52 protein-coding genes (2 of these 52 only partly in view) are annotated in these 56,988 nt (G+C 68.1%); 32 read left to right on the top strand and 20 right to left on the bottom strand.

Annotation, left to right across the window (positions count from 1 at the left end; all coding sequences use genetic code 11):
- From SJY20_RS03830 to SJY20_RS03790, 9 genes are all read left to right on the top strand, one after another.
- Positions 1–2,068: the 3' portion of a circularly permuted type 2 ATP-grasp protein gene (locus SJY20_RS03830; protein WP_380785279.1), read on the top strand. The gene continues 404 nt to the left of window position 1, outside the view; the window shows 2,068 of its 2,472 coding nt (coding positions 405–2,472); its start codon lies beyond the left edge, outside the window; it ends in the stop codon at positions 2,066–2,068.
- 133 nt (positions 2,069–2,201) lie between these two features.
- Positions 2,202–3,098: a transglutaminase N-terminal domain-containing protein gene (locus SJY20_RS03825; RefSeq protein ID WP_380785278.1), complete on the top strand. Its 897-nt coding sequence runs from the start codon at positions 2,202–2,204 to the stop codon at positions 3,096–3,098.
- Positions 3,099–3,157: 59 nt separating this feature from the next.
- Positions 3,158–4,081 (top strand): DnaJ C-terminal domain-containing protein, encoded by a 924-nt coding sequence (locus SJY20_RS03820; RefSeq protein WP_380785277.1) that lies wholly within the window; start codon positions 3,158–3,160, stop codon positions 4,079–4,081.
- 7 nt (positions 4,082–4,088) lie between these two features.
- Positions 4,089–5,057 carry a YihY/virulence factor BrkB family protein gene (locus SJY20_RS03815; protein ID WP_380785276.1) on the top strand — a complete coding sequence of 323 codons (969 nt, stop codon included), beginning with the start codon at positions 4,089–4,091 and terminating at the stop codon, positions 5,055–5,057.
- Between the two features lie 8 nt (positions 5,058–5,065).
- Positions 5,066–5,881 (top strand): enoyl-ACP reductase FabI, encoded by an 816-nt coding sequence (gene fabI / locus SJY20_RS03810; RefSeq protein WP_380785275.1) that lies wholly within the window; start codon positions 5,066–5,068, stop codon positions 5,879–5,881.
- A 35-nt stretch (positions 5,882–5,916) separates the two neighbouring features.
- Positions 5,917–6,129, top strand: coding sequence for a DUF4160 domain-containing protein (locus tag SJY20_RS03805; RefSeq protein ID WP_380785274.1), 213 nt, complete (start codon positions 5,917–5,919; stop codon positions 6,127–6,129).
- Positions 6,113–6,466 carry a DUF2442 domain-containing protein gene (locus SJY20_RS03800; RefSeq protein WP_380785273.1) on the top strand — a complete coding sequence of 118 codons (354 nt, stop codon included), beginning with the start codon at positions 6,113–6,115 and terminating at the stop codon, positions 6,464–6,466. The genes SJY20_RS03805 and SJY20_RS03800 overlap by 17 nt, the downstream gene beginning before the upstream one ends.
- On the top strand, positions 6,463–7,530 hold the full coding sequence (gene aroC, locus SJY20_RS03795) for a chorismate synthase (protein ID WP_380785272.1): 1,068 nt from the start codon (positions 6,463–6,465) through the stop codon (positions 7,528–7,530). The genes SJY20_RS03800 and aroC overlap by 4 nt, the downstream gene beginning before the upstream one ends.
- A gap of 59 nt (positions 7,531–7,589) precedes the next feature.
- A complete protein-coding gene (locus tag SJY20_RS03790; protein WP_380785271.1) occupies positions 7,590–8,018 on the top strand; it encodes a hypothetical protein in 429 nt (142 codons plus the stop codon).
- 82 nt (positions 8,019–8,100) lie between these two features.
- On the opposite strand, the gene SJY20_RS03785 is transcribed toward SJY20_RS03790, so the two are convergent.
- From SJY20_RS03785 to SJY20_RS03765, 5 genes are all read right to left on the bottom strand, one after another.
- Positions 8,101–9,390 carry an adenylosuccinate synthase gene (locus SJY20_RS03785; RefSeq protein ID WP_380785270.1) on the bottom strand — a complete coding sequence of 430 codons (1,290 nt, stop codon included), beginning with the start codon at positions 9,388–9,390 and terminating at the stop codon, positions 8,101–8,103.
- A 28-nt stretch (positions 9,391–9,418) separates the two neighbouring features.
- Positions 9,419–10,519, bottom strand: a complete 1,101-nt coding sequence (locus SJY20_RS03780; RefSeq protein WP_380785269.1) for an ATP phosphoribosyltransferase regulatory subunit — start codon at positions 10,517–10,519, stop codon at positions 9,419–9,421.
- Complete coding sequence (locus tag SJY20_RS03775) at positions 10,516–10,872, bottom strand: endonuclease domain-containing protein (protein ID WP_380785268.1); 357 nt, start codon at positions 10,870–10,872, stop codon at positions 10,516–10,518. The genes SJY20_RS03780 and SJY20_RS03775 overlap by 4 nt, the downstream gene beginning before the upstream one ends.
- Positions 10,873–10,999: 127 nt before the next feature.
- The gene (gene serA, locus SJY20_RS03770; protein ID WP_380785267.1) at positions 11,000–12,577 is read right to left on the bottom strand and encodes a phosphoglycerate dehydrogenase; all 1,578 of its coding nucleotides are present in this window, start codon (positions 12,575–12,577) and stop codon (positions 11,000–11,002) included.
- A 150-nt stretch (positions 12,578–12,727) separates the two neighbouring features.
- Complete coding sequence (locus SJY20_RS03765; protein WP_380785266.1) at positions 12,728–13,882, bottom strand: phosphoserine transaminase; 1,155 nt, start codon at positions 13,880–13,882, stop codon at positions 12,728–12,730.
- Between the two features lie 213 nt (positions 13,883–14,095).
- Here SJY20_RS03765 and SJY20_RS03760 point away from each other — a divergent pair, with 213 nt between their 5' ends.
- Together SJY20_RS03760 and SJY20_RS03755 are read left to right on the top strand one after the other, a co-directional pair.
- Positions 14,096–14,743 carry an extensin family protein gene (locus SJY20_RS03760; protein WP_380785265.1) on the top strand — a complete coding sequence of 216 codons (648 nt, stop codon included), beginning with the start codon at positions 14,096–14,098 and terminating at the stop codon, positions 14,741–14,743.
- Positions 14,744–14,776: 33 nt separating this feature from the next.
- Positions 14,777–15,661 carry a TIGR00730 family Rossman fold protein gene (locus SJY20_RS03755; protein ID WP_380785264.1) on the top strand — a complete coding sequence of 295 codons (885 nt, stop codon included), beginning with the start codon at positions 14,777–14,779 and terminating at the stop codon, positions 15,659–15,661.
- A gap of 156 nt (positions 15,662–15,817) precedes the next feature.
- Here the strand turns inward: SJY20_RS03755 and SJY20_RS03750 are convergent, their stop codons facing one another.
- Positions 15,818–16,540, bottom strand: coding sequence for a c-type cytochrome (locus tag SJY20_RS03750; protein WP_380785263.1), 723 nt, complete (start codon positions 16,538–16,540; stop codon positions 15,818–15,820).
- Positions 16,541–16,646: 106 nt separating this feature from the next.
- On the opposite strand from SJY20_RS03750, the gene SJY20_RS03745 reads away from it, so the two are divergent.
- Positions 16,647–17,549: a prephenate dehydratase gene (locus SJY20_RS03745; protein ID WP_380785262.1), complete on the top strand. Its 903-nt coding sequence runs from the start codon at positions 16,647–16,649 to the stop codon at positions 17,547–17,549.
- Positions 17,550–17,665: 116 nt separating this feature from the next.
- Here SJY20_RS03745 and nudC read toward each other — a convergent pair whose 3' ends face one another.
- The 3 genes from nudC to SJY20_RS03730 are packed head-to-tail and all read right to left on the bottom strand — an operon-like array spanning position 17,666 to position 20,948.
- Positions 17,666–18,538, bottom strand: a complete 873-nt coding sequence (gene nudC, locus SJY20_RS03740; RefSeq protein WP_380785261.1) for an NAD(+) diphosphatase — start codon at positions 18,536–18,538, stop codon at positions 17,666–17,668.
- Complete coding sequence (locus SJY20_RS03735) at positions 18,535–19,893, bottom strand: serine hydrolase domain-containing protein (RefSeq protein ID WP_380785260.1); 1,359 nt, start codon at positions 19,891–19,893, stop codon at positions 18,535–18,537. The genes nudC and SJY20_RS03735 overlap by 4 nt, the downstream gene beginning before the upstream one ends.
- Positions 19,890–20,948, bottom strand: a complete 1,059-nt coding sequence (locus tag SJY20_RS03730; protein WP_380785259.1) for an A/G-specific adenine glycosylase — start codon at positions 20,946–20,948, stop codon at positions 19,890–19,892. Before SJY20_RS03730 ends, SJY20_RS03735 begins: the two co-directional genes overlap by 4 nt.
- 26 nt (positions 20,949–20,974) lie before the next feature.
- Here SJY20_RS03730 and SJY20_RS03725 point away from each other — a divergent pair, with 26 nt between their 5' ends.
- The 7 genes from SJY20_RS03725 (at position 20,975) to SJY20_RS03695 (ending at position 29,539) form a co-directional block, all read left to right on the top strand.
- Entirely contained in the window at positions 20,975–21,508 is a 534-nt protein-coding gene (locus SJY20_RS03725) for a DUF721 domain-containing protein (RefSeq protein WP_380785258.1), read from the top strand.
- Positions 21,509–22,174, top strand: a complete 666-nt coding sequence (locus tag SJY20_RS03720) for a DsbA family protein (protein ID WP_380785257.1) — start codon at positions 21,509–21,511, stop codon at positions 22,172–22,174.
- 19 nt (positions 22,175–22,193) lie between these two features.
- Entirely contained in the window at positions 22,194–22,928 is a 735-nt protein-coding gene (locus SJY20_RS03715) for a thioredoxin domain-containing protein (protein ID WP_380785256.1), read from the top strand.
- A gap of 147 nt (positions 22,929–23,075) precedes the next feature.
- Positions 23,076–26,462, top strand: coding sequence for a chromosome segregation SMC family protein (locus SJY20_RS03710; protein WP_380785255.1), 3,387 nt, complete (start codon positions 23,076–23,078; stop codon positions 26,460–26,462).
- 31 nt (positions 26,463–26,493) lie between these two features.
- Entirely contained in the window at positions 26,494–26,679 is a 186-nt protein-coding gene (locus SJY20_RS03705) for a hypothetical protein (protein WP_380785254.1), read from the top strand.
- Positions 26,680–26,778: 99 nt separating this feature from the next.
- Complete coding sequence (locus SJY20_RS03700; protein ID WP_380785253.1) at positions 26,779–28,029, top strand: putative DNA modification/repair radical SAM protein; 1,251 nt, start codon at positions 26,779–26,781, stop codon at positions 28,027–28,029.
- 124 nt (positions 28,030–28,153) lie between these two features.
- Complete coding sequence (locus SJY20_RS03695; RefSeq protein WP_380785252.1) at positions 28,154–29,539, top strand: UdgX family uracil-DNA binding protein; 1,386 nt, start codon at positions 28,154–28,156, stop codon at positions 29,537–29,539.
- A 240-nt stretch (positions 29,540–29,779) separates the two neighbouring features.
- Here the strand turns inward: SJY20_RS03695 and SJY20_RS03690 are convergent, their stop codons facing one another.
- Positions 29,780–30,592 carry an aldo/keto reductase gene (locus tag SJY20_RS03690; RefSeq protein WP_380785251.1) on the bottom strand — a complete coding sequence of 271 codons (813 nt, stop codon included), beginning with the start codon at positions 30,590–30,592 and terminating at the stop codon, positions 29,780–29,782.
- Between the two features lie 73 nt (positions 30,593–30,665).
- Here SJY20_RS03690 and SJY20_RS03685 point away from each other — a divergent pair, with 73 nt between their 5' ends.
- A complete protein-coding gene (locus SJY20_RS03685) occupies positions 30,666–31,304 on the top strand; it encodes a DedA family protein (protein ID WP_380785250.1) in 639 nt (212 codons plus the stop codon).
- 10 nt (positions 31,305–31,314) lie between these two features.
- On the opposite strand, the gene SJY20_RS03680 is transcribed toward SJY20_RS03685, so the two are convergent.
- The 4 genes from SJY20_RS03680 to SJY20_RS03665 all read right to left on the bottom strand — a co-directional run bounded on the left by SJY20_RS03680 (position 31,315) and on the right by SJY20_RS03665 (position 34,692).
- Entirely contained in the window at positions 31,315–32,616 is a 1,302-nt protein-coding gene (locus SJY20_RS03680; RefSeq protein WP_380785249.1) for a class I SAM-dependent methyltransferase, read from the bottom strand.
- A gap of 72 nt (positions 32,617–32,688) precedes the next feature.
- Entirely contained in the window at positions 32,689–33,189 is a 501-nt protein-coding gene (ruvC, locus tag SJY20_RS03675) for a crossover junction endodeoxyribonuclease RuvC (protein ID WP_380785248.1), read from the bottom strand.
- Between the two features lie 189 nt (positions 33,190–33,378).
- Complete coding sequence (locus SJY20_RS03670; protein ID WP_380785247.1) at positions 33,379–34,122, bottom strand: YebC/PmpR family DNA-binding transcriptional regulator; 744 nt, start codon at positions 34,120–34,122, stop codon at positions 33,379–33,381.
- Positions 34,123–34,152: 30 nt separating this feature from the next.
- On the bottom strand, positions 34,153–34,692 hold the full coding sequence (locus tag SJY20_RS03665; RefSeq protein WP_380785246.1) for a DUF1003 domain-containing protein: 540 nt from the start codon (positions 34,690–34,692) through the stop codon (positions 34,153–34,155).
- 79 nt (positions 34,693–34,771) lie between these two features.
- Between SJY20_RS03665 and SJY20_RS03660 the strand changes: the two genes are divergently transcribed.
- Positions 34,772–36,235, top strand: coding sequence for a helicase HerA domain-containing protein (locus SJY20_RS03660; RefSeq protein WP_380785245.1), 1,464 nt, complete (start codon positions 34,772–34,774; stop codon positions 36,233–36,235).
- 36 nt (positions 36,236–36,271) lie between these two features.
- Here the strand turns inward: SJY20_RS03660 and SJY20_RS03655 are convergent, their stop codons facing one another.
- The 3 genes from SJY20_RS03655 to SJY20_RS03645 all read right to left on the bottom strand — a co-directional run bounded on the left by SJY20_RS03655 (position 36,272) and on the right by SJY20_RS03645 (position 37,722).
- Positions 36,272–36,691 (bottom strand): nuclear transport factor 2 family protein, encoded by a 420-nt coding sequence (locus SJY20_RS03655; protein WP_380785244.1) that lies wholly within the window; start codon positions 36,689–36,691, stop codon positions 36,272–36,274.
- Between the two features lie 333 nt (positions 36,692–37,024).
- A complete protein-coding gene (locus tag SJY20_RS03650; protein WP_197942503.1) occupies positions 37,025–37,267 on the bottom strand; it encodes a DUF2312 domain-containing protein in 243 nt (80 codons plus the stop codon).
- A gap of 161 nt (positions 37,268–37,428) precedes the next feature.
- A complete protein-coding gene (locus SJY20_RS03645; protein WP_380785243.1) occupies positions 37,429–37,722 on the bottom strand; it encodes a DUF1244 domain-containing protein in 294 nt (97 codons plus the stop codon).
- Positions 37,723–37,805: 83 nt separating this feature from the next.
- Here SJY20_RS03645 and pyk point away from each other — a divergent pair, with 83 nt between their 5' ends.
- From pyk to SJY20_RS03630, 3 genes are all read left to right on the top strand, one after another.
- Complete coding sequence (pyk, locus tag SJY20_RS03640) at positions 37,806–39,260, top strand: pyruvate kinase (RefSeq protein WP_380785242.1); 1,455 nt, start codon at positions 37,806–37,808, stop codon at positions 39,258–39,260.
- 151 nt (positions 39,261–39,411) lie between these two features.
- Positions 39,412–41,466, top strand: a complete 2,055-nt coding sequence (locus SJY20_RS03635; RefSeq protein ID WP_380785241.1) for a carbon starvation CstA family protein — start codon at positions 39,412–39,414, stop codon at positions 41,464–41,466.
- Positions 41,463–41,651 (top strand): YbdD/YjiX family protein, encoded by a 189-nt coding sequence (locus tag SJY20_RS03630; RefSeq protein ID WP_380785240.1) that lies wholly within the window; start codon positions 41,463–41,465, stop codon positions 41,649–41,651. Before SJY20_RS03635 ends, SJY20_RS03630 begins: the two co-directional genes overlap by 4 nt.
- Before the next feature lie 46 nt (positions 41,652–41,697).
- Here the strand turns inward: SJY20_RS03630 and SJY20_RS03625 are convergent, their stop codons facing one another.
- Positions 41,698–42,783, bottom strand: coding sequence for a bile acid:sodium symporter family protein (locus SJY20_RS03625; protein WP_380785239.1), 1,086 nt, complete (start codon positions 42,781–42,783; stop codon positions 41,698–41,700).
- Positions 42,784–42,908: 125 nt separating this feature from the next.
- The gene (locus SJY20_RS03620; protein WP_380785238.1) at positions 42,909–43,928 is read right to left on the bottom strand and encodes an adenosine deaminase; all 1,020 of its coding nucleotides are present in this window, start codon (positions 43,926–43,928) and stop codon (positions 42,909–42,911) included.
- Positions 43,929–44,060: 132 nt separating this feature from the next.
- On the opposite strand from SJY20_RS03620, the gene SJY20_RS03615 reads away from it, so the two are divergent.
- The gene (locus SJY20_RS03615) at positions 44,061–44,999 is read left to right on the top strand and encodes a DUF808 domain-containing protein (RefSeq protein WP_380785237.1); all 939 of its coding nucleotides are present in this window, start codon (positions 44,061–44,063) and stop codon (positions 44,997–44,999) included.
- 110 nt (positions 45,000–45,109) lie between these two features.
- On the opposite strand, the gene SJY20_RS03610 is transcribed toward SJY20_RS03615, so the two are convergent.
- Entirely contained in the window at positions 45,110–47,149 is a 2,040-nt protein-coding gene (locus SJY20_RS03610) for a prolyl oligopeptidase family serine peptidase (RefSeq protein WP_380785236.1), read from the bottom strand.
- Positions 47,150–47,311: 162 nt separating this feature from the next.
- On the opposite strand from SJY20_RS03610, the gene SJY20_RS03605 reads away from it, so the two are divergent.
- The 7 genes from SJY20_RS03605 to SJY20_RS03575 form a co-directional block, all read left to right on the top strand.
- The gene (locus tag SJY20_RS03605; RefSeq protein ID WP_380785235.1) at positions 47,312–47,821 is read left to right on the top strand and encodes a DNA-deoxyinosine glycosylase; all 510 of its coding nucleotides are present in this window, start codon (positions 47,312–47,314) and stop codon (positions 47,819–47,821) included.
- Between the two features lie 150 nt (positions 47,822–47,971).
- Positions 47,972–48,535, top strand: a complete 564-nt coding sequence (locus SJY20_RS03600) for a DedA family protein (RefSeq protein WP_380785234.1) — start codon at positions 47,972–47,974, stop codon at positions 48,533–48,535.
- Between the two features lie 121 nt (positions 48,536–48,656).
- On the top strand, positions 48,657–50,135 hold the full coding sequence (locus tag SJY20_RS03595; protein ID WP_380785233.1) for a glucan biosynthesis protein: 1,479 nt from the start codon (positions 48,657–48,659) through the stop codon (positions 50,133–50,135).
- Between the two features lie 2 nt (positions 50,136–50,137).
- Positions 50,138–51,940, top strand: coding sequence for a glucans biosynthesis glucosyltransferase MdoH (gene mdoH / locus SJY20_RS03590; RefSeq protein WP_380785232.1), 1,803 nt, complete (start codon positions 50,138–50,140; stop codon positions 51,938–51,940).
- Positions 51,941–51,995: 55 nt separating this feature from the next.
- Positions 51,996–52,481: a hypothetical protein gene (locus SJY20_RS03585; protein WP_380785231.1), complete on the top strand. Its 486-nt coding sequence runs from the start codon at positions 51,996–51,998 to the stop codon at positions 52,479–52,481.
- Between the two features lie 98 nt (positions 52,482–52,579).
- On the top strand, positions 52,580–55,234 hold the full coding sequence (locus tag SJY20_RS03580; protein ID WP_380785230.1) for an EAL domain-containing protein: 2,655 nt from the start codon (positions 52,580–52,582) through the stop codon (positions 55,232–55,234).
- 385 nt (positions 55,235–55,619) lie between these two features.
- Positions 55,620–56,988 carry the 5' portion of a ribonucleoside-diphosphate reductase subunit alpha gene (locus SJY20_RS03575; RefSeq protein ID WP_380785229.1) on the top strand. 566 nt of this gene lie beyond the right edge of the window, so 1,369 of the gene's 1,935 nt are visible here — the first part of the coding sequence; it begins with the start codon at positions 55,620–55,622; the stop codon falls past the right edge of the window.

The following is a 56,988-nucleotide window of genomic DNA, read 5'->3' as shown; positions in this document are numbered from 1 at the left end:
GGTCACCGGCAGCCCGTTCTTCCTGCGCCCGATGGTCGGGCTGGAGCCGCCGGGCGGGCGGCATCTGCAGTTCATCGCGGTCGACCTGGGGCGCGGTCCGACCGGCGAATGGCGCGTGCTCGCCGATCACCTGCGCGCGCCCGCTGGCGCCGGCTATGCGCTCGAGAACCGGCTCGCGGTCGGGCGTACGCTGGGCGGATTGCAGGCGAAACTCAACGTCCAGCGCCATGCGCCGTTCTTTGCCGCGTTCCGCGCTGGGATCGCGGCGATGTGCAAGCGCACCGATCCGCGGATCGGGCTGCTGACCCCCGGCCGCTTCAACCCGAGCTATCCCGAACAGGCGCATCTCGCGCGCTATCTGGGACTGTTGCTGGTCGAGGGCGCGGATCTCGCCGCGCTCGAGGACAAGGTGTACGTCCGCACCATCGGCGGGCTGAAGCGGATCGACGCGCTGTGGCGCCGGGTCGATCCGCGGCTGCTCGATCCGCTGGCGTTCGACACCCATTCGCAGATCGGCGTGCCGGGGCTGATCGACGCCTATGCCGCGGGCAACGTCGTGCTGTCGAACGCGCCGGGCGCCGGCTTGCTGGAGGCGCCTGCCTTTGCCGGCTTCATGGCGGGTCTGTCGCGGAAACTGCTCGGCGAGGAGCTGCTGCTGCCCAACATCGCGACCTGGTGGTGCGGACAGCCGGACGCGTGTGCCAGCGTTGTGGAGGCGTTCGACCGGATGCTGATCGGGCCGGCGTTCCGCGAGACTCCGCTGGGCATGACCGGCGGACCGGTCGCGGGCGCCGAGATCACCGGCGCGGCGCGCACCGCGCTGATCGCAGACCTGGTGCGCCGCCCGCAGGATTATGTCGGGCAGGAGATGGTCCAGCTGTCGACGATGCCGGTGGTGATCGGCGACGCGCTGGTCCCCCGGCCGTTCACGCTGCGGGTGTTCGCGGCGCGCGGAGCTGATGGCAACTGGACCGTGCTGCCGGGCGGGTTCGCGCGGATCGGCGAGCATCCCGACCCGCGTGCCGGGGTGATGGGCGAAGGCGTGTGGTCGGCGGATGTCTGCATCCACGGCCCCGAACCGGTCGCGCCGGAATCGCTGCTGACCGCGCCGGACTCGCTCCACGTCCGCCGCAATCCGGGGACGCTGCCGAGCCGCGTCGCCGACAATTTCTACTGGCTGGGGCGCTATCTCGAACGCGGCGAAGCCTTGCTCGGCGCGATCCGGGTGATGCTCGGCAATTCGATCGACGTCGATGGCGGCGCGGTGCTGTCGCCGGCCACGGTGGGGCGGCTGGTCGGGTTGATCGTCGGGGCCGGCGCCGGCCCGCATCCGCCGTCGCTGCGCCGCGCCGACCTGACCCTCCTCGCGCGCACCGCGATGGAGGACGAGGGCTGGCAGTCGATCGCGACGATCAACCGCCACGCCCGCGAGATCGGCGAAGGATCGCGCGACCGGCTGTCGGCGGACATGGTGCGGCTATTGGAAGCGCCCTTCCCCACCCACCGCGGCATGCTCGATCGCGCCGGATCGCTGCAACGCCGGTACGCTGCGATCGCCGGGCTGTCCGCCGAGCATATGGGGCGCACCGCGGCGTGGCGGTTCCACGATCTCGGCCGGCGGATCGAGCGCGCGATGGCGATGGCGCGCGTGATCCGGCTGTTCGGGATGCCCGGCGCGTCGCCCGACGACCTGTCGGTGCTGCTCGACCTGGCGGACAGCCAGATCTCCTACCGCCAGCGTTACCCGACCGGGATCGCGCGGGTGCCGGTGATGGACCTGGTCGCGCTCGACCCCGGCAACCCGCGCAGCCTCGCCTTTTCCGCCGAACGGATCGCGCAGCGGCTCGCGGAACTGCCGGTGCTGAGCGACGACGAGATGGCCGAGCCGCAGCAATGGCAGGCGACCGGGCTGCAGGCGATCGTCGCGACCTCCAGCGCGGCGGAACTCAATGCGGAAACGCTGGGCGATATCGAGCGACGGCTGGGCGGCGTGTCGGACGCACTGGCGCGGCGCTATTTCCTGCAGGGCGCCGAACCGCTGCGCGCCGCCGGGCTGATCCTGGCATGAGCGGCAAGCGTGCGCTGCTCCCTCTCCCCTCCGGGGAGAGGGTAGGGGTGAGGGGCCGCCAAGCAATGCTGCGCCCAGATCAGCCCCTCACCCCAACCCTCTCCCCGAAGGGGAGAGGGAGCAGGTTGCCCCGATGATCTACGACATTCGCCACGTCACCACCTTCGATTACGGCGCCAGCGTCAAGTTCGCGCGCTGCAACCTGCGGCTGAAACCGATCGACTGGCCCGGCCAGCGGCTCGAATCCTATGCGCTATCGGTTCACCCCGCCGGCCGCACCAGCGCCGCGCGCGCCGAAGCGGGACTCGCCAACGTCACCCGGCTGACCGTCGATTCCCCGGTCCGCCACCTGACCATCGAAAGCATCTCGCGGATGGTCGTCGACCGCCTCGTGCCGGTGCCGACCGAAGACGACCCGACGCTGGGCGAGGTCGCGGCGATGGCGCGCGCCAGCACCGATTTGTCCGCGGCGAGCCCGGCCAATTATCTCTATCCCTCGCCGCTGATCCCGCTCGACCATGCAATCGCCGAATGGTGCGCGCCCGATCTCGACCCGTCGCGCGGCAGCCTGGAGGCAGGGATCGCGCTGGCACGCCGGATCCAGACCGAGTTCGAATTCGACGCCACCGCGACCTTCGTCGACACGCCCCCGCACGAGGCGTTCCTGAAACGCCGCGGGGTGTGCCAGGATTTCGCGCAGATCATGATCACCGGCCTGCGTGCCGCCGGGCTGCCCGCAGCCTATGCGTCGGGCTATATCCGCACCATCCCGCCCCCCGGTCAGCCCCGCCTGGTCGGTGCCGACGCGACGCACGCCTGGGTGCTGCTGTGGTGCGGGCCGGTGCAGGGCTGGGTCGGGGTCGATCCGACCAACGGCATCTGGATGGCCAGCGACCACATCGTCATGGCGGTCGGCCGTGACTATGCCGAGATTGCTCCGGTCGACGGCGTCGTACTGGGATCGGGCGCGCAGGACATGCAGGTCAGCGTCGACGTCGCGCCCTTCGAGCCGCCTGCCTTCGAGCAGTAGGAATTGCGCATCGCGGCGCGCTGCCCCACATAGGCGCCTAATACACCATGGGGACGTAAGTGGCCGATCCGTACAAGATCCTGAACGTGGACCGCAGCGCCAGCGAAGCCGATATCAAGAAGGCGTACCGCAAGCTCGCCAAGGAGCTGCACCCCGACCGCAACAAGGACAATCCCAAGGCGTCGGAGAAGTTCAGCCAGGTCACCAACGCGTACGACCTGCTGCAGGACAAGGACAAGCGCGCGCGGTTCGACCGCGGCGAGATCGACGGCGATGGCAACCCCGCCGCCCCGTTCGGCTTTGGCGGCGGCGGTGGCGGACGTCCGCAACCGGGCGGCCCTGGCGGCTTCCGCAGCGAGGAGTTCGGCGGCGGCGCGGATGTCGGCGACATCTTCGAAGGGCTGTTCGGCGGCCAGCGCGGCGGTTTCTCCAGTGGCTTCGGTCGGCGCGCGCAGCCCAAGGGCGCGAACGCCGCGTATCGCCTGCTGGTGCCGTTCGTCGAGGCGGCGACTCTCGAGCCGCAGCGGGTGACGCTCGCCGACGGCAAGACGCTCGACCTGAAACTCCCCGCCGGTGTCGAGAGCGGCACCCAGATGAAGCTGACCGGCAAGGGCGAGCCCGGCCCCGGCGGTGCCGGCGATGCGATCCTGACGATCGACGTCGCACCGCATAAATTCTTCACGCGCGACGGCGACGACGTCCGCCTCGATCTGCCGATCAGCCTGGCCGAAGCCGTCCTGGGCGCGTCGGTGAAGGCGCCGACGGTCGACAAGCCGGTGATGCTGACGCTCCCCAAGGGCACCAGTTCGGGCAAGACGCTGCGCCTGAAGGGCAAGGGCTTCCACAAAAAGGCCGGCGGTCGCGGCGATCAACTCGTCACGCTGATGGTCCAGGTGCCGGCGGACGACCCCGCGCTGACCGCCTTCGTCGAGACCTGGGAGGCGCGCGACGCGGGGAACCCACGGGGGGCGATGGGCGTCTGACGTCGTAATGAACGACGCCAGCGCCCTCTCGCCCGAAGCCCGGGCGCACCAGCATGGCGCCGCGCGCCGCCGTATCGACCGGGGTTACGCAAAGGTCCGCCCCGGCAGCTTCGCGTTCGAAGTGGTCAAGCGATCGGCGGTCGGCGTCTTCACCGATGGCTTCATCCACGCCGGCAACCTTGCCTATCTGGCGCTGATGACGCTGTTTCCGTTCTTCATCACGGCGGCGGCGATCGCGTCGCTGTTCGGCCAGAGCGAAGAGACGATCCGTGCGGTGAATTCCTTCCTGCACGTCCTGCCGCCCAACGTCGCCGATCTGTTGCGCAAGCCGATCTCCGACGTGCTGGCGGCACGGACCGGATCGTTGCTGTGGTTGGGCGGCCTCGTCGGGCTTTGGACGGTCGGCGGGTTCGTCGAGACGATCCGCGACATCTTCCACCGCGCCTATGGGATCAAGGCGACAGCGCCGTTCTGGAAATCGCGGCTCGGCTCGTCGTTCGTGATCATCTGTTCGGTGATCATCGCACTGCTGTCGTTCCTGGTGCAGGGCATCCTGACCGCCGCGGAACAGTTCATCTATCGCCTGCTCCCGTTCGCCGAGGACGCCGCGGGCTGGGTCGGCCTGTCGCGCGCGATCCCCGGGCTGATCATGTTCGGCGCGCTGTACCTGCTGTTCTATTCGGTGACGCCGTCGCGCTATCGCTACAGCAAGAACCCGAAATGGCCGGGCGCGCTGTTCACCACCGCATGGTGGATCGCGGCGACCGCGCTGCTCCCGGTGATCCTTGCGCAGCTCGGTGGCTACGACCTGACCTATGGCAGCCTGGCCGGCGTCGTCGTCATGCTGCTGTTCTTCTACGTCATCGGCCTGGGCCTGGTATTCGGCGCGCATCTGAACGCCGCACTGGCGGAACCCCCCGAAACGGGGCAAGAGCAGGGCAACGAAACGGAAGAGACGGGGACGGCGACGGCGTGAATGGATTGATGGCAGGCAAGCGCGGGCTCGTCATGGGACTCGCCAACGACAAGTCGCTGGCTTGGGGGATCGCGAAGAAGCTGTCGGAAGCCGGCGCGGAACTCGCCTTCAGCTACCAGGGCGCGACGATGGAAAAGCGCGTCCGGCCGCTCGCGGAGCAGCTCGGCACCGCGCGGCTGTTCAATTGCGACGTGTCCGACATGGCCGCGCTCGACGCGACCTTTGCCGACCTGGCGAAGGACTGGCCGACGATCGACTTCGTCGTCCACGCGATCGGCTTCTCCGACAAGAACGAGCTGCGCGGGAAGTATGTCGACACCAGCCTCGACAATTTCCTGATGACGATGAACATCTCGGTCTATTCGTTCGTCGCGGTCGCACAGCGCGCGGCCAAGATGATGGCGCCGTTCGATCCCGTGACGGGAACCGGAGGCGGCGCGATGCTGACGCTCAGCTATTACGGCGCTGAGAAGGTCATCCCGCACTACAACGTGATGGGCGTGGCGAAGGCCGCGCTCGAGACCAGCGTCCAGTATCTCGCGGTCGACCTGGGTCGCGACAACATCCGCGTCAACGCGATCTCGGCAGGCCCGATCAAGACGCTGGCGGCCAGCGGCATCGGCGATTTCCGCCTGATCCTGAAGTGGAACGAGCTGAACTCGCCGCTGAAGCGCAACGTCACGATCGACGACGTCGGCGGCGCCGGGCTGTATTTGCTCAGCGACCTGGCGAGCGGCGTCACTGGTGAGACGCATCACGTCGACGCCGGCTACAACGTGATCGGCATGAAGGCAGAGGACGCCCCCGACATCGCACTGGCCTGATGCCTACGGTGCTCCGGCTCCATGGCCTGCGCTTCATGATCTTCGTCGATGATCACCCACCGTCGCATGTCCATGTTTTTGGAGACGGCGAAGCGAAGATCGAGATCGAGGGCGACGGACGACTTCCGCGCATGATATACGTCGAACGGTTGAGCGCGGCAGTCCAGCGACGCGCACTTGTCGCCGTTGCACAGAACCAGGCGATGCTCCTGAAGAGATGGGCTGAAATCCATGATCGAACTGACTGACGAAGAGATGGCGATCGCGAACGAACGCGGTCGCATCGAGATGGCGACCAAGCCGCGTGCGCGTGCGGCGCGATACGACCGCGCGCAGGATCGCATCGTCGTCGATCTGGTCAACGGATCGACCTTCTCCTTCCCGCCGCAACTCTTGCAGGGCTTCGATCGCGCGACCCCGGAGCAGATCGCCGAGGTCGAAGTACTGGGCGTAGGGTTCGGCTTGCATTGGGAATCGCTCGACGCGGACTTTACCGTGGCCGGCCTCATGGCGGGCCGCTTCGGGAATGCGCGCTACATGGCCGAACGGTTTGGCGCCGCCTGGGACGCGGTTGCAGCGGAATGAGCTTCAACACCTTCGGACGCGTATTCCGGTTCACCACCTGGGGCGAGAGCCATGGCCCGGCACTGGGCGCGGTGGTCGATGGCTGCCCCCCCGGCATTGCGCTGAGCGAGGCCGATATCCAGCCCTGGCTCGACAAGCGGCGCCCCGGCACCTCGCGCTTCACCACGCAGCGGCGTGAGCCCGATCAGGTCCGCATCCTCTCCGGCGTGTTCGACGGCCGCACCACCGGCACCCCCATCAGCCTGATGATCGAGAATGTCGACCAGCGGTCGAAGGACTATTCCGACGTCGCCAAGGCCTATCGTCCCGGCCACGCCGACTATGCCTATGACGCCAAATACGGGTTCCGCGATTTCCGCGGCGGCGGGCGATCGTCCGCCCGCGAGACCGCGGCGCGCGTCGCCGCCGGCGCGGTCGCGCGGCTGGTGGTGCCACAGGTCCGGGTGCGCGCCTGGGTCGAGGCGATCGGCGGCGACGCGATCGACCCTGCCCGGTTCGACGATGCGCAGATCGACATGAACCCGTTCTTCTGCCCCGACATCGCCGCCGCCTCGCGCTGGGAGCGACTGGTCGACGATGCGCGCAAATCCGGGTCGTCGCTGGGCGCGGTGATCGCGTGCGAGGCAACCGGCGTCCCTGCCGGCTGGGGCGCGCCGATCTATGCCAAGATGGATTCCGAACTCGCAGCGGCGTGCATGAGCATCAACGCGGTCAAGGGCATCGAGATCGGCGACGGGTTCGCCGCCGCCGCACTGTCGGGCGAGGCCAATGCCGATCCGATGCGGCCGGGTGCAGAAGGCCCCGAATTCCTCGCCAACCATGCCGGCGGGATCGCGGGCGGGATCGCCACCGGCCAGCCGATCCGGCTGCGCGTCGCGTTCAAGCCGACCAGCTCGATCCTCACCCCGGTCGAGACGATCGGACCCGATGGCATCGCCACCACGATCGCTACCAAGGGCCGTCACGACCCTTGCGTCGGCATCCGCGGGGTGCCCGTGGTCGAGGCCATGGTGGCACTGGTATTGGCGGACCAGGCGTTGCTGCACCGCGCCCAGTGCGGATGAGGTAGGGAACGGTTAAGGCTGAGGGTCGTTGGGTCTCCTATAAAACAGGAGAGAGAACGATGCGTATTATCAAGACCTTGGGCATTGCCGCTTTGATCATCCCCGCCGCCGCCATGGCGCAGACGACGAGCTCGACCGGTACCGCCGGCGGGTCGATGTCGGGCCAGACCGGCACCACCGCAAGCAGCCCCCAGTCCACGACCTCGCCGACGACGTCGTCGACCCGCAGCAGCCGTTCGGCCAAGAAGAGCCGCTCGGGTTCGACCACCGGTTCGACGACGATGGGTACCGATTCGACCATGGGCGGAACGGCGGGTGGCACCAGGGGTGGCACGACCGATGGCACCATGGGCGGTACGACCGGCGGTACCATGGGCGGAACGACGGGCGGCATCATGGGTGGCACGACAGGCGGTACCATGGGTGGCACCGCAGGCGGCACGATGGGCGGCACCGGTTCGACGACCGGCGGTACCACGCCGAACTGATCGACTTCGATGAAGCAAGGATACCGGGCGACACTTTCGCCCGGTATTTTTGCGTCTGGGTCCTAGCCCCAGGGTATGCCGATCAGTCGGAGAACGGATCGCGTACCAGGATCGTGTCCGCGCGCTGCGGGCTGGTCGACACCAGCGCCACCGGGCAGCGAATCAGCTCCTCGATACGGCGGATATACTTGATCGCCTGCGCCGGCAGATCGGCCCAACTTCGCGCACCGGCGGTGGTTTCCTGCCAGCCTTCCATGGTCTCGTAGATCGGCTCGACCAGCGCCTGGTCGGCGGCATGCGCCGGGAAATAATCCAGCGTCTCGCCGCGCAGGCGATAGCCGGTGCAGATCGAGACCTGCTCGAACCCGTCGAGCACGTCGATCTTGGTCAGCGCGATCCCGGTGATGCCGCCGACTGCGGCGGACTGGCGCACCAGCACCGCATCGAACCAGCCGCAGCGGCGCTTGCGCCCGGTGACGGTGCCGAATTCATGCCCGCGCTGACCCAGCCGTTCGCCGGTGTCGTCCTCGAGTTCGGTCGGAAACGGACCGGATCCGACGCGTGTCGTATAGGCCTTGGCGATGCCGAGCACGAACCCGACCGCCGACGGCCCGAGGCCCGATCCCCCTGCGGCAGCGCCGGCGATGGTGTTGGACGAGGTGACGAACGGATAGGTGCCGTGGTCGACGTCGAGCAGCACGCCCTGCGCGCCCTCAAACAGGATGCGCTTGCCAGCAGCGCGCGCGATGTTGAGGTCGCGCCACACCGGCTTGGCGAACGGGAGCACGAACCCGGCGATCGCGCGCAGGTCGGCGATCAGCGTCTCGCGGTCGATCGGCGCCTCGCCGAACCCGGCGCGCAGTGCATCGTGATGCGCCGTCAGCCGGTCGAGCTGCGGTCCCAGGTCGTCGAGATGCGCTAGGTCGCAGACCCGGATCGCGCGCCGGCCGACCTTGTCCTCATAGGCTGGACCGATGCCGCGCCGCGTCGTGCCGATCTTGCCCGCGCCGCTCGCATCCTCGCGCAGACCGTCGAGATCGCGGTGGAACGGCAGGATCAGCGCGCAGGTATCGGCGATCCGCAACGTATCCGGCGTCGCGACGACGCCCTGCGCCGCCAGCCGTGCGATCTCGTCCTTCAGCGCCCAGGGATCGAGCACCACGCCGTTGCCGATGAACGACGGCGTACCGCGCACGATGCCCGACGGCAGCAGCGACAGCTTGTAGACGTTGTCGCCCACCACCAGCGTGTGGCCGGCGTTGTGGCCGCCCTGGAACCGCACCACCATATCGGCGCGCTCGGCGAGCCAATCGACGATCTTGCCCTTGCCCTCGTCGCCCCATTGCGCGCCGATGACTGCTACGTTGCCCATGTTCGTCTCCGAAGATTACCGATGGCGCCTACAGCGCGCGGGGGCCGTCCGCCACCCATAGATGCGTGCACAGCTGTGCCTCAGGCGTATCGCCCGCCTCCAGCGCCGCGACCGTGACCCAGCCCTGCGCGCGCATCGCCGCACCCTCGGCCGGGGCGGTACCGAACGGCAGGAACAGCCGACGCCGATCGACGCCGTTGCCGTTCGCGACCAGCGCGTCGGCATACAGCGAGAACCCGGTCGCAGCCTCTTCGGCGCCGTTCTCGTGGATCACAGTATAGGTGCCACCCCGCCCGGCCTCCTGCGACAGCCCCGCCGCGAACAGCGAGAAGCCGAGCCAGCTCTGATATTCGAAGCCGTGGCGCTCGGTCGGATCGAGCGTCAGCGTCACGCGGTCGCCGATGTCGGCCGCGATCCGCGCCAGTCCGTCGAGACGCGAGCCGAGGACTCCGCCGGTATCGAACGCGCGAAGCCGGGCGAGCGCGGTGTCGAACGGCCCCGCCGCCTCGATCAGCGGCAGATAGCCCGGCGCGATCGCCGCGACGCTGCCCGCATCCTTCGCATCCAGCCGGTCGCGCAGTTCGGCGATGTGCTCGGCCGCGACCGGCAAGGGCCCGTCTGCCAGTGTCTGGACCAGATCGGGCAACGTGAAATCGATCGACAGGCCGGTCGCGCCCGCCGCCTCCAGCGTATCAACGGCGACCGAGACCACCTCTTGCGCGGCGGCGACCGAATCGAGCCCGATCAGCTCGCACCCGATCTGCCGCCATTCGCGCGCCGGCGCGAGCTGCGACGCGCGCAGCTTCAGCACCGACCCGGCATAGCTCAGCCGCACCGGTCGCGGATGATGCCCCATCCGCGTCGCGGCGATCCGCCCGACCTGCGCGGTGATGTCCGGCCGGATCGCCAGCGTCCGCTGCGACACCGGATCGACGAACCGCACCGCGTCGTGCAGCCCACCGGCCTTCAGCCGCATCGCGAGCCCGTCGGCGAATTCTACCAGCGGCGGATCGACGCGCTCATAGCCATGCAACCGCGCCGCCTCGAGCACGCGGATTTCGAGCGCGGCGGCGGAATCGGCGAAGGGGGGAAGGCGGTCGCGATAGCCTTCGGGGAGGAGAGCGGTCATGCGATGGGTCCAGCGGTTTGAAGCGCGTTATCCAGAACCTGCCATACCCCGTCCATGTCGTTGATGACATCGGCATTGCTGAACCGGATCACGCGATACCCCTGTAAATGAAGCCACGCCGTGCGGCGTTCGTCGCGCGCTTGGTCGGTGTGCGTATCGCCGTCAACCTCGACGACCAGTTTCGCGTCGCGCGCGGCGAAGTCGGCGATGTAGGGGCCAATGACGAGTTGGCGAGTGAATTTGGTGTTGAAGATCTGGCGGTTGCGGAGGTGACGCCAGAGCATGGCCTCGGCCGCTGTAGGCTCGCGACGCATTCGCTTCGCCCGATCCAATAGGCGGTCGTCGGTTTTCACAACTGCTCCCTCTCCCCTCCGGGGAGAGGGCCGGGGTGAGGGGCGCCGCGAGCGCTACCCTTCCCAACTACCCCTCACCCAACCCTCTCCCCAGAGGGGAGAGGGCTTTAGAAGGAGCATAGCAGGATCAGAAATCCAACCCCATCGCGGTCTTCACGCCGGGGAGCGCGCGGACCTTGGTCAGCAGGTCCGCGGTCACCGCGTCGTCGACCGACAACAGCAGCACCGCCTCGCCGCCAGCCGATCGCCGTCCGAGATGGAACGTCCCGATATTGACCCCGGCCTCGCCCAGCGCCGTCCCGAGCCGCCCGATGAAGCCCGGTGCATCCTCGTTGACGACGTACAGCATCGGCCCGGCCAGATCGGCCTCGATCTTCACCCCGAACAGCTCGACCAGACGCGGGGCCTGGTCGCCGAACAGCGTGCCGGCGACCGAACGCTCGCCATCCGCGGTCCGCACCGCGACGCGGAGCAGCGTGTGATAGTCGCCCTCGCGCTCGGTCCGCACCTCGCGCACCTCGACGCCGCGGTCGCGCGCGATCAGCGGTGCGTTGACCATGTTGACCGTCGCGGTCTGCGTTTTCAGGAAACCGGACAGGACCGCGCTGGTGATCGGCTTGGGGTTGAGCTCGGCGACCGCGCCCTCGCTATGCACCGAAATCCGGTCGATCGAACCGTGCGTCAGCTGCCCGACCATCGAGCCGAGCTTTTCGGCCAGCGCCATGTACGGCTTCAGCCGCGGGGCTTCCTCCGCCGACAGGCTCGGCATGTTGAGCGCGTTGGTGACGCCGCCCGACATCAGGAAATCGGCCATCTGCTCGGCGACCTGGATCGCGACGTTGACCTGTGCCTCGCTGGTCGACGCGCCCAGGTGCGGCGTGCTGACGAAGTTCGGGGTACCGAACAGCGGCGACGCCTTGGCGGGCTCCTCGACGAACACGTCGAGAGCGGCGCCGCCGATATGCCCCGAATCGAGCCCCGCCTTCAGCGCGGCTTCGTCGACCAGCCCACCGCGCGCGCAGTTGATGATCCGCACGCCCTTCTTGGTCTTGGCCAAATTCTCCGCGCTGAGGATGTTGCGGGTCTGGTCGGTCAGCGGGGTGTGCAGCGTGATGAAGTCGGCACGCGCGAGCAGCTCGTCGAGCGTGACCTTCTCGACGCCCATCTCCAGCGCGCGCTCGGGCGTCAGGAACGGATCGAACGCGACGACCTTCATCTTGAGCCCGCGCGCACGGTCGGCGACGATCGAACCGATGTTGCCGGCCCCGATCAGGCCCAGCGTCTTCGACGTCAGCTCGACGCCCATGAAGCGGTTCTTTTCCCACTTGCCGGCCTGGGTCGAGGCGTCGGCCTCGGGCAGCTGGCGGGCAAGCGCGAACATCAGCGCGATGGCATGCTCGGCGGTGGTGATCGAATTGCCGAACGGCGTGTTCATCACGACCACGCCCTGCGCCGACGCGGCGGGGATATCGACGTTGTCGACACCGATCCCCGCGCGGCCGACGACCTTGAGGTTGGTGGCGTGCGCCAGGATTTCCTTGGTGACCTTGGTCGAGCTGCGGATCGCGAGACCGTCATACTCGCCGATCATCGCCATTAGTTCGGCGGGCGTCTTGCCGGTGATCTCGTCGACCTCGACGCCGCGCTCGCGGAAGATCTCGGCGGCACGGGGGTCCATCTTGTCGGAAATAAGGACTTTGGGCATGGATTGCTCCTGGGGGAATGTCGTGAATGGAGGATGGCTCCCTCTCCCCGTCGGGGAGAGGGCCGGGGTGAGGGGCTGGGTCTCACCGAGCGAATCGCCCGGGGCAGCCCCTCACCCAACCCTCTCCCCAGCGGGGAGAGGGCAAGGAAGTCAGCCGGCCTTGGCGGTCGCGTAGGCCCAGTCGAGCCATGGCCCGAGCGCCACGATATCGGCGGTGTCGACGGTCGCGCCGCACCAGATCCGCAAGCCCGGGGGCGCATCGCGGTAGCCGGCGACGTCAAACGCCGCGCCCTGCTTTTCGAGCAGCCCGGCGAACGTCTTGACGAACGCCTCGTCGGCGCCCTCGACGGTCAGGCATACGCTGGTCTTCGAACGCGTCGCCGGATCGGCGGCGAGATGCCCGAGCCAGTCGCGCTCCTCGACGATCGTGTCCAACGCCGCAGCGTTCGCATCCGACCGCGCGATCAGCCCGTCGGGGCCGAGCGACTTGGCCCATTCGAGGCTCCAGATCGCATCCTCGACCGCGAGCATCGACGGCGTGTTGATCGTCTCGCCTTTGAACACGCCCTCGGTGAGCTTGCCCTTCGAGACGAGGCGAAACACCTTCGGCAACGGCCACGCCGGCGTGTAGCTCTCCAGCCGCTCGACCGCGCGCGGCCCGAGGATCAGCACGCCGTGCGCACCCTCGCCGCCCAGCACCTTCTGCCAGCTGAAGGTCGCGACATCGATCTTGGTCCAGTCGATGTCGTAGGCGAACACGCCGCTGGTCGCATCGGCGAACGACAGGCCTTCGCGGTCGTCGGGGATCCAGTCCGCGTTCGGCACGCGGATGCCGCTGGTGGTGCCGTTCCAGGTGAAGAGCACGTCGTTCGACCAGTCGATCGCATCCAGGTCGGGCAGCTGGCCGTAATCGGCGCGCACCACGGTGGGATCGATTTTCAGCTGCTTTACGGCATCGGTGACCCAGCCTTCGCCGAAGCTTTCCCAGGCAATCGCGGTGACCGGCTTCGCGCCAAGCATCGTCCACATCGCCATTTCGTACGCGCCGGTGTCGGAGCCGGGGACGATGCCGATGCGGTGCGTATCGGGGAGCTTCAACAGTTCGCGCATCAGGTCGATGCTGTACTGAAGGCGGGTCTTGCCGATCTTCGAGCGATGCGAGCGGCCGAGCGAATCAGTGGCAAGCTTGTCCGCGGACCAACCCGGAGGCTTCGCGCAGGGACCGGAGCTGAAATAGGGGCGTGCCGGCTTGGTCGTCGGCAGCGTAGGCGCACCCGTAGCGGGGGCGTAGGTCGTATCAGTCATGTAGTCTCTCCTCACAGAGAGCACGCGCGGCGTTGGGACCGCGTGGCCCGTCGCCGCCCTAGCTGCGGGTGTCCGGGGTGGCAAGCCGCAAAGACTCGGACTGCCGCACCCGCCACTCCCCCCGTCACCCCGGACTTGTTCCGGGGTCCATCGTGCCGCAGGAGCAGCCGGGTGAGGGGTACGCGGACAGATGGATGCCGGAACAAGTCCGGCATGACGGGGCGGGTGTTGGTCGGGCTGGCCCTCCTGCTCGCCGGTTGCGGCAGCAAGCCCCAGCGCCCCCAGCAACAGGTCCGACCCGACCTGTCGCGCGTCCCGACCCATGAAACCGCGCAATGCTATTCCGACCTGCGGGCCGCCGGCGTCACCTTCCGCCCGCTGCCCGACAAGCAGACCGGCCCCGGCTGCGGGCTGTCCGGCACCGTCCAGTTGCTCGAGATCGGCGTCCCCGTGAACAACCTCACCGCGGTGCGCTGCGGCGAGGCACGCGCGTTCGTGACCTGGGCGCGCAACGCGGTCGCGCCCGCGGCGTACCAGATGCTCGGCAGCGAACTGGCGCGGATCGATTCGATGGGGAGCTATGCCTGCCGCAACATCGTCGGATCGGCGGGCAACGGTACGCGGCGGTCGGGCCATGCGATCGCCAACGCGATCGACATCGGCGGCTTCGTGCTGAAGGACGGGCGGCGGATCACGATCCTGAACGACTGGAACTCGACCGACCCGCAGGTCCGGCAATTCCTGCAGACCATCCGCGCATCGGCCTGCAAGCGTTTCGGCACCGTGCTCAGCCCCGACTACAACGCCGCGCACCGCAACCACCTCCACCTCGAGGACGACGGCGCGCGCTTCTGCCGCTAGCCTCCGCTGCCCTTTTGTTCTAATCCTGCGACAATGACAGACACACGTGTACCGTCGCGGGTTTTTCCGCGCGCAAAGCAGGACGCCGAGACCGCCAAGGACTCCGTCTCCACCCCGCAAACCCAGCATCCGGCGTACAAGCTCGCCTTCCAGGACATGGATTTCCTGCTCCGCGAAGACCTGCGCCCGGTGCGGTTCCAGCTCGAGCTGCTGAAGACCGAGCTGGTCCTCGACGAGGCCAAGATCGCCTCGACCTTCGTGTTCTATGGCTCGGCACGGATCCCCGAGCCCGCCAAGGCGCAGGCGCTGCTCGAACTCGCGACCGACGAGAAGTCGAAGAGGATCGCGCAGAGCCTGGTCGAGAAGTCGAAATATTACGAGGTCGCGCGCGAGCTGGCCGCAAAGGTCAGCGTGCTGCCCCGCGATGCCAATGGCTGGCGGCAGTTCGTGGTGTGCTCGGGCGGTGGCCCGTCGATCATGGAAGCCGCCAACCGCGGTGCCGCGGACGTCGGTGCCGAATCGATCGGGCTCAACATCGTGTTGCCGCATGAGCAGGCACCTAATCCTTATGTGACGCCCTCGCTCTCGGTGCAGTTTCACTATTTCGCGCTGCGGAAGATGCATTTCCTGCTGCATGCGCGCGCTCTGGCGGCGTTCCCCGGCGGTTTCGGCACGTTCGACGAGCTGTTCGAACTGCTGACGCTGATCCAGACCGGCAAGATTCAGCCGATTCCGGTGCTGCTGTTCGGCCGCAAATTCTGGGACCGCGTGGTCAATTTCGAAGCGCTGGTCGAAGAGGGTGTGGTCAGCGAACGCGACCTCGGCATCTTCCACTATGTCGAAACCGCGGACGAAGCCTGGGACGTCGTCCAGACCTTCTACCGCGAGCGCGCCGAGAAGGATTCGGCGGAGGGCTGAGGCAACTTCTCCCTCTCCCCTTTGGGGAGAGGGTCAGCCCCTTCTACTCCCTCTCCCCTCCGGGGAGAGGGTCGGGGTGAGGGGCAGTTCCGGGCGGAGCGCTGCTTGGCGGCCCCTCACCCCAACCCTCTCCCCGGAGGGGAGAGGGAGCAGGAATTACTTCTCGCTGCGCGCACCCTTGCGAGCCGCTTCCGGATCCACCGAAGGCGCACCCGAAGCCGGCGTCCCGGTGTTCGCGATATCCGCGGTATCCGGCCCGTTGGTCGCCGCAGCCGCGGCGGCATTCGCCGTCGCCGGCTGATCGCCCGCCGCCGGAGCCGCCCCGGCTGCCGGCTTCGCCGCGCCCGCTGCAGGCGCCGCGGGCAACGGCAGGTTCGAGCCCTGCGAGTTCAGATACGCGATCACGTTGGCGCGATCCTTCGGGTCGCCGAGCCCGGCGAACGTCATCTTGGTCCCCGGCGCGAATTTCCGCGGGCTGGTCAGCCACGCGTTCATCTTGTCGAAGTCCCATTTGCCGCCGACCGCCTTCAGTGCGTCGGAGAAGGCAAAGCCCGCCTTGCCCTGTGCGATGCCCTCGCCCAGCGTCGCGTACAGGTTCGGGCCGATGCCGTTGGCGGCACCCTGCGCGACGGTGTGGCAGGCGGCGCATTTCTTGAAGACTTCGGCGCCCTTGGCCGGATCGGCGGTCGGCAACAGCGACGCGATCGGCACTTCAGCGGCCGCGCCGCCGGCGCCCTCGGCAACGACGCCCTCGATCGCATAGCCCATCTTTTCGGGACGTTCGCCGTGGAACACCATGCCACCGACGATCGACAGGCCCAGCGCCGCGCCGCAGCCTGCGAGTACCCAGCCGGCGATCGTGTTGGTCCGATTGTCCATTTTGCGCGTCCGCCCCTATTTTGATTGCGTCGACCCATAGGAAAGCCCGCGCGTCACCGCAAGCCGCGCTTGCCCGCACGGCCAGTGCGCTTTACGCGCCAGCGCGATGGAAAACTTCGCGCGCCCCGCCCGCCCGATCGTCGCGCGGATGACCGCCGCGGCCGCCGCCGACCCTGCACGCACCGTCGCGTTCCAGGGCGCACCCGGCGCCAACAGCCACGTCGCCGTGGTCCAGGCGTTCCCGGATGGCCTGCCGCTGCCCTGTTTCGACTTCGCCGATGCGATCGACGCGGTGAAGGACGGTCGCGCCGATTGCGCGATCATTCCGATCGAGAATTCGCTGCATGGCCGCGTCGCCGACATCCATTTCCTGCTCCCCGAATCGGGCCTCGTCATTACCGGCGAGCATTTCCTGCCGATCCGCCACGCGCTGATGGGCATCGGCCCGCGCGACGGCATCCGCCAGGCGATGAGCCATCCGCAGGCGCTGGGCCAATGCCGTCACTGGCTGAAGGCGCACGGGATCGAACCGGTCAGCTATCCCGACACCGCCGGCGCCGCCGCGGTCGTCGCCGAACTCGCCGACCCGACGATCGCCGCACTCGCCCCGCCGGCGGCGGCCGAACTTTATGGCCTCGACCTGCTCGACTTCGACATCGCGGATGCGGACCACAACACCACGCGGTTCGTCACGCTCGCGCGCGGTGGCAAGCCCGCGACCGGCTCCCATGTCGAGGGGGTCGACTGGATGACGACGCTGGTCTTCGAGGTCCACAACATCCCGGCCGCGCTGTACAAGGCGATGGGCGGCTTCGCGACCAACGGCGTCAACATGACCAAGCTCGAAAGCTACCAGCGCAACGGCAGCTTCGCGGCGACCGAATTCTACGCCGACGTGGTCGGCAAGCCCGGCGACGCCAATCTGGATCGCGCGCTGGCGGAACTGGGGTTTCATTCCAAATGGCTGCGCGTGCTGGGAACGTATCCACAAGCCCGGAAGCGAGGCTGACCTTCTGCTCCCTCTCCCCTTTGGGGAGAGGGTCGGGGTGAGGGGCTGCCAAGCAGCGTTACCCTCGGTGAGACACAGCCCCTCACCCCAGCCCTCTCCCCGAAGGGGAGAGGGAGCTAGCCCTTCGCCCACTCGGTCAGCAGCGTGAACGCGATCGCATAGGGTGGCGGCGCGATGAACGGGCCGTCCTCGCCGCGCAGTACCGCGCGGACCATTTCGCGCGGTACCCACATCGCGTCCTCGAGCTCGTGCGGATCGATCGTGATCGCGTCGTCCTCCGCCTCGGCGATGCACGCCATCATCAGCGACGACGGGAACGGCCAGGGCTGGCTGGCGACGTACCGCACCTTGCCGACGCGGACGCCGGACTCCTCGACGATCTCGCGCGCGACCGCTTCCTCGATCGATTCGCCGGGCTCCATGAAGCCGGCCAGCGCGGAGTAACGCCCCGCAGGCCAGTTCTTGCCCCGCCCGAGCAGCGCACGGCCGTCATGCTCGGCGATCATGATCACGACCGGATCGACCCGTGGGAAATGCTCGGTCGCACAATTCGGGCACTTCCGCCCCCAACCGGCGCGGAACAGCGCGGTGACCGTCCCGCAATTCGCGCAGAACCGATGCCGGACATGCCAGTCGATCACGCTGCGCGCCGCGGCATAGGTCGCCGCCTCGCCCGGCGCGAGTGCGTGCAGCGCCGCCATAAGCTGCGGCGACCGCACCGCCGGCGTATTGTCGACGCGCATCCCGGCGAGCAGCGCGGCGAAATGCGGAACCCCTTCGCCGTCGAGCCCGAGCAGGATCGGCTCCGCACCGTCGGCCAGGTCGGCGGTCGTCGTCCAGCCGAGCATCCCCGCATCGACCATCGCGGGCATCAACCCGTCGAGCATCAGCAGGCGCGCACGCGGATCCGCCAGCGCCGCCGCCAGACCCTCGCTATCGTGCCGCAGCGCGTCGGCGCGATCTAGCGTCCCACCCGTGAAGCCGATCACCGGGCCAACCCTGCAGCATCCTTGGCCAACGCCGCAGCAACCTCCTGCCGCACCGGCCAGCGTTCGCCGGGGAAATAATTCACCATCACCGTTCCTCGCATATGTCGCACCGGATCGACCCAGGCGATCGTCCCCGCCGCGCCGCCCCAGCCATAAGTGCCCTTCGACGCGCTGCCCGGCACGTCCGCCAGCATCACCGATCCGCCCGCGCCGAACCCCATCCCGGCGGTACGGGTGGTGCCGCCATTGCCGTTGCCGATTCCGCCGAAGCTGACGCCTGCCGGCAGCAGGTTCGACATCCCCAGCGCGACCGTCTCGGGCTTCATCACCCGTACGCCGTCCAGCGTGCCGCCATCCTGCAGCATGTGCAGGAAGCGATCGTAATCGCGCGCCGACATCACCAGCCCGGCGCCGCCGTACGGAAAGCTCGGCGGCGTCAGGAATGCCGAGGTCGCAGCGGGATCGAGCGGCGTACGATTCTCGCCGACGAACGCGTAGTTGGTCGCCAGCCGACCGATCTCGCTCTTCGGCACGCTCCAATAGGTCGAATTCATCTTGAGGGGGCCGAACATCCGCGTCTGCAGGAACCGCTCGAAACTCATGCCGCTTGCGACCTCGATGACGCGGCCCATCACGTCGAGGCCCATCGAATAGCTCCACTTGGTGCCCGGCTCGGCGATCAGCGGCAGCGACGCGGCGCGGTTGGCGAATTCGGCCAGCGAGGTCGGCCGGACGCGCCGCATCTGCGCCTCCATCTGCGCATTGACCGTCGCCGGCAGCACGCCGAGCCGCTCGTATTCCTTGAGCAGTGGCCCCTTCGCGCTGATGCTGTAGCCAAGCCCCGCGCTATGCGTCAGCAGCATCCGGATCGTGATCGGCGTGCGCGCCGGACGCGTTTCCAACGAGGTGTCGGGATCGATCGCCACGCGCATCGTCGCGAACGCCGGGATGTACTTGCTGACCGGATCGTCGAGCTTCAGCCTGCCGTCCTCGACCAGCATCATCGCCGCCATGCCGGTGATCGGCTTGGTCATCGAATAGACCCGCCAAAGCGAGTCGGCATCGGCGAACGGCTGCTTGGGTCCATCCGCGATCTGGCCGCTCGCCAGGAACAGCGTTGGCCGGTCAGCGAACCCGAACGCACCGACGATCCCCGGCATCTTGCCGTCGCGGACATAGCCGTCGAACAGCCGTTCGACATTGGGCAGCACCACGCGTGCCGGATCGCCGGGACGTTCGGTCGTGACGATATCGCCCGGCCCCGAATTTGGCGCCGCCGTGCGCTGCGCCTGCCCGATCGCGGCGGTGGCGACCATCATGGCGATGCCGCCGGTGATCCAGTGCGTACGCGTCATGCAGCCCTCCTGATGGCGCCCGCGATCGCGCGGGCGGCCTTGGCGAAAACGGTCGGCAGCCCGGCTGTATCCAACGCATCGATGGGCCACCATTCGGTCGAGTCGTCGCCGGGCTGATGCGCCTCGACCTCCGCCACCGCAAGCGACAGGTCGAGATCGAAATGCGTGAAGCCGTGCGTCACGCCCCCGTCGAGCATCCGCCAGTCCGCCTGCGCCGGCGCGCCCTCATAGCCCGGCGCCGCGTCGACCCATGGCCCGGTCGGCAACGCGCGCATCCCGCCGAGTAGCCCCTTGTCGGGTCGCCGCACCAGCAGCACGCGGCCGCCCCGCTCCAGCCAGAAGATCGTGCCATGCCGCTGCGGCTTGGCCGCCTTCTTCGCCTTGACCGGCAAAGTCTCCGGCGCGCCCATCGCAAAGCCGTCGCACCATTCGCGCAGCGGACACAGCAGGCATTTGGGACTCCGCGTCGTGCAGATCCCCGACCCCAGATCCATCATCGCCTGCGCGAAATCGCCCGCGCGGAGGTCCGGCGTGATCGTATCCGCCGCCGCGCGGATCGCCGGCCGCGCTGCGGGCAACGGCGTCATAACTGCGAACAGCCGCGCGACGACGCGCTCGACATTGGCATCGACCACCACCGCGCGCTGCCCGAACGCAATCGCCGCGACCGCCGCCGCGGTGTACGCGCCGAGCCCGGGCAAAGCGCGCAACTCCGCCTCGGTCGCCGGGAACACGCCGCCATGATCCGCAACCACCGCCTTTGCCGCCGCGACCAGATTGCGTGCCCGGGCATAATATCCGAGCCCCGCCCACGCCGCCATCACATCGGCATCCTCGGCCGCGGCCAGGCTGGCGAAATCGGGCCAGCGCGCCGTCCAGGCCTGGAACCGCGGCGTCACCGCGGCGACCGTGGTCTGCTGCAGCATCACCTCGGACAGCCACACCCGGTACGGATCGACCGGCTCGCCCGGCCGTGCCCGCCACGGCAGGTCGCGGCGGTGGACATCGTACCAGTCGAGCAGGGCGTCGGGCACGCAAGAGCGCTTGGCGTTCATGCCCGCGCTATGGCATGGGTTGGCGGATGAGCAAGCCGCCCAGCCCGCGCCCAAAGGTGAAAGGTCGCACCGATCCCGACGCCCCGCGCGAGAACCGCGCGCGCGCCGTATCGGAGCTGCTGCCGTCGATCGGCGGCGCGGCGTTCCGGCGGTTCGGCTTCGTCCAATCCTCGATCGTCAGCCGCTGGCCCGACATCGTCGGCGAGAAGCTCGCGGGTGCCAGCACCCCCGAATCGATCCGCTTCCCGGTCGGCAAGAAACAGGACGGCACGCTGACGCTCACCGTCCGCGGCGCGCATGCACCGATGATGCAGCACATCACGCCCGAGATCATGGAGCGCGTGAACCGCTTCTTCGGCTATGCCGCGGTCGCCAAGGTCGCGATCCGCCAGGGCGAAGTCGCCGCCCCGCCGCCGCGCAGGGCGCCGCCGTCGATCCGCGCGGTTCCGGTCGAGCTCGGCGAAAGCCTGAAGGGCATCGCCGACCCCGAACTCCGCGCCGTCCTAGAATCCCTCGCCGCCGGCGTCGCTTCGACCAACGGCCCACCCAGGATCAGCTGAATGCGCGTGCTGCTTGCCCTCCTTTCCGTCGTCCTGCTCACCGCCGCGACCCCGAAGCGCGACTGGAACGCGGTCGCGACCAGGACGCCCGCCGGCGCCTATGTCATCGGCAACCCGCAGGCGCGCGTGAAGCTGGTCGAATATGCCAGCTACACCTGTTCGCACTGCGCCGCCTTTTCGGGCGCGTCGGAAGCGGTGTTGCGGAAACAGATGATCGCGTCGGGGTCGACCAGCCTCGAACTGCGCCATTTCATCCGCGACAAGCTCGACCTCGCCGCCGCGATCCTCGCGCGCTGCACCGGGCCGAAGGGGTTCGCCGCCACCACTGCCGCGATCTTCGCCGCACAGCCGACCTGGCTGCAGCGCGGGATCGAGTTCCAGGAAGCGAACGGCGCACGGATTAACCTATACCCGACCCAGGCACAGCTGCGCGCCAATGCCGACGGCGCCGGGCTGACCGCGCTGGTCAAGGCACGCGGGCTGTCCGACACCGCGATCGGCGCGTGCTTCGCCGATCAGGCCGAGATCGACCGCATCGTCGCAATGACCAACAACGTCCCCGCCGAAGTCGATTCGACCCCCAGTTTCTACATCAACGGCAAGCTCGTGCCCCACGCGGACTGGGCAAAGCTGGAGCCCGCATTGCGCGCGGCCGGTGCCAAATAATCCCAAGCGGAGTACATCTATGAAACTCGTCTACGCTCTCGCCCTGCTCCCGATCGCGCTCGCCGCCTGCTCGAAGGAGGATTCCGCTAACAGCGTGACCTCCGCGACGCCGGTAGCAGCAGCCCCCGCCCCCGCCGGCAAGAACTGGTCCGAAACGGTCGTGAAGACCGCCGAAGGCTATCGGATGGGCAACCCCGATGCGCCGCTGAAGCTCGTGGAATACGGCGCGCGCTCGTGCCCGACCTGCGGCGCGTTCGGCCGCGAGGCGTACAAGCCGCTGATCGAGAACTATGTCTCTACGGGCAAGGTCAGCTTCGAATTCCGCGACTTCCTGGTGCACGGTGCGTCCGACGTCGCGCTCACGCTGCTCGGCCAGTGCGGCAGCGTCGACAGCTTCTTCCCGCTGCTCGAACAGACCTATCAGAACCAGATCCCGATGCTCGACAAGCTGCAGCAGATGCCACAGGCGCAGCAGGCCGCGCTGCAGGGCAAGTCGCCGACCGCCGTCGCGACCGCGCTGGCCGAACAGATGGGCGCGATCGATTTCGTCAAGCAGCGCGGCATTCCCGAAGCCAAGGCCCGCGCATGCCTCGCCGACCAGAAGCAGCTCGAGATCATGGCCAAGCCGACCGAAAAGGCGATGCAGGACGGTAGCGTCACCGGTACGCCAACGTTCTTCCTCAACGGCAAGACCGTCGAGGGCGTGGTGACCTGGGCGGCGATGGAGAAGGCACTGAAGGCCGCCGGGGCGTAACCGCGGCTAGGCGTCCACAGCAACGGTTCTCCCGCGAAAGTGGGAGCCCAGGGTTACGAATGCCGCCGCCCGCGACCCTGGGCCCCCGCTTTCGCGGGGGAACAGCATAGGATGACCGCATAACCGTATCCGGGGGCGCGCGCGAACATGCAGATCAAACGCCTCCGCATCGCCGGGTTCAAGAGCTTCGTCGAACCCGCCGACCTGCGCATCGAACCCGGGCTGACCGGCGTCGTCGGCCCCAATGGCTGCGGCAAGTCCAACCTGCTCGAAGCGCTGCGCTGGACGATGGGCGAGGCGAGCGCGAAATCGCTGCGCGGCGCCGGCATGGACGACGTGATCTTCGCCGGCACCGCGACCCGCCCGGCGCGCGACTTCGCCGAAGTCTCGATCCTCGCCGAGATCGCCGGGGAAGAAACCGAGATCGTCCGCCGGATCGAACGCGGCGCCGGCTCCGCGTATCGGATCGACGGCCGCGACGTCCGCGCCAAGGACGTCGGCCTGTTGTTCGCCGATGCCGCGACCGGCGCGCACAGTCCCGCACTCGTCAGCCAGGGCCGGATCGGCGCGGTGATCGCCGCACGGCCCGCGGATCGCCGCGCGATGCTCGAGGAAGCCGCCGGAATCGCCGGGCTCCACGTTCGACGTAAGGACGCCGAGGGCAAGCTGCGCGCGACCGAGGCCAATCTCGCCAAGCTCGACGAGGTGATCGCCGACCAGGACGCGCGGGTCGCGGCGCTGCGCCGCCAGGCCCGCGCTGCCGAACGCTATCGCCAGGTTTCCGACCAGATCCGCGTCGCCGAAGCGCGGATGATCTTCGCGCGCTGGCGCGACGCCGCCGCCGCCGCCGATGCCGCCAAGGCCGAGGCCGTCGACGCCGAAGCCCGCGTCCGGGCGGCCACCGACGGCGAACGGACCGCGGCGGCGGCGCAGATCGACGCCGCAGGCACCGTCGCCACCGCACGCGCCGCAGCGCTGGCCGCACGCGACGCTGCGGCGGAGGCGGCGCACGCGCTCGCCACGCTGCGCACCGAAAAGGCGGGGGTCGAACGCCGCGTCACCGAGCTGGTCGCCGGCCGCGACCGCATCGCCGAGGACCGCGCCCGCGAAGGTGCACTCGCCAGCGACGCTGCCGCCGCGCTTGCCCGCCTCGCCGAGGAAGCGCGGACGCTCGACGCCGCGATCGCCGATGCCGTGCGCGCGTTTCCCGCGCTGGACGCCGCGATAGCCGACGCCGAACGCCATGCCCGCGATGCCGAGGTAGCCCTGGCCCAGGCGCTCGCCCGCCAGGCGCAGGATGCCGCCGAACTGCGTGTCGCCAGTGCCGCGCTTACCGCCGCCCGCGCGCGGACCGATCGCGCGGCGCAGGACGGCGCGCAAATCGCCGCGGCACTCCGCGCGCTCGGGCAGCCTGCCCCGATCGAGACGGAGCGCGCCGCCGCCGCCGCGACCCGCGCGCAAGCCGCGACCGCCGCCGGGGACGCACGCCAGGCGCTTACCGACGCCGACACCGACGAACGCGCCGCGATCGCCGCGCGCGATACCGCCGAAGCCGCGCGAGCAACCGCACGCGCCGAACTCGCCGCGATCGACAGCGAAGCGACCGCGCTCGCCCGCGCAACGCAGGCGAGCGGCCGCGACCGGTTGCTCGATTCGGTCACCGCGCGCCCGGGCTATGAACGCGCGCTGGCGGCCGCGCTCGGCGACGAACTCGACACCGGACTCGCCGCCTGGACCGGTGCCGACCCGACCCCCGACGATCCCGCCGCGCCCTCATCGAGCGAATCCGTTGCCGTGCATGTCGAAGCCCCGCCCGCGCTCGCTCGCCGACTCACGCAGGTCTTCGTCACCGATGCCGATAACGGCCAGCCGCTCGCGGTCGGCCAGCGCCTCGTTACGCGCGCTGGTGCGCTGCGTCGGTGGGACGGCTTCGTCGCGATCGGCAGCGGTGCCGCCACAGTCGAGCGGCTGGTCCGCATCAACCGGCTCGCCGCGCTCAACGACGCCCGCCCCACCGCCGCCACCGCCCTCACCGATGCCGAAGCCATCCGCGCCGCCATCGAGGCCCGCATCACCACCGCCCGCGCCGCCGCACAGGCCGCGCGGACCAACCTGCAGCGTGCCGAAACCGCAGGCCGCGACGCGCTGCGCGCGGAGGACCGTGCCACCGCTGCGCTCGAACGGCTGGCCAGCCAGCGCGCCGATCTCGACACCCGTGCCGCGCGGATCGCCGACGACGCCGCCGATGCCGCTGCCGAGCTGGTCCGCGCGCAGGCGGCGATGGCCGACGTCCCCGACGGCCGCGCGCATGTCGAGACGGTCGCAGCACTCCACCGCGACGCGGAAGCGCAGCGGGCGACCGTCGGCCAGGCGCGCGCCGATCGCAGCATCCGCGACCGCGCGCACGCAACCGACCGCGAACGCCTAGCCTTGGCACAGGCCGACATGCGCAGCTGGCGTGCGCGTGCGGGCGAGGCGGCGAAACGCATCGCCGACATGGACGCGCGCGCCGCCGGGCTCGCGCGCGACCTTGCCGCACTCGCCGATCGCCCCGCCGCGCTGGCCGAAGAGATCGCCCGGCACGACGCCGGCCATGCCGAGATCCGTGCGACCGCGGACCGTCACGCCGCCGCCGAACGCGAAGCAGACGCCGCGCTGCGCACCGCCGACGACGCGCATGCGCGAGCCAACGAGGCGCTCGCCCAGGCCCGCGAACATCGCGCCGGGGCAGTCGCGCGCGTCGAGAACCAGGAGTTGCGCCGCGTCGAAATGGGTCGGCTGTCGGGCGAACGCTTCGCCTGCCCCACGCCCGTCCTCCCCGAACGGCTCGGCTTCGATGCAGCGACGGTGCGCGGACCTGCAGAGGAGTCCGCCGCGCACGACCGGCTGACGCTGGACCGCGAACGGATCGGCCCGGTCAACCTGATGGCGATGCAGGAGCTTGCCGAGCTCGAAGCCGCGAGCGTTGGCAATGCCGCAGAGCGCGACGAACTCGGGCACGCGGTCAACCGCCTGCGCGGATCGATCGGCACGCTCAACCGCGAGGGTCGCCAGCGGCTGCTCGCGGCGTTCGAGGCGGTCAACGGGCATTTCCGCACGTTGTTCTCGACGCTGTTCGACGGCGGCGCCGCGCATCTCGAACTGGTCGATTCAGACGACCCGCTCGAAGCCGGGCTCGAGATCATGGCCCAGCCTCCCGGCAAGCGGCTCCAGTCACTCACGCTGTTGTCGGGCGGCGAGCAGGCGCTGACCGCGGTCGCGCTGATCTTCGGGCTGTTCCTCACCAACCCCGCGCCGATCTGCGTGCTCGACGAGGTCGATGCGCCGCTCGACGACGCCAATATCGAACGCTTCTGCGACCTGCTCGACCGGATGGCGATCGAGACCCAGACCCGCTACCTGGTCGTCACGCACAACGCGGTGACGATGAGCCGCATGCACCGGTTGTTCGGCGTGACGATGATCGAACGCGGGGTCAGCCGGCTCGTCTCGGTCGACCTGCGCGCCGCCGAAAGCCTGCTCGCGGCGGAATGACGCGCGCCTGCCGATGCGGTATATTAAGCCCATGTTCCTCGACGAATCGAGCATCTGGCCGCGCAAGGACGACCTGCCGCCGCGCAAGCCGGTCTTCCGCCACGAAAAGGCGCTGAGCCGGCTGGTCTTCGCCTATGCGCTGGTCCTGCTGCTGCTCCCGATCAGCCTCGGCAGCTTCGTCGACCTGATCCGCTATGTCGTCCGAATGTTCGGCTAGCACGCACCCCGCCCGCCTATTCCCGCGTTGTATCAAGCGAATACCCGGTATTGACCAAGATCAATCGACACCGGCCCCGTGAGAACGTAGGAAGAACGCATGGCCCAGCTCGACACCCGCGAAAAGCTGGAAATCCTGGCGGACGCCGCGAAATACGATGCGTCCTGCGCGTCGTCGGGCACCGCCAAGCGCAATTCGAAGGACGGCAAAGGGCTCGGCTCGACCGAGGGCATGGGGATTTGCCATGCCTACGCCCCCGATGGTCGCTGCATCAGCCTCCTGAAAATCCTGCTGACCAACAGCTGCATCTTCGACTGCCATTACTGCATCAATCGGAAAAGCTCGAACGTCCGTCGTGCGCGCTTCACCGCGAAGGAGGTCGTCGACCTGACGATCGCCTTCTACAAGCGCAATTACATCGAGGGGCTGTTCCTCAGCTCGGGCATCATCGCGTCGTCGAACTACACGATGGAGCAGATGGTCGAGGTCGCGCGCAGCTTGCGCGAAGACCATCAGTTTCGCGGCTACATCCACCTCAAGACGATCCCCGACGCCGACCCCGAACTGGTCCACCGCGCCGGGCTCTACGCCGACCGCCTCTCGATCAACGTCGAGCTGCCGACCGTTGGCGGGCTGAAGCGGCTCGCCCCCGAAAAGGACGGCGTCCGGATCGAGACCGCAATGGCCGAGGTCAAGGCGTCGATCGCCGACGGCAAGGATGCCAAGGCGAAGTACAAGTCCGCGCCGCGCTACGCCCCCGCCGGCCAGTCGACGCAGATGATCGTTGGCGCCGACGCCGCGACCGATGGCGATATCGTGCGGAAAGCCTCGACGTTGTACGACCGCTTCGGACTTCGCCGCGTCTATTATTCGGCGTTCAGCCCGATTCCCGATGCCAGCGCGGTGCTACCGTTGCAGCGCCCGCCGTTGATGCGCGAACACCGGCTCTACCAGTCCGACTGGCTGATGCGCTTCTATGAATTCTCGCCCGCCGAAGTGGTGGCCGCGGCAGACGACGCGACCGGCATGCTGCCGCTCGACATCGACCCCAAACTCGCCTGGGCGCTGAAATTCCGCGGGTCGTTCCCGGTCGACGTCAACCGCGCGCCCCGCGAAATGCTGCTGCGCGTGCCGGGGCTGGGCGTGAAGGCGGTCAACGGCATCCTCACCAGCCGACGCTGGCGCAAACTCCACCTCGCCGACATCGCGCGCCTCACGGTGTCGGTGGCGAAGCTCCGCCCGTTCATCATCGCGGAGGACTGGCGTCCGGTGGTCCTGTCCGACGCCGCCGACCTCCGCCCCCTGATCGCGCCGAAGCCCAAGCCGAAGCAGATGGAAATGTTCGCGTGACCCCCGTCCTGCTCCCCTCCCTGGAAGGGAGGGGTTGGGGGTGGGTCGGCTTGGGGCGGCCACGGCATTCCTACGCTAGCAACCCACCCCCGACCCCTCCCTTCCAGGGAGGGGAGAAAACGCCGTGCGTGTCGTAACCCTCAGCGAACCCGATGATTTCGACGGCTGGCGCGACGCCGCGCGCGGCCTGATCGCAGCCGACGTGCCCCCCGACGACGTCGTCTGGCAAGTCGGCGACGCCCCCGCCGATCTCTTCGCGACCGTCGCCGAGCCCGCTCCCGCCCCCGCACCCGGCGCCTTCAGCGTCCCGCGCGCGTTCATCGACCTCGCCCGCTCGGCGATCCTCGGCAGCGATCCCGAACGTTTCGCCCTGCTCTACACCCTCCTCTTCCGCCTGCGCCGCGAACCGAAGCTGATCGAGGATCGCGCCGACCCGCTGGTCCGCCGGCTCGATCGCATCGCCAAGGACGTCCGCCGCGACATCCACAAGATGCGTGCCTTCCTCCGTTTCCGCGAAGTGGACGACGACGGCGCACCGCGGTTCGTCGCATGGTTCGAACCCGACCACCACATCGTCCGCGCCAACGCCGCGTTCTTCGTCAACCGCTTCGCCAGCATGCGCTGGTCGATCCTGACCCCCGAGGTCTCGATACACTGGGACGGCAAGGCGCTCAGCGAAGGCCCCGGCGCGAGCAAGGCGGACGCGCCCGATGGCGACCCCACCGAGGAGGTCTGGAAGACCTATTACGCCAGCACCTTCAACCCGGCCCGCGTGAAGATCGGTGCGATGCTGAAGGAGATGCCGAAGAAATACTGGAAGAACATGCCCGAGACCGCGCTGGTCCCCGGCATGCTCGCGGCGGCACAGGCGAGGGAAAGCGGCATGATCACGAAGTCACGCGACCATATCGGCGGCAACAGCTTGATCTCGTGGGAAGCCCTGCGCGACGAGGCAGCCGGCTGCACTCGCTGCCCGCTGTACAAGCCCGCAACCCAGACAGTGTTCGGCGAAGGCCCGGTCGACGCGCCGCTGATGTTCGTCGGCGAACAGCCCGGCGACCAGGAGGATCTGGCCGGCCGCCCGTTCGTCGGCCCCGCCGGACAGATGTTCGACAAGGCGATGGCCGAAGCCGGCGTCGACCGCGCGCGCGCCTACGTCACCAACGCGGTGAAGCACTTCAAGTTCGAACAGCGCGGCAAGCGCCGGATTCACCAGAGCCCCGTCGCCGGTGAGATCGAGGCGTGCCGGTGGTGGCTCGAGCAGGAACAGATGCTGGTGAAGCCGAAGGTTACGGTGGCGCTGGGCGCGACCGCCGCGCGCGCGCTGTTCGGCAAGGTCATGGCGATCGGCAAGAACCGCGGACAGGCGCTGCAACTCCCGGATGGCGGCGAGGCCTGGATCACGGTGCACCCGAGCTATCTGCTGAGGCTGCCCGACGAGATCGCGAGACGGGAGGAATATGCGCGGTTCGTGGAGGATTTGCGGACGGTGGGATCGCGGATCGCCTGACTACTCACGCCGTCACCCCAGCGAAGGCGTGACGACGGCCCGCAGTTCGTTGGGGATCTGCGGATGGTCGGCAACTTTTCCGCATGCCCTCCACATCCGTCACCCCAGCGCAGGCTGGGGTCTCTCGTGGCTTCTGGTGCGCGATTGCCGCGGGAGACCCCAGCCTTCGCTGGGGTGACGGTCCGGTGGAGTCTGGTGCGACTGGGCCGTAGCGAAGTAATATGTAAGGCGTAAGCCGCCCTACATCGACCCCGGCTCAGGTCCCAACCGCCCGCCGGCATCGTCCATCGCATCGATCTTCGCCAGGTCCTCATCGTCCAGCGTCAGGTCCAACGCCGCGAAATTATCGCCCAGATGCTCGGCATCCGACGCCTTCGGGATCACCGACAACCCGTGCGCCAGATGCCACGCCAGGATCACCTGCGCCGCGCTCCGCCCATGCTTGTCGGCGATCGTGACGATCCGCTCGTCGGTCAGCAGCGTCTTACCCTGTCCCAATGGGCTCCAGCTCTGCGTCACGATCCCGTGCGCTTCATGATACTCCCGCGCCTCGCGCTGCTGGAAGTTCGGGTGCAGCTCGATCTGGTTGACCGCGGGCGTCACGCCGGTTGCGGCGACGATCGCGTCGATATGCTCGGGCAGGAAGTTCGACACGCCGATCGACCGGGTCTTGCCCGCATCGCGCAAGCGCACCATCGCCTGCCACGCCTCGACATACTGCCCCTGCGCCGGCGCCGGCCAGTGCATCAGATACAGGTCGACCGCGTCGAGCCCGAGCAGCGCCAGGCTCTCGTCCAGCGCCGCCTCTGCATCGCCCTGCCGGTCGTTCCACAGCTTGGTGGTCAGGAACGCACCGCCATCCTCGTACGATTCGCCCTTGTAGCCGTCGCCGACACCGCGCTCGTTCTCATAGATCGCCGCGGTATCGACCAGCCGGAACCCGATATCGAGGCCCTGGCGGACGATCGCCGCCACCTGGCTGTCGGGAATCTGCCACGTGCCCATGCCGAGCTGGGGCATATTACGGCCATCGTTGAGTTTCAGATCTGTCATGGCCACTCAACCGATGGCGGGCGCGGGCGGTTCCGATTGACCCGCCGCGCGGCTTGCCCCAGATCGCGGCCCCATGTTCGAGAAGATCCTGGGCGTCCTCGCCACCTTCACCATCTGGGTGATTTCGTCCGGCGGCTATGTCGGCATCGCGGTGCTGATGGCGATCGAGAGCGCGTGCATTCCGCTGCCGTCCGAGATCATCATGCCGTTCGCGGGCTATCTGGTCTCGACCGGGCGGTTCGACCTGTATCTCGCCGCCACTGCGGGCGCGATCGGCTGCAATCTGGGGTCGATCGTCGCCTATGAGATCGGCAAGCGCGGCGGCCGGCCGATGGCGGAACGCTGGGGCCGCTATCTGCTGATCGGCCCGGGCGAACTCGACGCCGCCGACCGTTTCTTCGCGCGCTGGGGCTCGGCCGCGGTGCTGATCGGCCGGCTGCTTCCCGTGATCCGCTCGTTCATCGCGTTCCCGGCCGGCGTCGCGCGGATGAAGCTGGTACCGTTCCACCTCTACACCTTCCTGGGCTCCTGGCCGTGGTGCTTCGGCCTGGCGTGGGTCGGCATGAAGCTCGGCGACAAATGGGACAGCGATCCGCGCGTCAAGGCGGCGTTCCACTCCGCCGACCTGGTGATCGGCCTGGTCCTGATCGCGCTGGTCGGCTTCTACATCTGGCACCGCGTCCGCGGCCTCAAGCGCCCGCCCGCAGCCTAGGACCCGCAGTTTAGGAATTGCCGCGATACCCTGGGCGCAGCGGCAGCCCCGACAGCCCGACCGTGCGCTTCTGCGCCAGCGTCTGGAAATCGCACAGCACGCCGCGCCAGAACCCGGTGCACGACAGCGCAAGGTACAATAGCCACAACCGCGTCCGCGTCAGCCCGACCTCGGCGATCGCCGCCTCGCGATTCGCGTACAGCGCCTCGCTCCACGCCTTCAGCGAGCGGTAATAATGTTCGCGCATGCTCTCGACGTCCATCACCTCGAAGCCGTGGCGTTCGAGGTTGGTCGTCGTCATGCCGATATAATCGAGCTCGCCGCCCGGGAAGATATAGCGGTTGATCACCGCCATATACGCGGTCCGCTTGCGGAATTTCGTCAGGTCCCGGGTCGCGCGCCGCGTCGTCGCCTGGTGCAGATACAGCCCGTGCGGCCCGAGCAGGCGGTGCATCTGTTCGAAATGCCGGTCGTGATTGTCGATCCCGACATGCTCGAACATCCCGATCTGCGCGATCTTGCCGTACGCGCCCGGCGTCTCGATCGTGCGATAGTCGCGCAGTTCGATCGTCACCCGGTCACCCAGCCCGCGCGACGCGACCCGCGCCTGCGCCAGGTCATGCTGTTCCTGCGACAGCGTCACGCCGTGCACGGTCGCCCCGAAAAACTCCGCGGCATGGCACGCCAGCCCGCCCCAGCCGCAGCCGAGATCGAACATCCGGTCGCCCGGCACCAGTTCCAGCTTGCGGCAGATCAGGTCCATCTTGGCGATCTGCGCGTCCGCCAGGCTGGTCTCGGGCGTCGCGAACACCGCCGCCGAATATTGCATCTCGGGGTCGAGGAACAACTGATAGAACGCGTTCGACACATCGTAATGGAACTGGATCATCGCGGTGTCGTCGCGACCCTTGCCAAACAGCGCGCCGACCCGGTCGCCGAAGCTCAGGGCGCCCTTGTCCGCATCGGTCGCGAACAGGAACGGCCACGCCGCCTTCATGATCAGCTTGCGGTTGACCGACTTGACCAGCCCGACCGCGCGCAGATGCTCCCAGCGCCCCAGCGCCTCCAGCGGACTGCCCCCGCGGATGTCGATCCCGCCAGCGATATACACCTCGACCAGCGTCATCAGTTTCGGCGAGCGCACCAGCCGGCCGATCGCGGCGGGGGATGCGATCACGACGCGGATGTCGTCGCGCGCATTCAGCCCCAGCGGCACGACCTCGCCGTTCCACAGCTCGACGCTCGCATCGGCCTGCAGATGCTCGGCAATATGCGCGATGATCGTCCGTGCGTTGGCGAGCAGATCGGCCATTTTCGTCCCCCCCTGCCGTGATTGCTCGGCGCGTCCTGCTCGCAGCCAATCGCGGCGAGCGCAACCCAAGAGTCAGGCGATGATGCGTCGCGCCTGCGCCTGAGCGCTCGCGAGGTGATGCGCATGCGTGATCGCCACCGCCAGCGCGTCGGCGGCGTCGGGTCCGGCCAGCTTCGTCCCCGGCAGCAGCACCGCCATCATCGCCTGGATCTGCCGCTTCTCCGCGCCGCCCGATCCGACCACCGCCTTCTTGACGGTGGACGGGTGATATTCGCCGATATGAAGCCCCGCCCCAGCCGCTGCGAGCAAAACGACGCCCCGCGCCTGCCCCAGCTTCAGCGTCGACTGCGCGTTGGTGTTGCCGAGCACCTCCTCGACCGCGGCGCCGTCAGGCCGCTCGGCACGGATCACGTCGATCAACGCGGCATACAACGCCGTCAGCCGCCGCGGCAGCGCCATCGACGGGTCGGTCTTCACCTGGCCGTTGGCGATATGGCTCAGCCGGTTGCCCTCGGCGCGGATCACCCCCCAGCCGGTAGTGCCGAGCCCGGGGTCGAGGCCAAGGATGATCACGAAGAAGAGTGATTCACGCGGAGGCGCGGAGACGCGGAGGTGTTGCGTTCGCGACTTCCGTCTCGCGTCAGCGAGACTTCAGCCCCTGCGGTCAGCCAAGCGCGGAATGGCCCGCTGGCGCGGGGGAGACACGACGCACGCGCAACTCTCCGCGTCTCCGCGCCTCCGCGTGAACCCACCTTCTTCATCTCAGCCGAGTTTCTCCAGAATCTCGTCGGAAACTTCGTAATTGCTCCATACCGTCTGCACGTCGTCATCCTCGTCGAGCACGTCGATTAACTTGAACAGCGTCGCCGCATCGTCCTCGCCGACATCGACCATCACCTGCGGCCGCCAGGCGAGCTTCGCGCCCTCGGCTTCACCAAGCTTGGCCTCCAGCGCCTTCGCCACCTCGTGCAGGTCGCCGACCGCAGTCCAGATCTCGTGGCCGTCCTCGCTCGACGTCACGTCCTCGGCGCCCGCGTCCAGCGCCGCCTCGAACACCGCCTCGGCATCGCCCGCGGTTGCCGGGTACGAGATCAGCCCCATGCGGTCGAACGCGTGGCTCACCGAACCGCTGGCGCCCAAATTGCCGCCGTTCTTGGCAACCGCGACGCGGACGTTGGTCGCGGTGCGGTTGCGGTTGTCGGTCAGCGCCTCGATGATCAGCGACACGCCGCCGGGGCCGAACCCCTCGTAGCGGATTTCCTCGTAGTTCTCGGCGTCGCCGCGGCTCGCCTTGTCGATCGAGCGCTGAATGTTCTCCTTGGGGAGCGACATCGCCTTGGCCGCATTAACCGCGGCGCGCAGCCGCGGGTTCATGTCGACGTCGGGCAGGCCCATCTTGGCCGCGACGGTGATTTCGCGGCTGAGCTTGCTGAACGCCGACGAGCGCTTCTTGTCCTGCGCACCCTTGCGATGCATGATGTTCTTGTATTTGGAATGGCCTGCCATCGGTGCCTCTTTTGAGCTGTTGCGCCGCTCTTAGGCTCCGGGCACCGTTTTCGCCAGACCGTCGATTTTCCGCTCGATCGCGTCGAGCCGGTCGAGCACGATATGGTCGATCTTGTGATGCACGCGCAGGATGTCGAGCTCGGCGCGCAGGTTGGTCTCATAGTCGAGGCTGGCGGCCAGCCGGTCCTTCGCCGATTGCCGGTTCTGGCTCATCATGATCACCGGCGCCTGGATCGCCGCCAGCGTCGACAGCAGCAAATTCAGGAAGATGTACGGGTACGGATCGAACGCGCGTCCGAAATGGCCGAGGATGTCGGAGTTGAGGATCATCCACCCGAACAGCACGACCGCAAACGCGATGATGAACCCCCACGATCCCCCGACCGCCGCGACCCGGTCGGCAAGCCGGTCGCCGAAGCTCGACTGTTCGTCGGCGACGTCGGCGGCGTCGCGGCTGACGGTGGTGCCGGCGCGGATCCCGGCGATGACGCGGCGTTCCTCGTCGTCGAGCGCACCGGGCGGCTTGCCAAGCAGGCGTTGCGAGAGATCGTCGAGCGAATCCTGGTTCATCGCAATCTCCTAGCGTGGAACGTGGCGAATCCGAACTCGCCGCTTGCCGCAGGGGCGCCCGACCTGCCAAACGCCGGCGATGACGGTACGCGTAGATATGGGAACCGACGGCAGTGGCGCCGCCGTGGCGATGGACCTTGAGGAACTGCTTGCCACCCGCCTGTTGGTGCAGGGCAATTCGGGGTCGGGGAAATCGCATCTGCTGCGCCGCCTGCTCGAACGCTCGGCGGGCCACGTCCAGCAGATCGTGATCGACCCCGAAGGCGATTTCGTGACGCTCGCCGGCCCGCACGGCCATGTCGTGATCGAGGCCGGCGAGTATAGCGAGCGCGAGATTTCGCGGATCGCGACCCGGCTGCGCGAACATCGCACCTCGGCGGTGCTCAGCCTGGAGGGGCTGGAGGTCGAGGGCCAGATGCGCTGCGCCGCGTCGTTCCTGTCGGCGCTGTTCGATGCCCCGCGCGAACATTGGTACCCGGTGCTGGTGGTGGTCGACGAGGCGCAGATGTTCGCGCCGGTCGCCGGCGGCGAAGTGTCGGAGGAGGTCCGCCGCGCCTCGCTCGCGGCGATGACCAACCTGATGTGCCGCGGCCGCAAGCGTGGCCTCGCCGGGGTGATCGCGACGCAGCGGCTGGCCAAGCTCGCCAAGAACGTCGCGGCGGAGGCGTCGAACTTCCTGATGGGCCGCACCTTCCTGGATATCGACATGGCGCGCGCCGCCGACCTGCTCGGCATGGAACGTCGCCAGGCCGAGGCGATCCGCGATCTGCAGCGTGGCACCTTCATGGCGCTGGGTCCCGCGGTTTCCCGCCGCCCCATCACGGTCAAGATCGGCGAAGTCGAAACCTCCGCACGCAGCGGCAGCCCCAAGCTCACCCCGCTGCCCAGCGCCGCGCCGATGGACCTGCAGGACCTGCTGTCCGAACCCGTGGTCGACGCGCCCGAACTCGGCCTGATGTTCGATTCGCGCCCGCGTCGGGTACCGGCCGAGGAGCTGCTGGAGGGCATCGCCCGTGCGCCTGAGCCGCGCACCGCCGCGCCGCCGCCCCCCGACAAGACCGACGACGAGGTCGAGGCGATCTATGCCGACGTCTTCCGCGCGATCGTCGCCGACGCCGAATCGTCGCTGCGCCCGCCATCGGTGCTGTTCCAGGATTTCCAGGTCCGCTGCCGGATGGGCGGCCTCGCCAAGCCGCCGCTCGACCTGCCGGGCTTCGTCCGTCGCCTCAGCTGCGCACGCGCGGGCATCTTCGACATGACCGACGAGGCGTGGACTGCCGCGCTCGACGTGGCCAGCGGCCTGCCCGACGACATGCTCGGCGCGTTCCTGCTGGTCGCCCGCGCCGCGCGCGAAGGCGAACCCTGCCCGTCGGACGCGCGCATCGCCGCGACCTACGGCACCAGCTCGCTCGGCCGCGTGAAACGCCTGATCGGCTATATCGAGAGCCGCAACCTGATCGTCTGCCGCACCGACCTGGCGGGCAAGCGCTCGATCACGATCCCCGGGCTAGGCTGGACGACGTTGCCGGCGGAAGCGGCCTAGCCCCGAACTGCTAGCCGCGGATCGGGGTGAACTGCCTCAGCCGCGGATCGGCGTGAACTGAACCGTAACGAACTGCCACGCGCCACCAACCTTGCGCGCTACGAAGCCGACCCGCATCGCCCGGGTCTGCACCTGGCCGTCCTTGCCGGGCATCGCATAGGCGATCCGCATCGTCACCGCGCCGATCTGGCCAGCCGGTCGCGCGACCGTCTCGCTGATCGTCATCGGCGGCGCAGGCTGCTTCTTGTCCGCCGCGTAGAACCCGATCACCCGCTCGCGCGAATCGACCTCGCCGACCGGCGATATCTCCTGATAGTCCGGCGCCATCATCGCGGTCATCGCCGCCTGGTCGAACGCGTTGCGCACCCGCACGAACGCCTCGGCGCGCTGCGCCAGCGCCTGCGCATCGGTCTGCGCCGCAGCCGGCGCCGCCACTGCAAGAAGACACAAACCCATCGATACCCGCATGCTCGCCCCCGTCGTAATGACTTAGTACAGCAATACACGCCGGGCGTTGCATATCAACCCGCTGCACTCTCCGTCATCCTGGCGAACGCCAGAACCCAGAGTAACGGGGCGCAGCGTCCGTAACTCTGGATCCCAGCCTTCGCTGGGATGACGGAAAGTGGGGGTGACGAACGGGGGGACGACGAACGGCCAACGGCGCCGCATCACGCTCCCCGCCCCACTCCCGTCATCCTGGCGAACGCCAGGATCCAGAGTACCACGCACGACATCCGCCCCGCCGATCCTCGGCTTGCACCCAGCCACCAGACGAAGCGGCTCCCGTCAGATCATCCCCAGCGCCTGGAGGTACACTTCGAGGATCGCCTCCTCCTCCTGATACTCTTCCTTCTTCTTCTTCCGGATCGACAGGATCTTGCGGATCGCCTTGGGGTCGTAGCCACGGCCCTTGGCCTCGGCCATCACGTCCTTGATGTCGTCCGAAATGCCCTTCTTCTCTTCCTCGAGCCGCTCGGCGCGCTCGATCAGCAGCCGCAGTTCGTCCGCCGCGACCGCGCCGCCGCCCATGCCGTGTTGGCGTTCGTCCGTCATGATATCCCCATTCGCTCTAGAAAAAGACCGGGCGCGATCGGCGTCACGAGGACCGCCGGTGAATCGCGCTACCCGGTGCGGCGCCGCATCTAGGCGTTAACCGTTCGCGGCTCAAGCGACCCGGCGCGCGGCCGGCGTTAATGGGCGTTCTTGGCGACGCTCACCCGCATCCGTTCGAGCTGCTCCGGGGTCGCGTCGCCCTGGTGCTCCGCCTTCCACTGCGCATAGGGCATGCCGTACACCGTCTCGCGCGCGGCATCCTTGTCCATCGCCCCAGCTTCCTCGACCCAGTCGGACAGGCAGTTGCGGCAGAACCCGGCCAATCCCATCAGGTCGATGTTCTGCGCATCGTCGCGGTGGCGCAGGTGCCGCACGAGCCGCCGGAACGCCGCTGCCGCTACGGCATCGTCGAGCTCTTCCAGTCTGTCCATTATCGCGTCCCATGATCCGCTAGTTGTTGATCGCATCGAGATAGGGGCTAAGGCAGCAACCGGCAAAGGCCCAGGAGAGCTGAATGACGAAGGCGATATCCCCCCGGCCCCGGAAGGTTCGCGTCCTCGCGACGCTCGGCCCCGCGAGCAGCAGCCCGGAGATGATCGCGACGCTGTTCGAAGCGGGCGCGGACGCGTTCCGCATCAACATGAGCCACGGCGACCAGGCCTCCAAGATCGCGGTGATCCAGGCGATCCGCGCGATGGAGCAGGATTTCGGGCGCCCGACGACGATCCTCGCCGATCTTCAGGGTCCGAAACTGCGCGTCGGCAAGTTCGCCGCGGGGAAAGTCGAGCTGAAGACCGGCACCACGTTCCTGCTCGATCGCGACCCGACGCCGGGCGACGCTACCCGCGTCGAACTGCCTCACCGCGAGATCTTCGAAGGCATCGAGACCGGCGCGCGGCTGTTGCTAGACGACGGCAAGCTGGTGCTCCGCGTCACCGCACACGGCCCGACGCAGATCGAGACTTTGGTCGTGGTCGGCGGCATGCTGTCGAACAACAAGGGGCTGAACGTCCCCGACGTCGTGCTGCCGATGGCGGCGTTGACGACGAAGGACATCAGCGACTTAGCCTTCGCTGTCGACCAGGGCGTCGACTGGATCGCGCTGTCGTTCGTCCAGCGCCCCGAGGATCTGTGGGAAGCGCGCAAACTGATCGGCGGCAAGGCAGCCCTGCTGGCGAAGATCGAGAAGCCCGCGGCGATCGACCGGCTGGTCGAGATCGTCGAGGCCTGCGACGGCGTGATGGTCGCGCGCGGCGATCTCGGCGTCGAGATGCCGCCACAGGCGGTGCCGCCGCTGCAGAAGCGCATCGTCGAGGTCTCGCGCCGGCTCGGCCGCCCGGTGGTGGTCGCGACGCAGATGCTCGAATCGATGATCACCTCGCCGTCGCCGACCCGTGCCGAAGTCTCCGACGTCGCCACCGCGATCTATGACGGTGCCGATGCGATCATGCTGTCCGCGGAAAGCGCCGCCGGCGACTGGCCGGTCGAATCGGTCGCGATGATGAACGCGATCGGCGTCTCGGTGGAGGGCGATCCCGAACACGGCGACCGCATGCACTTCACCGTCACCAAGCCCGATCCGACGACCGCCGACGCGCTGGCCGAGGCGGCGAAGAACATCGCCGCGACGGTGTCCGCGGTGGCGATCATCTGCTTCACCACCTCGGGATCGACCGCCCGCCGGATCGCGCGCGAGCGGCCCGGCGTACCGCTGCTGGTGCTGACCCCCAGCCTCGAGACCGCACGGCGCCTCGGGCTGCTGTGGGGCACCCATGCGGTCCACACCCGCGACGTCGAATCGTTCGAGGACATGGTCGGCAAGTCCAAGCGCATGGCGCTGCGCCACAACATGGCCAAGGCCGGCGACCGCGTCATCGTGATGGCCGGCGTGCCGTTCCGCACGCCGGGGTCGACCAACGTGCTGCATGTGGTGCGGATCGTCGGCGACGAGCTCGAGGGGCGTAAATAATACGCAGCCGTTCTCCTGCGAAAGCAGGAGCCCAGGGTCACGGGCGATGGTCCTAGTAACCCTGGGCTCCTGCTTTCGCAGGAGAACGGCTGACTGTATGACGAAGAGCACGCGGCTCGACGTGGTTCGCGACTGACCAAGAGGGTACCGCATGACGCTACGCGAAAAACTCGGCTGGGGTGCGCTCGGCGTGCTCGCGGCGTGTGCGCTGGCCGTCATCGCATTCGTCCGCGGCGAACATGTCAACGCGCTGTGGATCGTCGCCGCGTCGGTCTCGATCAACCTGATCGCCTATCGCTTCTACGCCCGCTACATCGCCCGCCACGTCATGCAGCTCGACCCGAGCCGCGACACCCCGGCGATCCGCCGCGCCGACGGGCTCGACTATGTCGCGACCGATCGCAACGTCCTGTTCGGCCACCATTTCGCCGCCATCGCCGGCGCCGGACCGCTGGTCGGCCCGGTGCTCGCCGCGCAGATGGGCTATCTTCCCGGCACGCTCTGGATTCTCGCCGGCGTCGTGCTGGCGGGCGCGGTGCAGGACTTCATGGTGCTGTTCATCTCGATGCGCCGCGACGGCCGTTCGCTCGGCGAACTGATCCGCATGGAGATGGGCGCGATCCCCGGCGTGATCGCGCTGGTCGGCGCGTTCGCGATCATGGTGATCATCCTCGCGGTGCTCGCGCTGATCGTCGTCCGCGCGCTCGCCGGCAGTCCGTGGGGGCTGTTCACCGTCGCCGCGACGATCCCGCTCGCCTTCGCGATGGGCATTTATACCCGCTGGATCCGCCCCGGTAAGGTCGGCGAGGTCTCGGTCCTCGGCGTCATCGGCCTGCTGCTCGCGATCGTCTATGGCGGCAGCGTCGCGGCGTCGCCGGTGTGGGGCCCGATCTTCACGCTGACCCCGGTGCAGCTCTGCGTGCTGATGGTCGGCTACGGCGCGGTCGCCTCGGTCCTGCCCGTCTGGCTCCTCCTTGCTCCGCGCGACTATCTGTCGACCTTCCTGAAGATCGGCGCGATCGTCGCGCTCGCGATCGGCATCGCGATCGTCGCGCCGCCGCTGAAAATGCCCGCGCTCACCAAATTCATCGACGGCAGCGGCCCGGTCTGGTCGGGCGGGCTGTTCCCGTTCCTGTTCATCACCATCGCGTGCGGCGCGGTCTCGGGCTTCCACGCGCTGATCGCCAGCGGCACCACGCCGAAGCTCATCGCCAGCGAAGGCGACGCGCCGTTCATCGGATACGGCGCGATGCTGATGGAGAGCTTCGTCGCGATCATGGCGCTGGTCGGCGCGACGATCCTCGATCCCGGCCTCTATTTCGCGATGAACAGCCCCGCCGCGGTGGTCGGCACCGACGCGGTCTCGGCCGCGACCGCGGTCAGCAAGATGGGCTTCCTGATCGCCCCCGACGCGCTGACGCAGGCCGCCAAGGACGTCGGCGAGGCGACGATCATCAGCCGCACCGGCGGCGCGCCGACGCTGGCGGTGGCGATGGCGGAGATCTTCTCCAACGTCGTCGGCGGCCCCGCGATGAAGGCGTTCTGGTACCATTTCGCGATCCTGTTCGAGGCGCTGTTCATCCTCACCGCGGTCGACGCCGGCACCCGCGCCGGGCGCTTCATGCTGCAGGACCTAATCGGGCTGGTCGTGCCGTCGTTCCGCAATGCCTCCGCAATCGTCCCCGGGATCATCGCCACCGCTTTGTGCGTGATCGCGTGGGGCTTCTTCCTCTATCAGGGCGTCACCGACCCACTGGGCGGGGTGAACACGCTGTGGCCGCTGTTCGGCATCTCGAACCAAATGCTCGCTGCGGTCGCGCTGGTACTCGCGACGGTCGTGCTGTTCCGGATGAAGCGCCAGCGCTTCGCCTGGGTGACGATCCTCCCCGCCGCATGGCTCTGCCTGTGCACGATCAGCGCCGGAGTGCTGAAGCTGTTCTCCGGCGACGTGAAGGTCGGCTTCCTGGCGCATGCCGACAAGTTCGGCGACGCCGCGGCGCGCGGGCAGATCCTCGCGCCGGCCAAGACGATGGCCGAGATGCACCGCATCGTCTTCAACGACCGCATCGACGCCGCGCTGATCGCGCTGTTCCTCGCCGTCGTCGTGTCGATCCTCGGCTTCGGCATCCGCACCTGCCTCGTCGCGCTCCGCACCGACCGGCCGACGGTCAGCGAAGTCCCGCCGCAGCTGGTCGCCGCGGAATGATCCGCGCGCTGCTCGCCCGCGCCCGCGAGACTGCGCTGCTGATGGTCGGCGTGCCGTCCTACACGGCCTACCGCGCGCACATGGCCGAACGGCACCCCGATCACGAGGCGATGGACGAAAAGACCTTCTTCCGGGACCGCCAGCAAGCGCGCTACGGCGCCAAGGGCGGCGGAAGGTGTTGCTGAACACATACCCCCCTTCCGTCATCCTGACGAAAGTCAGGACCCAGGGTTACAGGCGCTGACGTTCGTGACCCTGGGTCCTGACTTTCGTCAGGATGACGGGCGGGAGTGAGGATGACGGGCGGGAGTTAGATTGACCGCGTTGATCAGGACGACGGCGGATCAGCCGGGGTAACGACCGCCCCCCCGCATATCGCCGCGCAATCACCGCGCACGCGATCAGCTGGATCTGGTGGAACAGCATCACCGGTAACAGGATCACTCCGACCTGCGCCGCCGGGAACAGCACTCCCGCCATCGGCACCCCCGACGCCAGGCTCTTCTTCGACCCGCAGAACTGCAGCACGATCGCATCCTCACGCGGCAGCTTCATCAGCCGCGCCACCGCCAGCGTCAGCGCTAGCACGAACGCCAGCAGCACGCAGCATAGCACGCTCACCAGCACCAGGTCCCCGGCGGACACGCGGTGCCACAGCCCCTCGACCACCGCCGCGCCGAACGCGCTATAGACCACCAGCAGAATCGACCCGCGATCGACCAATGTCAGCATCGCCTTGCGCCGCGTGACCCACGCACCGATCCACGGCCGCAACAGGTGTCCGGCGACGAACGGCACCAGCAGCTGCAGCACGATCGCCTCGACGCTGCCGATCGACACCCCGCCGCTGCCGCTGGTCGACATCAGCAGCGCAACCAGCGCCGGCGTCACGACGATCCCGATCAGGTTCGAAAACGACGCGCTGCACACCGCCGCCGCGACATTGCCGCGCGCGATCGCCGTGAACGCGATCGACGACTGCACCGTCGACGGCAGCAGCGTCAGGAACAGCAACCCCGCCGCCAGCCGCGGATCGAGGAACGGCAACGCACGCATCCCCAGCCCGAGCAGCGGGAACGCGACGAACGTCACCGCCAGCACCGCCAGATGCAGCTTCCAGTTCCGCAACCCCGCCACGATCGCCTCGCGCGACAGTTTCGCCCCGTGCAGGAAGAAGAGGAGCACGATCGCGATGTCCGCGGCGTAACTCGCCACGGTCGCCCACACGCCGCGCGCGGGAAGGAAGCTCGCCAGCACGACGGTGCCGAGCAGCATCAGGATGAACGGCTCGAACACCGCGAGGAAGCGTCTGATCATAAAATTCTCACATTCGTCATTCCCGCGGAGGCGGGAACCCATATTGGCTAGTCGAGCGGCCGATCACCGACGTTAGAGCATATGGGTCCCCGCCTCCGCGGGGATGACGGCCCGGGATGCTGCCCTCAGCCCGCCTTCACATACGCATCGAGCGAAGCAAGATGCCCGCTCAGCGTCTCGTCATCCAGGAAACTCCCCAGGAAGCTGTTGCGCGCCAGCGTTACCACCTGTTCGCGCGACAAATTCCGCGCCGCCGCGGTCGCCCGGAAATTCTCGCCGATATACCCGCCGAAATAGGCCGGATCGTCCGAATGGATCGTCGCGCGCAAGCCCAGATCGAGCATCCGGTCGATCGGATGATTCTCCAGCCGGTCGACGTTGCGCAACGCGACGTTCGACAGCGGGCACACCGTCAGCGTCATCGCATCGCGCGCCAGCCGCGCGACCAGCGCCGGGTCCTCGAGCGCGCGGTTGCCGTGATCGATCCGGTCGACATGCAGCACGTCGAGCGCCTCGTGCACATATTCCGCCGGCCCCTCTTCCCCGGCATGCGCGCACAGCATCAGCCCGGCATCGCCCGCCGCGGCGAACGCCCGCGCGAACTTCGACGGCGGGTTGCCGACTTCCGAGGAATCGAGGCCCACGCCGATCAGCCGGTCGAGCCACGGCTCGGCCTGCGCGAACGTCTCGAACGCATCCTCCTCGGGCAGATGCCGCAGGAAGCTCATGATCAGGCCGACGCTCATATTGTGCTTCGCCTTGGCCTCGTCGATCCCCGCGAACAGCCCGGCCGCGACCACGTCGAACGGGATGCCCCGGTGCGTATGCGTCTGCGGATCGAAGAATATCTCGGCATGGACCACGCCGTCCATCGCCACCCGGTCGAAATACGCGACCGCCAGGTCGCGGAAATCCTCCTCGGTCTTCAGCACCGCGGCGCCGGCATAATAAATGTCGAGGAAGGTCTGCAGGTTGGTGAAGCTGTACGCCGCGCGCACATCCTCGACGCTGGCGAACGGGATCGCGACCTTGTTGCGCGCCGCCAGCGCGAACATCAGCTCGGGCTCCAGGCTGCCCTCGATATGCAGATGGAGTTCCGCCTTGGGCAGATTGGTGATGAAGGCGTCGGTCAGGGGAGCGGGCATAACGGGTCCTGTCGCTTTGGGCGTCTCGCCTGCAACCATTCCGCGCGCCGCGCACTACCGCAAGGGCGAAAGGCGTTGCATGACAATCCTGTCACGTTACCGAGCGCCGATACATTACGAAAGACACCATCGATGCCCACAGGACTGGTAGCGCTGCTCGACGACATCGCCGGAATCACCAAGCTTGCCGCCGCCAGCCTGGACGACGTCGCCGCCGCCGCGGGCAAAGCCGGCAGCAAGGCGATGGGCGTGGTGGTCGACGATGCCGCGGTGACGCCGCGCTACATGGTCGGCTTCTCGCCCAAGCGCGAACTGCCGATGATCTGGCGGATCGCGCTCGGCTCGTTCCGCAACAAGCTGCTCTTCATCCTCCCCGCAGCCCTCGCGCTCAGCGCGTTCGCACCCTGGGCGCTGACCCCGCTGCTGATGATCGGCGGCACCTATCTCTGCTTCGAGGCGGCCGAGAAGATCCTGGAAGCGTTCGGCGGCGCGCATGCCGAGGCCGAGGAAGAGGTCGCCACCGACCCCAAGGCGCTGGAGGATTCAAAAGTCTCGGGCGCGATCCGCACCGACTTCATCCTCTCTGCCGAGATCATGGTGATCGCGCTGTCCGAAGTCGCGGACAAGCCGATCTGGGAACAGGCGATCGTACTGGCGTTCGTCGGCATCGCGATCACCATCGGCGTGTACGGCGTGGTCGCGCTGATCGTGAAGATGGACGATATCGGCCTGCATCTGGCGGAACGGAGCAACGCCGGCGTCCAGGCGGTCGGCCGCGGGCTGGTCAAGGGCATGCCGATCATCATGAACGCGCTGTCGATCATCGGCACCGCGGCGATGATCTGGGTCGGTGGCGGGATCATCGTCCACGGCATCGAGGGCTACGGGCTGACGACGATCCCACATGCGATCCACGACGCGGCGGAGGGCGCGGCGGCTGCGGTCCCGGTCGGCAAGGGTGTGGTGTCGTGGGTCGTCAACGCGCTGGGCGCCGGCATCATCGGCATGATCCTCGGCAGCGCAGTCGCCGGGATCGTGCACCTGATCCACAAGGCCCGCGGCAAGCACTGATATTTCCCGTTCTCCTGCGAAGGCAGGAGCCCAGGGTCCCACGCGCTGCGCTTCGTTACCCTGGGCCCCGGCGTCCGCCGGGGAACTGCCTGGAGTTCACGGGTTGGGGCTCACTTCTTCCCCGTCCACTTGTCCATCCACCCGATCACCTCGCCATACCATTGCCGGCTATCCTTCGGCCGCTGCACCCAGTGGCTCGCATTTGGGAACACCAGCAGCCGCGACGGCACATCCCGCCGCTGCAGCGCCGTAAAGCTCGCGATCCCCTGTGTGTACGGGATCCGGAAATCCTTCTCCCCGGTGATCACCAGCATCGGCGTCTTCCACTTGTCGACGTAGTTCACCGGGTTCCATTTCTCGAACGCGGCCGGATTCTCGTAATAGGGGTGCCCGCCATGCTCCCATTCGTCGAACCACAGTTCCTCGGTCTCGTACGCCATTGCCCGCGCGTCGAACACGCCGTCATGCTGCACGATGCACTTGAAGCGGTCGGGCCACTGGCTCTCGAACCAGTTCATCATATAGCCGCCATACGACGCCCCCAGCGCGCACGCCCGGTCACCGTCGAGCCAGCCGAACTTCTGCGTCGCCGCCGCCAGGCCGAGCTTCAGGTCCTCGAGCGGCTTGCCGCCCCAGTCGCCGCGGATCGCGTCGGTAAACGCCTGCCCGTAGCCGGTCGACCCGTGGAAATCGACTGCGACCAGCCCGTATCCGGCGCCCGCGAAAACCGCCGGGTTCCAGCGATACGACCAGCTGTTGTTGCTCGACCCCTGCGGCCCGCCATGCACCATGTACGCGACCGGCAGCTTCCCCGTGATCCCGACCGGCTTCACCGCATAGCCCCACACCGTGTCGCCGCCCGCGCCGGCAAAGCTGAACCGCGTGACGACCGGCATCTCGATCCCGGCCAGCCTGGTCGCGTTGACCGAGGTCAGCCGCACCGGCTTGCCGCTGCCCGTGATCCGGTAGAAATCGTCCGGCGCGACCAGGCTGTTCATCGCGAACACGGCACCCTTCGCGGTCGGCACCACCGCGCTGACATTGCCCACACCGGTCAGCCGCGCGACCTTTCCGCTCGCCGGATCGACCGACCAGATCGGCGTTTCCTGAATATCCTCGGCGGTGACCAGGATGCGCTTGCCATCGGGGCTCCACGCGACCGACGCGACCGATCGGTCCCAGCCCTCGGTCAGCGCGCGGGTCTCGCCGGTCGCGAGGTTGCGCAGCTTCAGCACCAGCCGGTCCGCCTCGTAGCGCGCGCGCTTCATCGACGTGTACGCCAGCCACTTGCCGTCCGGCGACACCGCCGGCGCGGTATCGGTCCCCTCATTGTCCTTGGTCAGGTTGACCGGTGCCGACGATCCATCCGCGGGGGCCGCGAAGATATCCATATTGGTCGACAGCGGCTCGATCCGCCCGGCCTCGCGCAGCGCGAAATACACCGTCCTGCCGTCCGCCGACCAGGCCAGTTCCTCGCCCCCACCGAACGGTTTCGACGGGGTGTCGCCGATCAGCCGCCCGCCGATCGCAACCCCGTTGCCCGCCGCGCCGTCGGGCGTCAGCGGCAGCACGAACAGCTGCGACCGGCTCCCGTCCGCCCAAGTATCCCAATGCCGCACGAACAGCTGGTCATAGGTGCGCGCACCGCCCGCATTCGGATCCGTCTTGACCATCGCCGGTTCCAGGCTCGGCGCGCCGGGCGTGCGGTCCGCCCAGACCAGCAGTTTGTCGCCGGTCGGCGCCACCTTGAACCCGCCGATCCCGCCCTTGACCGTCGTCAGCTGCTTCGGTGCGCCGCCGGTGATCGGCACCGACCAGACGCCATCGTCATGCCCCTTGTCGGACTGGAAATAGACCGTCCTGCCGTCGGGCGAGAACGCTGGCGCGGTCTCGTTGGCGGTCGGCTCCGCCACCAGCTTCTCCGGCGACGCGCCCTTTTTGGTCAGGTCGAGCCGCCACAGGTCGAACCAGCCTTTGTCCGCAGCCAGATCGGTCTCGCGCTGCTGCCAGACGAGCCAATGGCCATCGGCCGAAACCGCAGGCGCCGACACGCGCGAAAGCCCGACGACATCGTCGATGGTCAGCTGGCGGGCGGTGGCAGGGCTGGCGATCGCGATGGCGGCGAGGCTGGCGGAGAGGAGCATTTTCATGGGAGCGAGCATAAGCCCGTTATGGGACCACTCGCAATCTCCCGCCCCCGTCATGCCGGACTTGTTCCGGCATCCATGGCGTCGCACACCCAGCGGCCCGTAGAGTACGCGGCAAGATGGACCCCGGAACAAGTCCGGGGTGACGACGGTACGTAGGATCGCATGCTAAAATCGTCCTTCCCCCCGGTCGTAGCCCCGAACACCCGCCTGCTCGTCCTCGGCAGTCTCCCCGGCGACCGCTCGCTCGCCGAAGCGCGCTATTACGCGCACCCGCAGAACCAGTTCTGGCGGCTGATGTCGCCGGTCGTCGGCCGCGACCTGCACACGCTCCCGTACGAAGATCGCCTCGCCGCGCTGCTCGCCCGCGGCATCGGTTTGTGGGACGTCGTCGCCTCCGCGCACCGCCCCGGCAGCACCGACGCAGCGATCCGCGATATCGCCGGCAACGACATCGCCGCACTCGCCACGTCGCTGCCCGAACTCCAGGCGATTGCCTTCAACGGCGCCACCGCCGCGAAGCACGGAACGCGGTTGCTGGCCGGTCTCGAGATCGAACGCATCGCGCTTCCCTCGAGCAGCCCGCTCCACACCGTCGGCCTAGCCGCCAAGCAGCCGGCCTGGGACGCGCTCAAACCCTTCGTCATCCCGGGCTTGTCCCGGGATCCAGGGTAACACCGGACGACGCTCGTTACCCTGGATCCCGGGACAAGCCCGGGATGACGGAGCCGCAGTGGTCACCCCCCTCTCCCGTCATCCTGACTTTCGTCAGGATGACGCCGCGGCACACTGGCCCTACCCGCCGTCATCCGCCAAAGCCGCAGCATGTCGATCGAATCGTTCATCACCAAATACGGCCTCGCCGCGATCTTCCTCGGCGCGGGGTTCGAGGGCGAGACCAGCGTCGTCACCGGCGGCCTGCTCGCGCACCAGAATCTGTTGCCGCTCGTCGGCACCGGGATCGCCGCAGCGACCGGATCGTTCGCCGCCGACCAGCTCTTCTTCTTCCTCGGCCGCCGCTACCGCGATACCGCGCGCGTCCGCCGGATGACCGAGCGGCCCGCCTTCACCCGCGCGCTGCAGACGCTCGATCGCCACCCGACCGCGTTCATCCTCGGGTTCCGCTTCCTTTACGGCCTGCGCACCATCAGCCCGGTCGCGATCGGCACCAGTCACGTGCCGGCCCGGACCTTCGTCGTGCTCAACGCGATCTCCGCGACCGTCTGGGCGGCAGTGTTCACCGCGATCGGCTATCTGTTCGGCGACCGCGTGCTGGCGCTGCTCGGAGGCCATCACAGCAAGCTGGTCGGAATCGCGATCCTGGCCGGTGTCGTCGCGGCGATCTTCATCGGCCTGCGGGTGTGGCGGCGCTATCGCACCAGGGCGTGACGGGCCCGGACGGTCGCATTTCCCTTGAGCGACGTTAAGGAACACGGATAGTCATGTTGCGTTGCAGCAACGAAACTAGTCCGTAACGATCGCGGGCGCGTGCAAAGACGCGGGGAAAGACATGGTCGAGCTTCATCGACGCGAAATGCTGGCGGGTCTCGCCGCGCTGATGGCGGCGGCCCAGGCGCGCGCCGCCTCGACGCCCGGCACGCCGTTCACTTGGGACACGCTGCAGGCCCGCGCCGCCGCGCTGGCCCGGCAACCCTATGTGGCACCGACCAAGGTCCCAGCCGCAGCGGCGATCGACTACGACAAGATCGGATCGATCCGGTACCGCGAGGCGCGTGAACTCGCCGGCGGCATCCGGCTGTTCCCGCTCGGCCGCTACGCCCCCACCCCGGTCGCGATCAACATCGTCGAGAACGGCCGCGCCACCCCGGTGCCCTTCACGCCCGACCTGTTCGAGAGCGAGGCCGGCCACGCCCCTGCACTCGGCATCGCCGGGTTCCGCGCGATGGCGCCCGGCGGCAAGAGCGACTGGATGGCGTTCATGGGCGCCAGCTATTTCCGCACCGCGGGATCGCAGGACCAGTACGGCCTGTCCGCGCGCGGCATCGCGATCGACACCGGGATCGCCGGCAAGGAGGAATTTCCCGACTTCACCGAATTCTGGATCGAGCGCACCGGCGCACAGGCCTACACCATCTATGCGCTGATGGACGGCCCCAGCCTGACCGGCGCCTATCGCTTCGAATCGACCCACGCGAACGGCGTCCGCCAACGCGTCTCGTCGGTCCTCAACATCCGCCGCGACATCCAGCGGCTCGGCATCGCGCCCGCGACCAGCATGTTCTGGTACGGCGAGGGCAACCGCGCTGCGGGCAGCGACTGGCGTCCCGAGATCCACGATTCGGACGGGCTCGCGCTCCACACCGGCGCCGGCGAGCGGATCTGGCGCCCGCTGGTCAACCCGCCGCACGAGACCACCGACAGCTTCCAAGATGAGAACCCACGCGGCTTCGGGCTGATCCAGCGCGACCGCGCGTTCGATCATTACCAGGACGATGGCGCGTTCTACGATCGTCGCGCGAACCTCTGGGTCCAGCCGCAGGGCCAGTGGGGCAAGGGCGCGGTGACGCTGTTCGCGTTCCCGACCGCGGCCGAGACGGTCGACAACATCGTCGCCTTCTGGGTCCCCGCCGCCCCGGTGCGAAAGGGTCAGCGGCTGCAGTTCGACTATGCGCTCGACTGGGGCTCGACCGACCCGACGCTCGCCACTGCCGCGCACGCGGTCGAAACCTGGCGCGGCACCGCGGGTCGCCCGGGTGGCGAGGCGATTGCCGGCGCGAAGAAGCTCGTCGTCGATTTCGTCGGCCCCGGCCTTGCCGGGCTCGACCGCTCGAGCGGCGTCATCCCGCAGATCGACGTCGCCCGCGGGAAACTGCTCGCCAGCGCCGCCTATCCGGTGGTCGGCCAGCCCAACCGCTGGCGCGTCACCGCCGATATCGCCCCCGAGGGTAGCGGCCCCGCCGACGTCCGGCTGTACCTGAAGCGGGGCACCACCTCGCTGAGCGAGACCGTCCTCGCGCCGATCTTCTGACGATGCGCCCGCTCCCCCCCGAAGCCCCGATCGCGATGCCGGTGCAGCGCTTCGGCGAACCGCCCCGTCCCAACGCGCCGGTCGCCGACGGCCAGACCGTCGAACCCGCCGACATGCTCAGCCGCCGCGTGCTGCTGGTGCTGCTGACCGGCCTGTTCGCCACTGCCGCCTCGACGACGCTGCGCGAATCGCTGATCCAGGACGGCATCGACGCCTGGGACGTCGCACTGCTGCTGCTGTTTTTCCCGCTGTTCGGCTGGATCGCGTTCGGCTTCCTCAACGCCGCGATCGGCTTCGTCCTGCTGATCACCGGATCGCATCCCGGGTTCGTCCCCGCTCCGTCGTCGGCGGGGACGCTGACCGGCCGCACCGCGGTGCTGGTGCCGATCCACAACGAGGATGTCGCCGCGGTCTATGGCCGCGTCGAGCGGATGGCGCGTTCGCTCGCCGATGCCGGCGCCGCGCACCTGTTCGACTTCTTCATCCTCAGCGATTCCGGCCCCGCCGCCGAGCCCGAGGAGTTCGCCGCCTGGGAGGCACTGGCCCCGCGCGCCGCCGTCCCCGTCTATTACCGCCGCCGCACGCACAATATCGGGCGGAAACCCGGCAACGTCGCCGAATGGATCCGCCGCTTCGGCAGCGCCTACGACTATATGATGATGCTCGACGCCGACAGCCTGATGGGCGGCCGCGCGATGGTCGGGATGGCGCAGGTCATGGAGCAGCGCCCCGGTATCGCCCTGTTGCAGACCGTCCCGACCGTGATCGACGCACAGACGCTGTTCCAGCGCTGGATGCAGTTCGCCAGCCGGCTCTACGGCCCGATCTCGACCGCGGGCCTGGTCTGGTGGTCGGGCGCTGAGGCGACCTTCTGGGGTCACAACGCGCTGGTCCGCGTGACAGCTTTCGCATCCAGTTGCGGGCTCCCCGACCTGTCCGGCAATCCCCCGTTCGGCGGCGCGATCATGAGCCACGACATGGTCGAAGCCGCACTGCTGCGCCGCCGCGGCTGGGCGGTGCACATGATCATGATCGAGGACAGCCACGAGGAATATCCCCCGACGCTGATCGACCAGGCGGTCCGTGACCGGCGCTGGGCACAGGGCAATATCCAGCATCTCCGCCTGCTCGACAGCGCGGGGTTCCACTGGATCAGCCGGTTGCAGCTGCTGATCGGTGCGTCGGCCTATATCACCTCGCCGGCGTGGCTGGTGCTGATCGCGACGACCATCGCGCAGGCGCTCGCGGGCCAGACCACGCTAGTCGGTTCGGGCGGCAACTCGGCGGTGTCGCTGCAGGTGTTCGGCATCACTTTAGTTCTGCTGTTCGGACCGAAGCTGCTCAGCGTGATCTGGGCGCTCTCCAATCCGGCATGCCGTGCCGCGTTCGGTGGACGCCGCGCGATCCTGCGCTCGGTGGCGTTCGACATCCCGCTGTCGATGCTGGTCGCTCCCGTCACCGCGCTGACCCAGACGATCGACCTGATCAATATCGTCCGCGGTCGCCCCTCCGGCTGGGCACCGCAGAACCGCAACCGCGACGGGCTGTCCTGGGCCGACGCCTTCCCGCGCTATCGCTGGCACATGGCGCTGGGGTTCGCCTTCCTGCTGCTCTCGCCGTTCGCGCCGATCACCGCGTTGTGGCTGATCCCGGTCACGCTGGGCCTGCTGCTCGCGCCCGTCCTCGCGATCTGGACCGCCAGCAGCGCGCGCGGGCAGGCAATGGCGGATTCCGGGTATTTCCAGGTTCCGGGCTCGCCGATCGTGTCCGGCGATTCACCACGATTATTGTCGCCCGCGACCTAGCGGCACTTCGCATCGTCATGCGCGTTATCCCCGCACCTCTTTTCAGGACGACAGCATGATCACCAGCCTCGCGGAACTCGACCGCATCCGCGACGAGACCCGCCGCCTCGTCACCAACCGCTCGCTGATGTCGGCGGGGGCCGCGGTGGTGCCGATCCCGGGCGCGGACCTGGTCGCCGATATCGGGCTGCTGACGACGTTGCTGCCAAAGATCAGCGAACGCTTCCAGCTCGATCACGAGCAGGTCGAAAAGATGGAGCCGCACCTCGCACAGCAGGTGTTCGTGGTCGCATCCAGCATGGGCAACAACATGATCGGCCGGATGGTTACCAAGCGCATCGTCGCCGGCCTGCTCCGCCGCATCGGCGCCCGCCTGGCGGTCGGATCGGTGGCGAAGTTCGTGCCGTTCGCCGGCTCGGTGGTCGCCGCATCGATCAGCTTCGGCGCGATGAAGCTGGTCGGCAACGCGCATATCGAGGATTGCTACAAGACCGCCAGGGCACTGATCGAAGAGCCGTCGCAGGGCGTGCTCAGGGGCTGAGACGCGGCAACGCGAATTCGAACCGAAAACGGTTCAATCTCTCGCGTTAACCCTGATCGCTAGCCAGTTTCGCAACGGAATCGGCGTTATCCGGGAGTATGCATGCGCCCCTCCCGAAAGCCGATCGTCGCCAACGCAGCCGTCCGGCAGCCTATGGGCTGTTCGGACTCGGCGAGGACGACCGCGAACCGGTGACCGCCAACCAGAATGCGTTGCTGGCGCAGATCGGCGCGATCTGGCCGTTCACGCTGGCAACGCAGCTGGTCGCATGCGGGATGCTGGTCGGCGCGGTCCTGCACGAAGGGCTGGCCGCGCTGATGCCGCTGATCGGTGCCTATGCCGGCATCGTCCTGCTCGTCTCGGCCGTCCTGCTGGCGACGTTGCGGCTGCCCGCGATGCGGCGCTGGCCTGCCCACCAGCGCTATCGCATCGTGATGGCCGGGTCGGCGGGCCTCGCCGCAGGACTGTTCGCGCTGCTGTGGACGACGACGCGGATGCCGGTCGGCACCGTTCAGCTCGGCAGCTTCGTCGCGATATCGGGGGCGATCGGCGTCACCGCGCTCAGCATCCATCCGATTCGCGTCGCGACGCTGGGGTTCGGCGCCGGGCTGGTGCTGATGCTCGCGATCCTGTCCGGCATCGGCGTCGCGTTCGGCGTCGCGCTGCTCTTCCTCGGCTGCCTCGCGCTGGTCGCGCACCGCCTCGCGCGGGTCGACCATGATCTGGCGCTCGACCGCGTCGACGAGACCAGCGAAGGCCGCCTCGCGGTCAAGATGATCGCCGAATTCGAGGGGCATGGCACCGGCTGGTTCTGGGAAGCCGACCGCCACGGCCGCGTCACCTATATCTCCGCCAAGGTCGCCGGCGAACTTACGCATACCGGCGGCAACCCCGCCGGACTGCTGCTCACCGACCTGTTCCGGATGGACAGCGACAGCACCGAACGCACGCTCGCCTTCCATCTGTCGTCGCGGACCTCGTTCTCGGACTATTCGGTGTGCGCCGCGTTCGGTCCGCCCGTCGACGCCGCCGCCGTGCGCTGGTGGTCGATCTCGGGCCGTCCCGTGGTCGACGAGATCGGCCGGTTCCACGGCTTCATTGGCTCGGGCTCCGACCTGACCGAGAAGCGCAAGTCCGAAGCCGAGATCACGCGCCTTGCGCTGTTCGACGGGTTGACCGGGCTCGCCAACCGCCAGCGGATGCGGATCACGCTCGACAAGACGCTCATGCAGCAGGCTGGCCCGCACCGTCCGACCGCGCTGTTCCTGATGGATCTGGACCGGTTCAAGGCGGTCAACGACACGCTGGGCCACCAGGCCGGCGACGCGCTGCTCAAACAGGTCGCGCAGCGGCTGCAACGCGGGGTCGGCGATACCGGACTGGTCGGTCGCCTGGGCGGCGACGAATTCCAGGTCGTGCTGCCCGGGATCGACAGTCGCGAGGCGCTGGCGACGCTGGCACGCGACCTCATCACCGCGCTGTCGCAACCCTATTTCATCGGCGGTGCATCGGTCACGATCGGCTGTTCGGTCGGGATCGCCGTGGCGCCGCAGCAGGGCGAGGATTCGGAGACGCTGGTCCGCAACGCCGACCTCGCGCTCTACGCCGCAAAGGGCGACGGCCGCGGTGTCCACCGCTTCTATTCCGACGACATGCTGACCGGCGCACGGACCCGCAAGCAACTCGAGGACGACCTGCGCACCGCGGTGTCCGAAGGCGCGTTCCACCTAGCCTATCAGCCGGTGGTCAGCACCCGGTCGACGCGGATCGTCGGCTATGAGGCGCTGATCCGCTGGACCCACCCGACCCGCGGCAACGTCTCCCCTGCCGATTTCATCCCGATCGCCGAGGAATGCGGGCTGATCGAGGCGATCGGCGAATGGGTCCTGCGCACCGCCTGTATCGAGGCTGCGCGCTGGCTCGGCGACATCCGCGTCGCGGTCAACGTCTCGCCGATCCAGTTCGCCAACCCGGTGCTGCCCGCGCTGGTCACCAGCGCGCTGGCGCAATCGGGGATCGCACCGGGCCGGCTCGAACTCGAGATCACCGAAGGCGTGTTCCTCGACGAGACGCAGTCCTCGGACCAGATGTTCAAGGCGCTGAAGGGTGTCGGCGTCCGCCTCGCGCTCGACGATTTCGGCACCGGCTATTCGTCGCTCGGCTATCTGCGCAACGCGCCGTTCGACAAGATCAAGATCGACCAGTCGTTCGTGAAGGGCGCCGCCCAGCCCGGCAATCGCAACGCCGCGATCATCAAGGCGATCGTCACGCTCGCCGATACGCTGGGGATGGAGACGACCGCGGAGGGCGTCGAGATCCAGGACGAGATCGACCTGATTCGCGAACTCGGCTGCACCCATATCCAGGGCTATGTCTATGGCCGCCCCGCCCCTGCCGAAGAGGTGCTGGTACAACTCGGCGTGCAGTCCGGCGTCGCCACCCCGAGCGGGTTCAAGGTCAGCCGCAGCCCGCGCACCAAGATGCTGCGCTCCGCTCGGATCGCGATCGACGGCACCCGCGGCGCGGTCCGCATCCGCAACATCTCGCCAAAGGGCGCGATGATCGACGGCCTGGAGATCGAGGGCGATCCCGCCGGGCTCGAGATGCAGATCGAACTGCTCGAGGACGAGATGATCGCCGCGCACATCCGCTGGGCCAAGGACGGCAAGGCGGGGATCGAGTTCGTCGAAGCCTTCAACCTCGACCGCCTCACCGCAGCCCCGGTGTCCAGGATCGTCCGCCGGACCGCTTGAACATCACGGCCTGAACGCAACGACAGTGCCGGCCGGTACCCCCGTACCAGCGCATCAAAATATTTTCGTTCGCCGTCCGTTCCCTTGCGTATCGCGAACCCCGCAGAACTCCGCGCGTCGCGCGTCCTGGGCGGTCGAAACCGTCGTCGTTCCCGATCGAACGCGCTTGCGTCGCTTCGCGGTTTGGCACAATCTCTTGGGGTTGCGTTCGGGAGCGGACCCAATCACTGGTAGAACGGTTCTCGCATAGCCATATGCAGACACGACGGTCGGGGTCGCCATGACGGCGGCGCGATCGGATTATGTTCCCCCTTTGATCCGCTCGGGTGTAACAGGGAGCGTGCTCCCGATTCGTACGGACCGAGCACGAGTGGGAGCGGTTTCGATGGACTACAGTAATAGCAGCCGGGATAGCGACATGACCACGGATACCCTCGAAGCAGCCGCGCCGGGCGCGACGCCCGAAGCCGCAGCGCCGGCCCAGGCTCAGGGCCAGCCTCAGGCTCAGGACAGCCATTCGGTACGCCCGCAGCCCTACCCCGTCGAAGTCGACCATAGCCGCGATGCGCTGCTGACCGATTTCGGCAAGGAAACCCTGCGCGACCGTTATTTGCTGCCGGGCGAGAGCTTCCAGGACCTGTTCGTCCGCGTCGCCTCTGCGTACGCCGACGACGCGCCGCACGCCCAGCGCCTGTACGACGCGATCTCGAAGCTGTGGTTCATGCCCGCCACCCCCGTTCTCTCGAACGGCGGCACCGGTCGCGGCCTGCCGATCAGCTGCTATCTGAACTCGGTGCCCGACAGCCTCAACGGCATCGTCGACACCTGGAACGAGAATGTCTGGCTCGCCTCGCGCGGCGGCGGCATCGGCACCTATTGGGGCAACGTCCGCGGCATCGGCGAGCCGGTCGGCCTCAACGGTAAGACCAGCGGCATCATCCCGTTCGTCCGCGTCATGGACTCGCTGACGCTCGCAATCTCGCAGGGCTCGCTGCGCCGCGGCTCGGCAGCCTGCTATCTCGACGTCTCGCACCCTGAGATCGAGGAATTCCTCGAGATCCGGAAGCCATCGGGCGATTTCAACCGCAAGGCGCTCAACCTGCACCACGGCGTGCTGATCACCGACGACTTCATGGAAGCCGTCCGTGCCGGCGCCGAATGGCATCTGCGCAGCCCCAAGGACCAGTCGATCCGCCAGACGGTCGATGCGCGCTCGCTGTTCCAGAAGCTGGTCGAGACCCGCCTGCAGACCGGCGAGCCCTACATCATCTTCGCCGACCACGTGAACAAGGCGATGCCCAAGCATCACCGCGAACTGGGTCTCAAGGTCTCGACCTCGAACCTCTGCTCCGAGATCACGCTGCCGACCGGCAAGGACCATCTCGGCAACGATCGCACCGCGGTCTGCTGCCTGTCCTCGCTCAACCTCGAGACGTGGGACCAGTGGAAGGACGAGAAGGGCTTCATCGAGGACGTCATGCGCTTCCTCGACAACGTCCTGCAGGACTACATCGACCGCCACGAGCCGGGGATGGAGCGCGCTGCCTATAGCGCGGGCCGCGAGCGGTCTGTCGGCCTAGGCGTGATGGGCTATCACAGCTTCCTCCAGGCACGCGGCCTCGCGTTCGAGGGCGCGATGGCGAAGTCGTGGAATCTCCGCATGTTCAAGCACATCAACGCGGCGGCCAACGAAGCGTCGATGCAGCTCGCGATCGAGCGCGGCCCCTGCCCCGATGCCGCCGACACCGGCGCGA

Origin of the sequence: Sphingomonas sp. R86521 (assembly GCF_042466235.1) — a bacterium.
GTDB lineage: Bacteria > Pseudomonadota > Alphaproteobacteria > Sphingomonadales > Sphingomonadaceae > Sphingomonas.
The sequence above is the reverse complement of the archived record's forward strand: the minus strand, read 5'-3'. Positions and strand labels throughout refer to the sequence as shown.

Excerpts from the sequence above, each read along its gene's own strand:
- serA (WP_380785267.1), bottom strand. The coding sequence starts at position 12,577 with ATGCCCAAAGTCCTTATTTCCGACAAGATGGACCCCCGTGCCGCCGAG.
- SJY20_RS03655 (WP_380785244.1), bottom strand. The coding sequence starts at position 36,691 with ATGGGTTTGTGTCTTCTTGCAGTGGCGGCGCCGGCTGCGGCGCAGACC.
- SJY20_RS03790 (WP_380785271.1), top strand. The coding sequence starts at position 7,590 with ATGCGTATTATCAAGACCTTGGGCATTGCCGCTTTGATCATCCCCGCC.
- SJY20_RS03610 (WP_380785236.1), bottom strand. The coding sequence starts at position 47,149 with ATGAAAATGCTCCTCTCCGCCAGCCTCGCCGCCATCGCGATCGCCAGC.
- SJY20_RS03800 (WP_380785273.1), top strand. The coding sequence starts at position 6,113 with ATGATCGAACTGACTGACGAAGAGATGGCGATCGCGAACGAACGCGGT.
- SJY20_RS03725 (WP_380785258.1), top strand. The coding sequence starts at position 20,975 with ATGAGCAAGCCGCCCAGCCCGCGCCCAAAGGTGAAAGGTCGCACCGAT.
- aroC (WP_380785272.1), top strand. The coding sequence starts at position 6,463 with ATGAGCTTCAACACCTTCGGACGCGTATTCCGGTTCACCACCTGGGGC.
- SJY20_RS03650 (WP_197942503.1), bottom strand. The coding sequence starts at position 37,267 with ATGGGCGGCGGCGCGGTCGCGGCGGACGAACTGCGGCTGCTGATCGAG.
- SJY20_RS03620 (WP_380785238.1), bottom strand. The coding sequence starts at position 43,928 with ATGCCCGCTCCCCTGACCGACGCCTTCATCACCAATCTGCCCAAGGCG.
- SJY20_RS03730 (WP_380785259.1), bottom strand. The coding sequence starts at position 20,948 with ATGAACGCCAAGCGCTCTTGCGTGCCCGACGCCCTGCTCGACTGGTAC.
- SJY20_RS03805 (WP_380785274.1), top strand. The coding sequence starts at position 5,917 with ATGATCTTCGTCGATGATCACCCACCGTCGCATGTCCATGTTTTTGGA.
- SJY20_RS03765 (WP_380785266.1), bottom strand. The coding sequence starts at position 13,882 with ATGACTGATACGACCTACGCCCCCGCTACGGGTGCGCCTACGCTGCCG.
- SJY20_RS03635 (WP_380785241.1), top strand. The coding sequence starts at position 39,412 with ATGACGCTACGCGAAAAACTCGGCTGGGGTGCGCTCGGCGTGCTCGCG.
- SJY20_RS03815 (WP_380785276.1), top strand. The coding sequence starts at position 4,089 with ATGAACGACGCCAGCGCCCTCTCGCCCGAAGCCCGGGCGCACCAGCAT.
- SJY20_RS03645 (WP_380785243.1), bottom strand. The coding sequence starts at position 37,722 with ATGGACAGACTGGAAGAGCTCGACGATGCCGTAGCGGCAGCGGCGTTC.
- SJY20_RS03615 (WP_380785237.1), top strand. The coding sequence starts at position 44,061 with ATGCCCACAGGACTGGTAGCGCTGCTCGACGACATCGCCGGAATCACC.
- SJY20_RS03700 (WP_380785253.1), top strand. The coding sequence starts at position 26,779 with ATGGCCCAGCTCGACACCCGCGAAAAGCTGGAAATCCTGGCGGACGCC.
- SJY20_RS03680 (WP_380785249.1), bottom strand. The coding sequence starts at position 32,616 with ATGGCCGATCTGCTCGCCAACGCACGGACGATCATCGCGCATATTGCC.
- SJY20_RS03720 (WP_380785257.1), top strand. The coding sequence starts at position 21,509 with ATGCGCGTGCTGCTTGCCCTCCTTTCCGTCGTCCTGCTCACCGCCGCG.
- SJY20_RS03600 (WP_380785234.1), top strand. The coding sequence starts at position 47,972 with ATGTCGATCGAATCGTTCATCACCAAATACGGCCTCGCCGCGATCTTC.
- SJY20_RS03660 (WP_380785245.1), top strand. The coding sequence starts at position 34,772 with ATGACGGTACGCGTAGATATGGGAACCGACGGCAGTGGCGCCGCCGTG.
- SJY20_RS03605 (WP_380785235.1), top strand. The coding sequence starts at position 47,312 with ATGCTAAAATCGTCCTTCCCCCCGGTCGTAGCCCCGAACACCCGCCTG.
- SJY20_RS03735 (WP_380785260.1), bottom strand. The coding sequence starts at position 19,893 with ATGACGCGTACGCACTGGATCACCGGCGGCATCGCCATGATGGTCGCC.
- SJY20_RS03580 (WP_380785230.1), top strand. The coding sequence starts at position 52,580 with ATGCATGCGCCCCTCCCGAAAGCCGATCGTCGCCAACGCAGCCGTCCG.
- SJY20_RS03745 (WP_380785262.1), top strand. The coding sequence starts at position 16,647 with ATGGAAAACTTCGCGCGCCCCGCCCGCCCGATCGTCGCGCGGATGACC.
- SJY20_RS03825 (WP_380785278.1), top strand. The coding sequence starts at position 2,202 with ATGATCTACGACATTCGCCACGTCACCACCTTCGATTACGGCGCCAGC.
- SJY20_RS03625 (WP_380785239.1), bottom strand. The coding sequence starts at position 42,783 with ATGATCAGACGCTTCCTCGCGGTGTTCGAGCCGTTCATCCTGATGCTG.
- fabI (WP_380785275.1), top strand. The coding sequence starts at position 5,066 with ATGGCAGGCAAGCGCGGGCTCGTCATGGGACTCGCCAACGACAAGTCG.
- SJY20_RS03585 (WP_380785231.1), top strand. The coding sequence starts at position 51,996 with ATGATCACCAGCCTCGCGGAACTCGACCGCATCCGCGACGAGACCCGC.
- SJY20_RS03780 (WP_380785269.1), bottom strand. The coding sequence starts at position 10,519 with ATGACCGCTCTCCTCCCCGAAGGCTATCGCGACCGCCTTCCCCCCTTC.
- SJY20_RS03715 (WP_380785256.1), top strand. The coding sequence starts at position 22,194 with ATGAAACTCGTCTACGCTCTCGCCCTGCTCCCGATCGCGCTCGCCGCC.
- SJY20_RS03705 (WP_380785254.1), top strand. The coding sequence starts at position 26,494 with ATGTTCCTCGACGAATCGAGCATCTGGCCGCGCAAGGACGACCTGCCG.
- SJY20_RS03665 (WP_380785246.1), bottom strand. The coding sequence starts at position 34,692 with ATGAACCAGGATTCGCTCGACGATCTCTCGCAACGCCTGCTTGGCAAG.
- SJY20_RS03710 (WP_380785255.1), top strand. The coding sequence starts at position 23,076 with ATGCAGATCAAACGCCTCCGCATCGCCGGGTTCAAGAGCTTCGTCGAA.
- mdoH (WP_380785232.1), top strand. The coding sequence starts at position 50,138 with ATGCGCCCGCTCCCCCCCGAAGCCCCGATCGCGATGCCGGTGCAGCGC.
- SJY20_RS03760 (WP_380785265.1), top strand. The coding sequence starts at position 14,096 with ATGACGGGGCGGGTGTTGGTCGGGCTGGCCCTCCTGCTCGCCGGTTGC.
- SJY20_RS03750 (WP_380785263.1), bottom strand. The coding sequence starts at position 16,540 with ATGGACAATCGGACCAACACGATCGCCGGCTGGGTACTCGCAGGCTGC.
- SJY20_RS03670 (WP_380785247.1), bottom strand. The coding sequence starts at position 34,122 with ATGGCAGGCCATTCCAAATACAAGAACATCATGCATCGCAAGGGTGCG.
- SJY20_RS03785 (WP_380785270.1), bottom strand. The coding sequence starts at position 9,390 with ATGGGCAACGTAGCAGTCATCGGCGCGCAATGGGGCGACGAGGGCAAG.
- SJY20_RS03630 (WP_380785240.1), top strand. The coding sequence starts at position 41,463 with ATGATCCGCGCGCTGCTCGCCCGCGCCCGCGAGACTGCGCTGCTGATG.
- SJY20_RS03690 (WP_380785251.1), bottom strand. The coding sequence starts at position 30,592 with ATGACAGATCTGAAACTCAACGATGGCCGTAATATGCCCCAGCTCGGC.
- SJY20_RS03685 (WP_380785250.1), top strand. The coding sequence starts at position 30,666 with ATGTTCGAGAAGATCCTGGGCGTCCTCGCCACCTTCACCATCTGGGTG.
- SJY20_RS03755 (WP_380785264.1), top strand. The coding sequence starts at position 14,777 with ATGACAGACACACGTGTACCGTCGCGGGTTTTTCCGCGCGCAAAGCAG.
- SJY20_RS03595 (WP_380785233.1), top strand. The coding sequence starts at position 48,657 with ATGGTCGAGCTTCATCGACGCGAAATGCTGGCGGGTCTCGCCGCGCTG.
- pyk (WP_380785242.1), top strand. The coding sequence starts at position 37,806 with ATGACGAAGGCGATATCCCCCCGGCCCCGGAAGGTTCGCGTCCTCGCG.